The 56918-nt window shown below is 63.1% G+C and carries 50 protein-coding genes, 2 tRNA genes and 2 pseudogenes (2 of these 54 cut by a window edge); 14 read left to right on the top strand and 40 right to left on the bottom strand.

Features of this window, described 5'->3' with window-relative positions:
- The 8 genes and pseudogenes from SINAR_RS0112720 to SINAR_RS0112680 all read right to left on the bottom strand — a co-directional run.
- On the bottom strand, positions 1-729 hold the beginning of the coding sequence (locus SINAR_RS0112720) for a globin-coupled sensor protein (RefSeq protein ID WP_027999451.1). 873 nt of this gene lie to the left of the window's left edge; the window shows 729 of its 1602 coding nt (coding positions 1-729); it begins with the start codon at positions 727-729; the stop codon falls past the left edge of the window.
- Positions 730-1539: 810 nt separating this feature from the next.
- On the bottom strand, positions 1540-2931 hold the full coding sequence (locus SINAR_RS0112710; RefSeq protein ID WP_027999450.1) for an FGGY-family carbohydrate kinase: 1392 nt from the start codon (positions 2929-2931) through the stop codon (positions 1540-1542).
- The gene (gene rhaM, locus SINAR_RS0112705) at positions 2928-3242 is read right to left on the bottom strand and encodes an L-rhamnose mutarotase (protein WP_027999449.1); all 315 of its coding nucleotides are present in this window, start codon (positions 3240-3242) and stop codon (positions 2928-2930) included. Before rhaM ends, SINAR_RS0112710 begins: the two co-directional genes overlap by 4 nt.
- Positions 3243-3252: 10 nt before the next feature.
- On the bottom strand, positions 3253-4257 hold the full coding sequence (locus tag SINAR_RS0112700; RefSeq protein ID WP_027999448.1) for an ABC transporter permease: 1005 nt from the start codon (positions 4255-4257) through the stop codon (positions 3253-3255).
- A pseudogene (locus SINAR_RS01000000133485) lies at positions 4257-5238 on the bottom strand (ABC transporter permease). Before SINAR_RS01000000133485 ends, SINAR_RS0112700 begins: the two are co-directional and overlap by 1 nt.
- Positions 5235-6746 carry a sugar ABC transporter ATP-binding protein gene (locus SINAR_RS0112690; protein WP_027999447.1) on the bottom strand — a complete coding sequence of 504 codons (1512 nt, stop codon included), beginning with the start codon at positions 6744-6746 and terminating at the stop codon, positions 5235-5237. The pseudogene SINAR_RS01000000133485 and the gene SINAR_RS0112690 overlap by 4 nt, the downstream one beginning before the upstream one ends.
- 242 nt (positions 6747-6988) lie before the next feature.
- The gene (gene rhaS, locus SINAR_RS0112685) at positions 6989-7978 is read right to left on the bottom strand and encodes a rhamnose ABC transporter substrate-binding protein (RefSeq protein ID WP_004436001.1); all 990 of its coding nucleotides are present in this window, start codon (positions 7976-7978) and stop codon (positions 6989-6991) included.
- A 168-nt stretch (positions 7979-8146) separates the two neighbouring features.
- Entirely contained in the window at positions 8147-8959 is an 813-nt protein-coding gene (locus SINAR_RS0112680) for a DeoR/GlpR family DNA-binding transcription regulator (RefSeq protein ID WP_027999446.1), read from the bottom strand.
- Between the two features lie 201 nt (positions 8960-9160).
- Between SINAR_RS0112680 and SINAR_RS0112675 the strand changes: the two genes are divergently transcribed.
- From SINAR_RS0112675 to SINAR_RS01000000133480, 6 genes and pseudogenes are all read left to right on the top strand, one after another.
- Complete coding sequence (locus tag SINAR_RS0112675; RefSeq protein WP_027999445.1) at positions 9161-11260, top strand: bifunctional rhamnulose-1-phosphate aldolase/short-chain dehydrogenase; 2100 nt, start codon at positions 9161-9163, stop codon at positions 11258-11260.
- Positions 11261-11273: 13 nt separating this feature from the next.
- Positions 11274-12566 carry an L-rhamnose catabolism isomerase gene (gene rhaI, locus SINAR_RS0112670; RefSeq protein ID WP_027999444.1) on the top strand — a complete coding sequence of 431 codons (1293 nt, stop codon included), beginning with the start codon at positions 11274-11276 and terminating at the stop codon, positions 12564-12566.
- A 128-nt stretch (positions 12567-12694) separates the two neighbouring features.
- The gene (locus SINAR_RS0112665) at positions 12695-12949 is read left to right on the top strand and encodes a GlsB/YeaQ/YmgE family stress response membrane protein (protein WP_027999443.1); all 255 of its coding nucleotides are present in this window, start codon (positions 12695-12697) and stop codon (positions 12947-12949) included.
- Between the two features lie 166 nt (positions 12950-13115).
- Positions 13116-13304, top strand: a complete 189-nt coding sequence (locus SINAR_RS0112660) for a hypothetical protein (RefSeq protein WP_027999442.1) — start codon at positions 13116-13118, stop codon at positions 13302-13304.
- Positions 13305-13381: 77 nt separating this feature from the next.
- Positions 13382-13843 (top strand): YbaK/EbsC family protein, encoded by a 462-nt coding sequence (locus tag SINAR_RS0112655; protein ID WP_027999441.1) that lies wholly within the window; start codon positions 13382-13384, stop codon positions 13841-13843.
- A 237-nt stretch (positions 13844-14080) separates the two neighbouring features.
- A pseudogene (locus SINAR_RS01000000133480) lies at positions 14081-14466 on the top strand (DUF930 domain-containing protein).
- A gap of 375 nt (positions 14467-14841) precedes the next feature.
- On the opposite strand, the gene SINAR_RS0112640 reads toward SINAR_RS01000000133480, so the two are convergent.
- From SINAR_RS0112640 to SINAR_RS0112575, 13 genes are all read right to left on the bottom strand, one after another.
- A complete protein-coding gene (locus tag SINAR_RS0112640) occupies positions 14842-15150 on the bottom strand; it encodes a hypothetical protein (RefSeq protein ID WP_027999439.1) in 309 nt (102 codons plus the stop codon).
- A gap of 197 nt (positions 15151-15347) precedes the next feature.
- Positions 15348-16430: a nucleotidyltransferase family protein gene (locus tag SINAR_RS0112635; RefSeq protein WP_027999438.1), complete on the bottom strand. Its 1083-nt coding sequence runs from the start codon at positions 16428-16430 to the stop codon at positions 15348-15350.
- On the bottom strand, positions 16417-17520 hold the full coding sequence (locus tag SINAR_RS0112630) for a serine kinase (RefSeq protein WP_027999437.1): 1104 nt from the start codon (positions 17518-17520) through the stop codon (positions 16417-16419). Before SINAR_RS0112630 ends, SINAR_RS0112635 begins: the two co-directional genes overlap by 14 nt.
- Positions 17521-17753: 233 nt before the next feature.
- Positions 17754-17829: transfer RNA gene (locus SINAR_RS0112625), tRNA-Phe, on the bottom strand.
- Positions 17830-18069: 240 nt separating this feature from the next.
- A complete protein-coding gene (gene yacG / locus SINAR_RS0112620) occupies positions 18070-18282 on the bottom strand; it encodes a DNA gyrase inhibitor YacG (protein ID WP_027999436.1) in 213 nt (70 codons plus the stop codon).
- Between the two features lie 4 nt (positions 18283-18286).
- A complete protein-coding gene (locus tag SINAR_RS0112615; protein ID WP_027999435.1) occupies positions 18287-18907 on the bottom strand; it encodes a Maf-like protein in 621 nt (206 codons plus the stop codon).
- Between the two features lie 97 nt (positions 18908-19004).
- A complete protein-coding gene (gene infA / locus SINAR_RS0112610; RefSeq protein ID WP_004435948.1) occupies positions 19005-19223 on the bottom strand; it encodes a translation initiation factor IF-1 in 219 nt (72 codons plus the stop codon).
- Between the two features lie 157 nt (positions 19224-19380).
- Positions 19381-19860: an arsenate-mycothiol transferase ArsC gene (locus SINAR_RS0112600; RefSeq protein WP_027999434.1), complete on the bottom strand. Its 480-nt coding sequence runs from the start codon at positions 19858-19860 to the stop codon at positions 19381-19383.
- A 13-nt stretch (positions 19861-19873) separates the two neighbouring features.
- Positions 19874-20350 (bottom strand): UPF0262 family protein, encoded by a 477-nt coding sequence (locus tag SINAR_RS0112595; RefSeq protein WP_027999433.1) that lies wholly within the window; start codon positions 20348-20350, stop codon positions 19874-19876.
- On the bottom strand, positions 20347-21651 hold the full coding sequence (gene hisD, locus SINAR_RS0112590; protein ID WP_027999432.1) for a histidinol dehydrogenase: 1305 nt from the start codon (positions 21649-21651) through the stop codon (positions 20347-20349). The genes SINAR_RS0112595 and hisD overlap by 4 nt, the downstream gene beginning before the upstream one ends.
- 64 nt (positions 21652-21715) lie before the next feature.
- Positions 21716-22156 carry a DUF2948 family protein gene (locus tag SINAR_RS0112585; RefSeq protein WP_027999431.1) on the bottom strand — a complete coding sequence of 147 codons (441 nt, stop codon included), beginning with the start codon at positions 22154-22156 and terminating at the stop codon, positions 21716-21718.
- Between the two features lie 154 nt (positions 22157-22310).
- Entirely contained in the window at positions 22311-23603 is a 1293-nt protein-coding gene (gene murA / locus SINAR_RS0112580) for a UDP-N-acetylglucosamine 1-carboxyvinyltransferase (protein ID WP_027999430.1), read from the bottom strand.
- 171 nt (positions 23604-23774) lie between these two features.
- Positions 23775-23990, bottom strand: a complete 216-nt coding sequence (locus SINAR_RS0112575; RefSeq protein WP_027999429.1) for a hypothetical protein — start codon at positions 23988-23990, stop codon at positions 23775-23777.
- 261 nt (positions 23991-24251) lie between these two features.
- Between SINAR_RS0112575 and SINAR_RS0112570 the strand changes: the two genes are divergently transcribed.
- Positions 24252-24326 (top strand) — tRNA-Thr (locus SINAR_RS0112570).
- Between the two features lie 46 nt (positions 24327-24372).
- On the opposite strand, the gene SINAR_RS0112565 is transcribed toward SINAR_RS0112570, so the two are convergent.
- The 7 genes from SINAR_RS0112565 to SINAR_RS0112535 form a co-directional block, all read right to left on the bottom strand.
- Positions 24373-25620: an adenylate/guanylate cyclase domain-containing protein gene (locus SINAR_RS0112565; protein ID WP_027999428.1), complete on the bottom strand. Its 1248-nt coding sequence runs from the start codon at positions 25618-25620 to the stop codon at positions 24373-24375.
- A gap of 90 nt (positions 25621-25710) precedes the next feature.
- Positions 25711-25995, bottom strand: coding sequence for a copper-binding protein (locus SINAR_RS0112560; RefSeq protein WP_027999427.1), 285 nt, complete (start codon positions 25993-25995; stop codon positions 25711-25713).
- Positions 25996-26018: 23 nt separating this feature from the next.
- The gene (locus tag SINAR_RS0112555) at positions 26019-26498 is read right to left on the bottom strand and encodes a cupredoxin domain-containing protein (RefSeq protein ID WP_033057682.1); all 480 of its coding nucleotides are present in this window, start codon (positions 26496-26498) and stop codon (positions 26019-26021) included.
- Positions 26499-26537: 39 nt separating this feature from the next.
- Positions 26538-27887, bottom strand: coding sequence for a multicopper oxidase family protein (locus SINAR_RS0112550; protein ID WP_027999425.1), 1350 nt, complete (start codon positions 27885-27887; stop codon positions 26538-26540).
- 14 nt (positions 27888-27901) lie between these two features.
- Complete coding sequence (locus SINAR_RS0112545; protein ID WP_027999424.1) at positions 27902-29350, bottom strand: TolC family protein; 1449 nt, start codon at positions 29348-29350, stop codon at positions 27902-27904.
- Complete coding sequence (locus SINAR_RS0112540) at positions 29347-29574, bottom strand: hypothetical protein (RefSeq protein ID WP_027999423.1); 228 nt, start codon at positions 29572-29574, stop codon at positions 29347-29349. Before SINAR_RS0112540 ends, SINAR_RS0112545 begins: the two co-directional genes overlap by 4 nt.
- A gap of 94 nt (positions 29575-29668) precedes the next feature.
- Positions 29669-30046 carry a hypothetical protein gene (locus SINAR_RS0112535; protein ID WP_027999422.1) on the bottom strand — a complete coding sequence of 126 codons (378 nt, stop codon included), beginning with the start codon at positions 30044-30046 and terminating at the stop codon, positions 29669-29671.
- A gap of 335 nt (positions 30047-30381) precedes the next feature.
- On the opposite strand from SINAR_RS0112535, the gene SINAR_RS1000000135300 reads away from it, so the two are divergent.
- Positions 30382-30525, top strand: a complete 144-nt coding sequence (locus SINAR_RS1000000135300; RefSeq protein WP_167333596.1) for a hypothetical protein — start codon at positions 30382-30384, stop codon at positions 30523-30525.
- Between the two features lie 45 nt (positions 30526-30570).
- On the opposite strand, the gene SINAR_RS0112525 is transcribed toward SINAR_RS1000000135300, so the two are convergent.
- From SINAR_RS0112525 to pncA, 3 genes are all read right to left on the bottom strand, one after another.
- Entirely contained in the window at positions 30571-30783 is a 213-nt protein-coding gene (locus SINAR_RS0112525; protein ID WP_027999421.1) for a hypothetical protein, read from the bottom strand.
- Between the two features lie 135 nt (positions 30784-30918).
- Positions 30919-32223 carry a nicotinate phosphoribosyltransferase gene (gene pncB, locus SINAR_RS0112520; RefSeq protein ID WP_027999420.1) on the bottom strand — a complete coding sequence of 435 codons (1305 nt, stop codon included), beginning with the start codon at positions 32221-32223 and terminating at the stop codon, positions 30919-30921.
- A gap of 115 nt (positions 32224-32338) precedes the next feature.
- Positions 32339-32938 (bottom strand): bifunctional nicotinamidase/pyrazinamidase, encoded by a 600-nt coding sequence (gene pncA, locus SINAR_RS0112515; RefSeq protein ID WP_027999419.1) that lies wholly within the window; start codon positions 32936-32938, stop codon positions 32339-32341.
- An 86-nt stretch (positions 32939-33024) separates the two neighbouring features.
- Between pncA and SINAR_RS1000000137175 the strand changes: the two genes are divergently transcribed.
- Positions 33025-33183, top strand: a complete 159-nt coding sequence (locus SINAR_RS1000000137175; RefSeq protein WP_158500196.1) for a hypothetical protein — start codon at positions 33025-33027, stop codon at positions 33181-33183.
- Here the strand turns inward: SINAR_RS1000000137175 and SINAR_RS0112510 are convergent.
- Positions 33173-34360: a polysaccharide biosynthesis/export family protein gene (locus tag SINAR_RS0112510; protein ID WP_027999418.1), complete on the bottom strand. Its 1188-nt coding sequence runs from the start codon at positions 34358-34360 to the stop codon at positions 33173-33175. The two genes, SINAR_RS1000000137175 and SINAR_RS0112510, sit on opposite strands and share 11 nt — an antisense overlap.
- 403 nt (positions 34361-34763) lie before the next feature.
- On the opposite strand from SINAR_RS0112510, the gene SINAR_RS0112505 reads away from it, so the two are divergent.
- The 5 genes from SINAR_RS0112505 to SINAR_RS0112485 all read left to right on the top strand — a co-directional run bounded on the left by SINAR_RS0112505 (position 34764) and on the right by SINAR_RS0112485 (position 47640).
- On the top strand, positions 34764-42272 hold the full coding sequence (locus tag SINAR_RS0112505) for a type I polyketide synthase (protein WP_027999417.1): 7509 nt from the start codon (positions 34764-34766) through the stop codon (positions 42270-42272).
- Positions 42269-43684, top strand: a complete 1416-nt coding sequence (locus SINAR_RS0112500; protein ID WP_027999416.1) for an aminotransferase class I/II-fold pyridoxal phosphate-dependent enzyme — start codon at positions 42269-42271, stop codon at positions 43682-43684. The genes SINAR_RS0112505 and SINAR_RS0112500 overlap by 4 nt, the downstream gene beginning before the upstream one ends.
- Before the next feature lie 37 nt (positions 43685-43721).
- Entirely contained in the window at positions 43722-44525 is an 804-nt protein-coding gene (locus tag SINAR_RS0112495; RefSeq protein WP_027999415.1) for an SDR family oxidoreductase, read from the top strand.
- A gap of 147 nt (positions 44526-44672) precedes the next feature.
- A complete protein-coding gene (locus SINAR_RS0112490) occupies positions 44673-46289 on the top strand; it encodes an LTA synthase family protein (protein WP_027999414.1) in 1617 nt (538 codons plus the stop codon).
- A gap of 25 nt (positions 46290-46314) precedes the next feature.
- Positions 46315-47640 carry a capsule polysaccharide biogenesis protein gene (locus SINAR_RS0112485; RefSeq protein ID WP_027999413.1) on the top strand — a complete coding sequence of 442 codons (1326 nt, stop codon included), beginning with the start codon at positions 46315-46317 and terminating at the stop codon, positions 47638-47640.
- On the opposite strand, the gene SINAR_RS0112480 is transcribed toward SINAR_RS0112485, so the two are convergent.
- The 8 genes from SINAR_RS0112480 to SINAR_RS0112445 all read right to left on the bottom strand — a co-directional run.
- The gene (locus SINAR_RS0112480; RefSeq protein WP_027999412.1) at positions 47610-48623 is read right to left on the bottom strand and encodes a KpsF/GutQ family sugar-phosphate isomerase; all 1014 of its coding nucleotides are present in this window, start codon (positions 48621-48623) and stop codon (positions 47610-47612) included. The genes SINAR_RS0112485 and SINAR_RS0112480 overlap by 31 nt on opposite strands.
- Positions 48624-48844: 221 nt before the next feature.
- Positions 48845-49306, bottom strand: coding sequence for an RrF2 family transcriptional regulator (locus tag SINAR_RS0112475; RefSeq protein WP_027999411.1), 462 nt, complete (start codon positions 49304-49306; stop codon positions 48845-48847).
- 259 nt (positions 49307-49565) lie between these two features.
- Positions 49566-49784: a hypothetical protein gene (locus SINAR_RS0112470; protein WP_027999410.1), complete on the bottom strand. Its 219-nt coding sequence runs from the start codon at positions 49782-49784 to the stop codon at positions 49566-49568.
- A 546-nt stretch (positions 49785-50330) separates the two neighbouring features.
- Complete coding sequence (locus SINAR_RS0112465; RefSeq protein WP_027999409.1) at positions 50331-52865, bottom strand: protein translocase subunit SecDF; 2535 nt, start codon at positions 52863-52865, stop codon at positions 50331-50333.
- 93 nt (positions 52866-52958) lie between these two features.
- A complete protein-coding gene (locus SINAR_RS0112460; RefSeq protein WP_027999408.1) occupies positions 52959-53381 on the bottom strand; it encodes a hypothetical protein in 423 nt (140 codons plus the stop codon).
- 164 nt (positions 53382-53545) lie between these two features.
- Positions 53546-55159 carry a 5-guanidino-2-oxopentanoate decarboxylase gene (locus SINAR_RS0112455; protein ID WP_027999407.1) on the bottom strand — a complete coding sequence of 538 codons (1614 nt, stop codon included), beginning with the start codon at positions 55157-55159 and terminating at the stop codon, positions 53546-53548.
- Positions 55156-56346: a pyridoxal phosphate-dependent aminotransferase gene (locus SINAR_RS0112450; protein ID WP_027999406.1), complete on the bottom strand. Its 1191-nt coding sequence runs from the start codon at positions 56344-56346 to the stop codon at positions 55156-55158. Before SINAR_RS0112450 ends, SINAR_RS0112455 begins: the two co-directional genes overlap by 4 nt.
- A 23-nt stretch (positions 56347-56369) precedes the next feature.
- Positions 56370-56918: the 3' portion of a TetR family transcriptional regulator C-terminal domain-containing protein gene (locus tag SINAR_RS0112445; protein ID WP_027999405.1), read on the bottom strand. Its footprint extends 66 nt past the window's final position; only the last 549 of its 615 coding nucleotides appear in the window; its start codon lies beyond the right edge, outside the window — the gene reads right to left on this strand; it ends in the stop codon at positions 56370-56372.

Raw genomic sequence — 56918 nt, 5'->3', positions numbered from 1 at the left:
GAGCAGCGCATCCCTGATCTGACCCAATGCCGTGTTGAGGCCTGCGACGATCGGCTGGTAGGCATCAGGCGCGTCCTCCGGAAGACGCACCGTGAGGTCACCCTCCCCAAGAGCGCGAAGGAAATCCGAAAAGAGTGCCTTCAACTCCGTCTCGTCGGCCCGGCGCTGTTCAGAAAGCAGCCGCTGATGCGTCTGGCGGAGAGCATTGAAACGCAGGGAGGCCGCGATTTCGGTGTCGATGAAAGCGGCGCGCACGAGAGCGGCGACGAGGTCGCGCAGTTCCTGCTTTCGTGCCTTGCCGAGGGAGAGGATCGATTTCGGCCAGGCATCCTCGATCGCACCGAGGATTAGATGCTCCAGCACGACCGCGTGGCTTGCGATCTGCCAGCGCGGGTCGAGACCCATACGGGCTTCCGTATCGGCAAGCACCTTCACGCGCTCGGCATAGAGCCCGTCGAAACGGGCATCCGTGAGCACGTTCCAGTGCGATGATTGAAGATCGTGAAGACGGTCGATCTGGCGGTCGCTGTCGAAGTGGCGCGCCGAGTCGGGATTCGCCTGCAGGCGGTGCGAGAGTTCACGCAGCGCAAGTTCGATGCGCGGCGAAAGAGCCTGCCGGTGATGGCGCAGCAGCGCGCAGGCGTCTTCGTCGAGACCGGCAAAGCGCAGGCGTTCCAGCAGACTGCCCGCCTGGCCCCTTCTCGCCTGTTCTGACGCTTCCTGTCTCACGCTGGTCCCCGGCTGCTGCTGCGTCCCGCATTCGAAATGTGCTTGGGAGGGTCGCCGCCGGCGGCCGGTCACGCCCACTCGATGAGACCAGCGCACCCTGAAGCGCCCGTCATCGTCCGTCCCATAGCAATTTCAGTGAAAATGGATCCCGGACCGAAACCGGTACGGCGGTGCGGCATCATGCCTTCAGGAGAAGCCGAGGCTTCCTATTCCGACGTGTTGGACCATGTTTATGGTTAATTCCTTGCTTGAAAGTTAACGGCTCATGGCTCTTAACCGGAATCGCTAACATTCAACCGGAGCTTTACGGCCCGCTGTTGATGCAACGTTTTCTCTGCACGCGACCACAGGTTTTCAATGATGAGAGTTCAGAATTGCGGATCTGCTTGCTCTCCACTATCTCCCATACAGCGCCGTGCGTCTGACCGGATGCGCAGGGTCGCTGCAGCACTCGAAGTGCTGCATGAACATGCAACGGCAGTGGCGCGAATTACGCGTTGAGTAGCATCTTCAGGCACTAGGCGGCATCAGGACGGTGCGCCACGGGACGTGAACAATGATTGTTCTTGGAATAGGCGCCATCATTACCGCAACGCTCGCAATGACGGCGATATCGATCGTCGTCAATCTCGAGCATGGCCGGGCGACGACCAGAACTTCCGTCTTCTGAGATTCGTTCGGGAGTTTCCTTCACGGCAGTCGTAGGGAGAACCTGTGGTCTCTTCTTCCCTATTCCCGGGACAGACACAAGAAAGCGGCAGCTGCTGGTGAACGTCCGCACCGCAGCAGCGAGCAGCCCAGGGAATCGGTTTACCGGAGATCGCTGCGAACATGCGCCGTGGTGAGCCGGCGCCAGGTCTCGGCATAGGTCGCATAGGCCTCCGATGCTTCAGCCTGGACCGGCTCTGCCCCCGTCCTGACGCGGGCGCCCTCAACGAGGCAGGCTGCGCCGAGGCTCGTTCCCGTGCTGTTCAGCCTGTTGGCAAGCACCGGCCTGCCGGTGGCGGCGACAAGCATCCTCAAATAGGCATCGTTAGAGGCAAACGGCCCCTCGACGAGGATTTCACCTCTTGCTCCGATCAGATCGAGGCAGGTCGCCGTCATCAGTGCGAGATGAAAGGAGACGACCGCAAGCCGTTCGGCGGGGGCGAGCTTGTCCTCGTCCGTCGTCCAACGCGGGCTCGCAGCCGGAAACGGTCCCGAACCGCCCGGCAAAGAGGGCAGCAGCATATGACCTCTTTCCAGGACATTCGTTTCGGCCTCGGGCGAGGCCGGCGGAGGCTCGTCGCCGATCAGCAGGGAAAAGGCGCGCCCACCCATGAAGCGAGCCGACGGCACCGGATCGCCGAACGCGTTGACGTTGATCAGCGTGTCGCGGCGCTCGTCGAGCTTCACCGGCTCGGCGCCCACGGCAAGCATCACGACCCAGGTTCCGGTCGAGGCGACGGAGAACGGCGCCTGACGCGTGATGAGATGCGGCAGCAGCGAGGCGTTCGAATCGTGAATGCCGCAATGGACCGGCGTTTCCGGCGGCAGGCCCGTCTCGTCCGCAACCTGCCGAAGCAAGGGGCCAAGCACATCACCCGCCTTTCGCACCGGCGCAAAGAGGTGGCGCCAGCCCTGCTCGTCAACCATCGAAGAGAAGGTCGCCGCCGCCGGGTTCCAGAGATCGGTGTGGCAGCCGAGCGAGGTCAACTCGTTCGTTCTGACGCCCGTCAACCGGTGCGACCAATATTGAGCATAGGTGAGGATCGTCGCGACGCCGGCGAAATGGTCCGGAAACATGCGCTGCTGCCAGAAGAGCTGAGCGCCGACATTGAGCCCCATCGGCAGGCGCGCCGAACCGGTCTCGGTGAAGGGAGGGCGGACCTTCTCGTATTCCTCCGCCAGCGCATCCGGACCGTTGAACTCATAGTCCAGAACCGGCAAGGCGAGTTCGCCCGCTTCGTCGAGCAGCACGGCGGTCGCGCCGTGCGTGGTCACCGAAATCGCATCCACCGGGTGCTCGCGGTGAAGCGCGGCCAGACTGTCGAGAACGAAACGCCAAAGGCGCTCGGTATCGAAATGCGGATAGAGTCCGTCATCCACCACGCCATTGCCGGTTTTCCGCACGGCGATTTCCTCAAAACGCTCCAGGTCGACCAAGGCGACCTTGGCATTCGTCTTGCCTATATCGATGACGGCGACGGTCTTCATCGTCATGGCAGGTGGAACACGGTCTTGAGCGGGACGGCGACGGGTTCGTTGTCGGCGCGCGTCTCCATGATGTCCGCCATGTAGGCCCACCATTTCCGCATCACCGGATGCGACGGCAGATCGGCCATCGTGTGATCGTCCGACCGCCAGAGCACGCCGAAGAGCAGATTGTTCTCCTCGTCGAGGTGGATCGAATAATCGGAAACGCCGGCCTCCTTCAGGAGCGTGGCCAGCTCCGGCCAGATCGCATCGTGGCGTGCCTGGTATTCGGCGGCCTTGCCGGGATGGAGCCGCATGCGGAAGGCGTATTTTTCCATGGCTTGCATCTCAAGGAACAGGACGGCGGCGGGCGCGCTGCCAGAGGATCGGCAGCGCAATGACCGAAATCAGGAGCAGGCCGATGAAGATCGACATGACGATGCCGGGCACGTTCAGGAGGCCGAAGCCGAAGGTGACCATGCCCATGATCAGCGCAGCCAGCACGACGCCGGGTATCGAGCCGGAGCCGCCGAGGATGCTGACGCCGCCGAGCACCACCATGGTCACGACCTCGAGCTCCCAGCCGAGCGCGATCGACGGACGTGTAGAGCCGAGCCGCGAGGTGAGGCAGATGGCGGCGAGCCCGGCCATCAGGCCGGTCAGCAGGAAGAGCGTGAACTTGACGCGCCCGACGCGCACGCCGGAAAAGAGCGCGGCCGTCTGGTTGTTGCCGATCGCATAAACGGCGCGGCCGAAATTCGTCCAGTGGAGGAGGACAGCGTAGACGACGGCGAGCACGACGAAGAGGGCAAATTCGAAGGAGAAAACCCACCAGACATAGCCTTGGCCGAACCAGGCGAAGCTTGCGGGGTAGCCGGTAAAGGCCTGGTCGCCGAGCACGATGAAGGACAGGCCGCGAAACAGGCTCATGGTGCCGATCGTCACCACGATGGACGGCAGGCCGAGGCCTGTGATCAGGAGCCCGTTGACGAGGCCACAGAGCAGGCCGACGCCGAGGCCGGTCGCGACGAGCGCCGGCGTATCGAAGCCAAGCTGCACCGCATAGCCCATGGCAGTCGAGGCGAGCGCGATAATGGAAGCCACCGACAGGTCGATCTCGCCGGAAATGATCACCAGCGCCATGGCAAAGGCGATCATCGCCTTCTCGGTGAAATTGAACGTGGCGTCGGAGAGGTTCCACGGGTCGAGGAAATAGGGTGACGCCAGCGAATTGCCGAGGAAGATCACGGCAGCGACGACGACGAGCAGCGCTTCCCAGCTCTTCAGGAAGCGAGCGCCACGGCCCTGGAGGCGATCGGGAACGTTGCGGGGAGAGATTTGCGCGTCCGCCATCAGACCGCCTCCGCTTTCTTAAGAATGACCCTGCCCTTGCGCCGCTCGGCGCGGGCGTTGACGGCGACCGCGATGATGATGACCGTTCCGGAAATCGCCAATTGCGCGAAGGGCGAGATATTGATGACCGGCAGCGCGTTCTTGATCACACCGAGGAAGAGTGCCCCGAGCACCGCGCCCGCCACCGAACCGATGCCGCCGGCGATCGAGATGCCGCCGATGACGCAGGCCGCGATGATGTCGAGCTCGAAGCCGGCCGCGATGTCCACATAGGCGACCGCATAGCGCGATACCCAGAGATAGCCCGAGAGGCCGGCAAGCGCGCCCGAGAGGCAATAGGCGAAGAAGCGCGTGCGACCGACATCGATGCCGGTGTAGACGGCAGCGTGAGGATTGCCGCCGACGGCATAGAAGGCGCGTCCGAGCGGCGTGCGCCCCATGATCCAGGAACATCAGCGCAATCATCAGCAGCGAGAGCCACGAAAGCACCGGCATACCGGCGAGATCCAGGCGCGGCAGCGCCTTGAAGGCGCCGCTCATCTCATGCGCATTGATCCACTTGCCATTGGTGAGCACGAAGATCAGCCCGCGATAGATCGTGAGCGTCCCGAGCGTAACGACGATCGGCGGAATGTTGAGCTTCCAGACGAGCATACCGTTGATCGCGCCGAGGAAGCCGCCCAACGCTATGGCGGCAAGAATGATGAGGGGAATCGGCAGACCGGGAAGGACGTTGTTGAGCATGGCCGCTACCATGCCGCAGAGCGCGAGATTGGCCGCCATCGACAGGTCGATGCAGCGGGTAAGAATGACCGCCATCTGACCGAGCGCAAGGATGACCAGGATCGAGGTATCGTTATAGACGCGCGCCAGATTGGAGGGAGCCACGAAAGCCGGAAAGCGCAGGGCGATCAGAGCGAGCAGCACGGCAATCGCGACGACGAGCAGAATCTCGCGGTTCTTGAGGAGCTTGGCGGTCATGCGGCCCTCCCGTCGGCTTGCGCTTCGATGCCTGCGGCGGCGCGCACCAGCGTCTCGGCGGTCAGTTCCGACCGCTCGAATCTTCCGGCGATCCGACCTTCCCGCATGACGATGACGCGATCGGACATGCCCATGATCTCGGGGATTTCCGAGGAAACCATGATGACGCTCAAGCCTTGCGCGGCGAGTTCGCTCATGAAGGCATGGACCGCGGCCTTGGATCCGATGTCGATGCCCTTGGTCGGCTCGTCGAGGATGATGACCTTGGGTCGCGTTGCGAGCCACTTGGCGATCACCACCTTCTGCTGATTGCCGCCGGAAAGGGTGCCTACGTCCTGGTCGAGCGAGGCGGCGCGCAGATCGAGGCGGGAGGTATATTCGCGCGCCAGAGCGAATTCCTCGGCAAGCCTCAGGAAACCCGAGCGCGAGGTCTGCGACAGCGACGGCAGCGTGACGTTCTGGAAGATCGGCATGCCGATGATGGCGCCCTGGCGGCCGCGCTCTTCCGGCACATAGACGATGCCGGCGCGGATCGCCTCCGCCGGGCTGCGGATGACCAGCACCTCCCCGTCGAGCTTCACCGCACCGGCGGACGGCCGGGTGATGCCGATCAGCGACTGCATGAATTCCGAACGTCCCGCACCGACGAGGCCGTAGAAACCCAGGATCTCGCCGCGCCTCAGTTCGAAGTTGATGTCCTCGAATTCGGTCGGGTGCCGGTACCCGGAAACTGTAAGCACCGGCTGACCGATGGCCACCTCCTTCTTCGGATAGACGGAGCCCACCGCGCGGCCGACCATCATGCGGACGAGATCGTCCTGGCTGACGTCGGCGATCAAACCCTCCCCGATCATCGCGCCGTCACGGAAGACGGTGTAGCGGTCGGCGATGCGGAAGATCTCATCGAATTTGTGACTGATGAAGAGGACAGCCTTGCCGTCGGCCTTGAGCCGTTCGATCAGCTCGTAGAGCTCGTGAATTTCCTTGTGCGACAAGGCTGCCGTCGGCTCGTCCATGATGACGACCCGCGCATCGACCGAGAGCGCTCTTGCGATCGCCACCAGATGCTTCTTGGCGATGCCGAGGTCACGCAGCCGGATTCTCGAATCGAAATCGGCGCCCGCCCGGTGCAACAGGGCCTGAGCGTCGGCATTCAGCTTCTTCCAGTCGATGAGGCCGAACCGGTTGCGCGGAGCGTGGCCGAGAAAGATGTTCTCCGCGACGGAGAGTTCGTCGAAGAGCACAGTCTCCTGATGGATCGCGGTGACCCCGGCGCGAGACGCGGCAAGGGCGGTCGGAAACGTCGTCTCCGTGTCGCCGAGGCGGATTATGCCCGCATCGGGTTGATAGATCCCGGTCAGGATCTTGACGAGAGTCGACTTGCCGGCACCGTTCTCGCCGATCAGCGCCGTCACCGAGCCGGGGTAGAGTGCGAGTGAGACATCCGAGAGCGCGCGCACGCCGGGGAAGGACTTCGATATGCCTTCAAGCGCAATGGCGGGCTTCATCCGGGATGTGGTTGTGTCCTGCAACAAGGAATGGTCCACCAAAATTCGGTCGTTTCGATAAGATCGGACAGCTGACAAGGAGGAGGTTGCCCCTCACCTGTCTTACAGAGTTGCCCCTCACCCTGGCCCTCTCTCCGCGCGCGGGGAGAGGGGACGAAGGCGTCGCCGCGTGTATCCTTCTCCCCGCCTGCGGGGAGAAGGTGGCCGGCAGGCCGGATGAGGGGCAGCTCCCTCCCACCCGATCAGAAGATCTTCGCGAATTCCTCGACGTTGGAGGCATCATAGACGAACGGATCGGCCATGGCGCCCTCATTGTTTTCGTCGAGCTTGACGGTACCCATGCGGCCCATCTTGAGTTCCGCGCCGGGCTTGGCTTCGGCACCGTTGATCAGGTCATAGGCGATCATCGTTGCCGAATAGCCGAGGTCGATCGGGTTCCAGATGGCGAAGGACTTCGAGGCGCCGGACTTCACGTGTCCAGCCATCTCGGAGGGAAGGCCGAGACCGGTGACGTTGATCTGGCCGATCTTGCCGGCGTCGGTCACGGCCTGCGCCGCGGCGACGATGCCGACGGAGGTCGGCGCTATGATGGCCTTCAGGTTCGGATGGGACTGGATGAGCCCTTGCGTCTCGCGATAGGACTTGTCGGCCAGGTCGTCGCCATAGACGGTGGCGACCACATTGATGCCCTTGTAGTTGCCCTGGACCTTCTTCATTTCGGCGATCCACGTGTTCTGGTTGGTCGCCGTTGCGGAGGCCGAGAGCACCGCGACGTCGCCGCCTTCGGGCAGATTGTCGGCGGCGAGCTTGATGATCATGTTGCCGATCAGCGGGCTCGAGGAGGGGTTGAGATGCATCAAGCGGCCTTCCTTGGCCACACCCGAATCCCAGGAAATGACCTTGATGCCGCGATCCATCGCCTTCTTCAGCGCCGGAACGAGCGCGTCCGTGTCGTTGGCCGAAACCGCGATCGCATCGACCTTTTGGGCAATCAGCGAGTTGATCACCTCGATCTGGCCCTCGGCTGTCGTCGAGGTCGGGCCGGTATAGATGATCTCGACGTCGCCGAGTTCCTTGGCGGCTTCCTGTGCTCCCTTATTGGCGGCTTCGAAGAAGCCGATGCCCAGCGCCTTGACGACAAGGGCGATCTTCTTGTTTTCCGCATGCGCTGCATTGGCCATCAGCGCCACGGCGACGGCCGCCGTCACCATCAATGATTTCAGGACTTTCATCGTTTTTTCTCCTCCCATGGGCCCGCATCCGGAGTGGCTGCGTCTTCCTGCCCGACCGGTCGCTCCACCGAACGGTGAAACGACCCAACTCTTTGAAACTGCGCACTTCCGGACGGAACCCGTCACGCAGTTTCCTGAAAGTGCTTCAACTTCCTCTTCCCATCCGTTTCATGCGGATGTCGAAGCCGTTCCGGCGTCGACCCTGGCGCTCTGAGCGGCGACGATCAGACTGACGCCGGCGTTTTCGAGCATCGAGGCATGGCGGTCCTCGATGCCCGAATCGGTGATGACAGTGGCGATGCGCTTGAGCCCGCACAGAATGAGGCTCGAGCGCCTGTGAAACTTCGAGGAATCGACGAGCACGACGAGATCGTCGGCCTGGTCGATCAGCTTCTGCTCGGCCTGGATCAGCAGCGGATCGGCTTCCATAAGTCCGAGGGGGCCCAGCCCCTGCGCTCCCATGAACATGCGCCGCGCATAGAAGTTGCGCGTCACGTCGTTCTCGAAGGGACTCAATATGATGTTCTGCTCGCGATAGATCGTCCCGCCCGACAGCATGACGGTGTTCTTGGAATGCTTGAGCAGGTGCTCGGCGATCGGAAAGGAATTGGTGAACACCTGCATTCGGCGATTGGCGAGGAAATGCACCATCTGAAAGGTCGTCGTGCCGCCATTGATGATGATCGGCTCGCCGTCCTGACAGAGCGCTACCGCCTCGCGGGCGATCGCCTGCTTCTCCCGCGCGTGCAAGCCTTCGTTGACCCGGAAGGGGCGGCCGGCAAGGCCGACGAACTGTGGAGGATTGATCGCCTCGGCACCGCCTCGGACCCGGCGCAGTCGCTTCTGCACATGGAGCGCCGCGATGTCGCGGCGGATCGTTGCCTCCGAGCTGCCGGTGAGATCGACGAGTTCGGGCACGGTCGCGACCGGCTTTTCCTGTACGGCCGACAGGATGATCCTGTGTCTTTCCTTCTCGTGCATGCGCTCCTCCGATGCTCCGCATGCTTCCATCCCTTCCGAGCATTGTCAATCACAATCAATCATGTTTTTTCATTGTGCGGCGCGTCATGAATGTTTTTGATCGTTTTTGATTGACACCTGTGCTTTCCCCGTGTGATCTGATGCCAATCATGTCGCCGCTGCCCGGTGTGGCGGCGACCAGCTCAGCGGGAGGAGTTCGACATGCTCGACAAGCAACAGGGCGCGCGCCTTGCCAACCTTTGGGACGAGGGCAAGGCGGCAGGAATGACCGAGCCGGAAAAGCTCCTCTACCGCTCGAACCTCCTCGGATCGGACAAGCGGATCACGAATTACGGCGGCGGCAACACCTCCGCCAAGATCATGGAAAAGGATCCCTTGACCGGCGAAATGGTCGAGGTCCTCTGGGTCAAAGGATCGGGCGGCGACGTCGGCACGATCAAGATGGACGGCTTCTCCACCCTCTATATGGACAAGCTCCGGGCGCTGAAGGGCATCTATCGCGGCGTCGAATTCGAAGACGAGATGGTCGGCTACCTGCCGCATTGCACCTTCAACCTCAATCCGCGCGCCGCCTCGATCGATACGCCGCTGCACGCCTATGTTCCGAAGCCGCATGTCGATCACATGCATCCGGATGCGATCATCGCCATCGCCGCCTCGAAGAACAGCAAGGAACTGACGAGCAGGATCTTCGGCGACGAGATCGGCTGGCTGCCGTGGAAGCGGCCTGGCTACGAGCTCGGCCTCTGGCTTGAAAAGTTCTGTCAGGAGAACCCGAATGCGCGCGGCGTCGTGCTCGAAAGCCACGGCCTCTTCACCTGGGGGGACACGGCCAAGGCGGCCTACGAGACGACGATCGAGATCATCAACCGCGCCATCGCCTGGTTCGAGACCGAGAACACGGGTCCCGCCTTCGGCGGTCAGTCGAAGCCGGTGCTCGCCTCCGCCGATCGCGCCGCCATCGCGAAGAAGCTGATGCCGGTGATCCGCGGTCTCATCAGTGCGGGGGAAAGCAAGGTCGGTCACTTCGATGACAGCCAGGCGGTACTCGATTTCGTGACTTCGACCAGCCTCGAACCCTTGGCGGCACTCGGCACGAGCTGCCCCGACCATTTCCTGCGCACCAAGATCCGGCCGCTGGTCGTTGATTTCGACCCGGCACAGCCGGACATCGGAAAGACGCTTGCGGGCCTGCCCGAGGCGATCGCCACCTATCGCGCCGACTACGCGGCCTATTACGAGCGCTGCAAGCGTGCCGACAGCCCGGCCATGCGCGATCCGAATGCCGTCGTCTATCTCGTTCCGGGCGTCGGCATGATCACCTTCGCCAAGGACAAGGCAACGGCGCGCGTCTCGGGAGAGTTCTACGTCAATGCGATCAATGTGATGCGCGGCGCGTCCGGCGTGTCGACCTATGTCGGACTGCCGGAGCAGGAAGCTTTCGACATCGAATACTGGCTGCTCGAAGAAGCCAAGCTGCAGCGCATGCCGAAGCCGAAGAGCCTTGCCGGGCGCATCGCGCTCGTCACCGGCGGCGCCGGCGGCATCGGCAAGGCGACGGCCAACCGGCTGATGCAGGAAGGCGCCTGCGTGGTGCTTGCCGATATCGACGAGACGGCGCTCGAAGCTGCTCAGACGGAGCTTTCCGCCCGCTACGGCAAGGACTTCGTCCGCTCCGTCAACATGAACGTCACGAGCGAAGCGGCCGTCGAAACTGGCTTCGGCGACGCGCTCCTTGCCTTCGGCGGCCTCGATATTCTCGTCTCCAATGCCGGCCTCGCCACTTCGGCGGCGGTGGAGGACACGACGCTGGCGCTCTGGAACAGGAACATGGACATTCTCGCGACGGGCTATTTCCTGGTCTCGCGTGAGGCTTTCCGCATCTTCCGCAACCAGGGGGCCGGCGGCAATGTTGTCTTCGTCGCCTCGAAGAACGGGCTTGCCGCATCGCCCGGAGCGTCGGCCTATTGCACCGCCAAGGCGGCCGAAATCCACCTCGCGCGCTGCCTCGCGCTCGAAGGGGCGTCGGCGCAGATCCGGGTCAATGTGGTCAATCCCGATGCGGTGCTGCGCGGCTCGAAGATCTGGACCGGCGAATGGAAGGAGCAGCGCGCTGCGGCCTACAAGATGGATGTCGACGAACTGGAGGCACATTACCGCGAGCGCTCTATGCTGAAGCTCAGCGTCTTCCCGGAGGATATCGCCGAGGCCATCTATTTCCTCGCCTCCGACATGTCGGCGAAATCTACCGGCAACATCATCAATGTCGACGCGGGCAACGCCCAGTCGTTCACACGCTGACAGGGAGGCTCTGATGACCCTGATGATCGATACATCCGTCGTCGAGGCAGAAAACGCAAACCGCCGCGATGCCCTCCGCCGCGACTACGAAAGCCTCGGCGAGCGGCTGTCGCGCCGCGGCGTGGACATCGATGCGGTCAAGGAAAAGGTGGCCGCCTACGGCATCGCCGTTCCCTCCTGGGGGGTCGGCACCGGCGGCACGCGCTTTGCCCGTTTCCCCGGCGCCGGCGAGCCACGCAACATCTTCGACAAGCTTGAGGATTGCGCCGTCATCCAGCAGTTGACTCGGGCGACGCCGGCCGTGTCGCTCCATATCCCCTGGGACAAGGTCTCCGATCTTAAGGCCCTGAAGGAGAAGGGCACGGCGCTCGGCTTGAGCTTCGACGCGATGAACTCGAACACCTTCTCGGACGCGTCCGGCCAGGCGTATTCTTACAAGTTCGGCTCTCTCTCCCACACCGATTCCGCCACCCGACGCCAGGCGATCGAGCATAATCTCGAATGCGTCGAGATCGGCAAGGCGCTCGGTTCCAAAGCACTGACGGTCTGGATCGGCGACGGCTCCAACTTTCCCGGACAGAGCAATTTCACCCGGGCATTCGAACGCTATCTCGACTCGATGAAGGCAGTCTATGCCGCGCTTCCGGATGATTGGCGCATCTTCACCGAGCACAAGATGTTCGAACCGGCCTTCTACTCGACCGTCGTGCAGGATTGGGGCACGAACTACCTGATCGCACAGGAACTCGGGCCCAAGGCCTTCTGCCTCGTCGATCTGGGCCACCACGCACCGAACGTCAACATCGAGATGATCGTCGCCCGGCTGATCCAGTTCAAGAAGCTCGGGGGCTTCCACTTCAACGATTCGAAATATGGCGACGACGATCTCGACACCGGATCGATCGATCCCTACCGCCTGTTCCTCGTCTTCAACGAACTCGTCGACGCCGAGACACGCGCTGCGGCGGGTTTCGACCCGGCCCATATGCTCGACCAGAGCCATAATGTGACGGACCCGATCGAAAGCCTCATGACGAGCGCGATGGAAGTCGGCCGCGCCTATGCACAGGCGCTCATCGTCGACCGCAAGGCACTTGCAGCCTATCAGGAGGAGAACGATGCGCTGATGGCATCCGAAACGCTGAAAGCTGCCTTCCGGACCGATGTCGAACCTGTCCTTGCCATGGCCCGTTTCGAAAACGGCGGTGCGATCGCGCCGGTTGCAGCCTACCGGGCAAGCGGCTACCGCGTCAGGGTGGCGGCCGAGCGCCCCCCGGTCGCCGGCGGTGGCGGCGGAATCGTCTGAAACACGCTCGCCACGTCTCCGTGTCGCCGACGCAGCGTAAAAAATCCGGGCGCGGTCAAATTGCCCTCTATCTGAATGCGATACATGATCTATCCTCCCGAGCGAAATACAATCGAGAGGGGTGATTCATGGGCATCGAAAGCATTCTGGTATTCCTGATCGTCGGCGCAATTGCCGGCTGGCTCGCCGGTCTGATCGTCAGCGGAGGCGGCTTCGGGCTGCTCGGGAATATCGTCGTGGGCATCGTCGGCGCATTTATTGCCGGCCTTCTTTTCCCGGCCATCGGCATAAGCATCGGCACCGGCATCTTTTCGGCTATCATGCATTCGACGATTGGTGCCGTGATCCTTCTGGTACTGATTCGCGTCGTCAAGCAGGCCTGATCCGCGATATCCCCATGCGGTCCGCGCTGCTGCGCCGCGCGTCTTGTCAGGCGCGCAAAGCTTGCTGTAGCGCTTGAATTGCTGTGCGTTTATCCTTGATCGGTTAGGATAAGGAAACGTGCTGCAGACGTGGACCGGCCATCCTAAGCCAACGAGCGGAGGCAAAATGACCGAACTCTACGCGGAAAAGATCGAGGACGCGCTCAAGTCCTTCATGGCGGACCACCCCGGAACCCTGACGCGCGAACAGGCGATCTCCACGATCCTCGAAAGCTGGTTCGCGAGCCACGGCTACCTGCCGTCGCAGCAGGAGGGGCTGCGTCCCGAAGACCTTGACGCCTCGAACGACGATTGAAGCGTGTCGCACCTGAAAGCGGCTGAAGCACGCTTGTCGCCGACGCCTGTTTCCGTCCACAACACAGAATGTCCGAAATGAGTCTTGCTTCCGTCAAACAGTTCTTTTCCCAACATGCACCCGACATCGACGTCATCGAGCTTGAACAGAGCACCGCCACCGTGGCGCTCGCGGCTGAGGGCCATGGCGTCGAACCGGCGCAGATTGCCAAGACGCTCGCGCTCCGGGTCGGCGACGAAATCATCCTCATCGTCACCCGCGGCGATGCGCGCCTCGACAACCGGAAATACAAGGCGCGGTTCGGAACCAAGGCGCGCATGCTCGGCTTCGACGAAGTCGAGGCGGAAACGGGCCATCCGGTGGGCGGGGTCTGCCCCTTCGGCCTTGCCAAGCCTCACAGCGTCTATTGCGACGAGTCGCTCAAGTCGTTCGACATCGTCGTACCCGCCGCCGGTGCAACCAACGCGGCCGTCCATATCAGTCCCGAGCGCATCGCCGCGCTGACCGGTGCGGAATGGATCGACGTCTCGGCAGTGTAGCCTCTGCTGCGCCGCACGTCTTAAACGACCTCCTGCACTAACGGGTCTACGCTTGAAGGAAACAGACGGTGGCCTTGGAATGGCCACATAGTTCGAATGAATGCTGACGGAACCCGCGCAGCACGCCGATCAAATCGGAACGCGACATTGCGCTTTGGTCTCCGCCTTGTGCATGTCGTCATCCCACAATCGCTGCACAGTGTTGGGCGCATAGATCAGATTGGAGCGATACGGAGAATGAAAGCTCTCGCCTGCGCCTTCGCCCTCGCCTCTCTGGCGGCATGCCCGACGCTGGCGATGGACCGATCCCTCGTCCGGCAATTCGAGAAGCTCGATCCCCAGACGCGACTGGAGCAACGCTGCGATACGGAAGCAATGGAGCGGATCGGCGCCGACAAGACGTCGTTCAGACCCGACAAGGTCATCGCCTATACCTTCGCCGATCCCGTCATGAACGGCGATAGGATGAAGGCATCGGGTGCCGTGTTCAGAAGCAAGGGCGACTGGTACAAGCTGTCGTTCAAATGCAGAACGGATCCCGAGCACCTGGAAGCTCCTTCGAATACAAGATCGGAGAACGTGTGCCGCGGGAGAAGTGGGACGAGCTCTATCTTTACCCTTGAGCGAAACACAAGGCCGTCAGGAGATAGGGCCGAGCCGCGCACGGTCCTTTCAACCGCCTAAAGAACCGCCATCAGGAACACCAAGGATCCGAGCGACAGTGCGGCAATGATGCTCATCAGCACCTTCATCATGTGTACCGTCATTTCGTACATCCTAACCAACTCCCCAGGAAGACGAATGCCGCACCTGAGCCGGATCGGCGGGCCGACCGGCCGGCCTCAACGGACGTCAAGCATTTTGTAGTAAACTGGTTAACAGATCATCACTTCCAGGGCATTTCCGCCGTTCCAGGCGGAAATCCGTTACGCACGTTCCTGGAATGCTCAAGCGCGTGAGCCGGCCGGCTGCGCCCCTCCACCCGCATTGACGCGCGGCTAACGGAGGATCCCGCCCGACTTGGAGCCGCTTTGGGACTGACCGCCTCCCGGCCCGCCGCGCGCGACGCCGCGGCCGTGCGAGCTACCGGGATTTGTTGGGTCGGGGCCATTGCCGTACCCGTTGTTTCCTTTGACGCGACCGCCGCCGCCGCCCGACTTGGCGATCGCATTCGAGGTGAGGCTGGTGGAAAGCAGCATAGTGACGGCGGGCGGGGTTACCACCGCAAAGCGCCCACAGCTCTTCAGGAATTCGCGCCGGTCTTCGTCGTTGCGCGACGGCAGCCCGTTTGGCTTTTCGGAACTCATGGAGGGCCTCCCCTGTGCTTTGACTAATACGCCAATTTTAGAATAAGGTTTTACAATAATATGTCATCCGGCAATAGTGTTACATTTGGGTGCGTGCGCGCAATATAGTGTATTATATAAACAGCAGTAGTTAATCCCAAATAGCTATTTGCCGCAGCTCCGGACGGAAACCGCGGAGCACTCTTCGCGGCGGTGCTCTAGATCTTTCCGGGTGGTCTCGGACGGAAAATGCGTCGCAATTCACGGAGTTTGCGCTTTGCTTCCTGACGGCGAGAGGGATAGGGCTCCCCGCCGTAGCGGTCCCAGGAGGAGTAGTGGGCGATCTCGGTCAAGAGCGTGAAAACCGTGAAGGGGAGGAAGAGGTAATCCCGTCCGAGCTGAACCCGCCTCCGCTGCAATTGGAGCCGCGGCAGCGTCCCGGCGGATAATCCGGGCGCACCCGCCATCCCGAACAATGTGGCTGCTGTCAGAATTTGCGTCTCGACCGCATGTCGTTCGTAGCCCCCGGCGAAGAGCGACATCAGCTGCTCCCAGTTGACGCCGTCCGAAGCCGCCAGCTTCGACAGGTCGAGAAGGTGTCGCAGATCGATCAGGCCGCGCCAGTAGTCGCCATCCTGAAACTGATCGTGCAGGATCAGGAAAACGATCTGGGCAAAGGGCGACGGAACGTGGACGTCTCCCCCGTCGAGCGCGATTCTGCGGCTGTGCTCGTACAGCCATTCGATGTCGCTGAAGAAGGCCGGCCCCTTCGGCCGGCATTGGAGATCGATGCTCCCCGCGTCCGTCGGCCGCTCCAGGACGGCGGGCAGGTGGAATCTGGGATTGCCCGGCCAGGAGCCGCTGCCCGCGGCAAGGCGGATCTCGTATCCGATGCCCTGCAGCGCTTCGATCGATGAAGCCATATCGGCGGGGCGGACGAGAATATCGATATCTGTCAGCATCCGCGCGCCGATCTCGCCCGGCCTCTGCGCAACCAGGAGCGCTGCACCCTTCATGAGGACCGGCTCGACGTCGATGCGGTTCAGGCAGTATACCGCCTCAGTCAGTTGCGCCAACAGTCTCCTGTTGCGCTCCGAGTTCCTGTCGTAGATCAGAGCCAGATACTCGCGGACGTCGTCGGGCATATCCGCCGCATAGTTCCTCGCCGCAAAAGCGAGGGAGGAAACCGTCAGGCTTTCGTTGGCGAGAGCGATGACGTGGTCCCAGTGGACGTCGGCCGGAGGACTGCCTTTAAGGCAGGCTGCCAGCGCGAGAAGGTTGCGGTAGCTACGGGCCGTCATGGTGCCTGCTCAGCATCTCTACGGCTTCGTCCAGCCGCGTATAGGAAAGCTCCATGGCGCTGGCGCCGCGGATGGCGCCCAGCAGGGCGTCGAACTGCGACAGGCCGAGGCGCCGGGTCGGCGTGTAGGCGCCGAGAAAGAGTTCCGACAGAACCCGCGCCGGATCGACGGCTGCAAGCGCGGCGCGGCCCTTGCGGCGGCGGCGCAGAAGCACAACCGTGCCGAGCGGAACGGCATCGCCGGACGCAAAGCGGATCGACGCCAGGTAACGGACATGGCGGTTGTCGAGGCGGCGATGAACCGGCGCCGCCTCGACCGTGCCGCGCATGCTTTCGAGGAGACCCCATGCGCCGCGCTTCAGGGCGGGAGCAAACGGTACGCCACGCAGCAGGCCGTCCGGCCGCATGAGCGCGATATCGTCGCCGCCGCAGGCAAAACCTGCATCGAGGAGGGCAAGAGCGAGCGTCGACTTGCCCGCACCCGGCGCGCCGCAAATTAGAAGCCCCTTGCCGTTCTTCACCAGAAGGGCGGCATGAAGCGCGACATTCATGCCGAGGTTTGCGAGCACATCCTCCGTCAGCAGCGCTTTCAGCGCCGGCGCCGCTTCGTTGACCGCAACGATCATCCCGGGAGATCGATTGCGGCTGATGCAGACCCGCCTGCCGAATTTCGCCACCGCGTAGGAGATCGAAGGCTTCAGTCCCTGTGCCGCCTGATGATCGAATACGGGCAGGATGAGATCGAGGAGGTCTCTATCGTGATACGCTATCGAGGCCGCGGCTCCCCGCAGGTCAAGCACATGCGTATGAAGCGCCTCCCCCTCCTCGGCGTCGAACGTAATCTCCAGCAGACCCTGGCTGGACCAGTACAGCAGATAGTCCCGCAGAGACTTGCGCGCTTCGGCGGCGCCGGCGCCACGCGCCACGAGATCGGCCTCCAGCTGACGCAGCGACGCGGGCTCGGCTAGCATGCAGGTGAGATAGGCCGTAAGATCGTCCACCTCGAAAATCTGCTGCGACGCTTCGACGAAAATCGTCTTGCGTCGCCCAAGCAGGAAAAATCGTGCCCCGTCGGAGACGCGGAACTTCATTCAGACCCCCTCGCGCTGCCGCTTGCCTCGGCTTGTTTCCTATTTGTGGTCGAAAATTTGCAATCCCGCCAGCCCCGGTTGGGCATCAACGGCAGAGGATTCAATGAGATACTGCTAAAGATACATGGCTCGGCGGTGAAATAAGCAGCTTGGATTAAGGCCGCGGATGAGTGCCGTGGCCTCGAAATGCCCGCGTGCAGGGACGGGTGTGGCGGCTGCGGGTAAAAAGTGAATGGTGCCCGGAGGCGGATTCGAACCACCGACACGCGGATTTTCAATCCGCTGCTCTACCAACTGAGCTATCCGGGCATCTGCCTTAACGGCGGCGGGTTCCTTCGGGAAACCGCTGGGGCGTGTCGTTCGCCCCGGAAGCGAGCGGGGTTATAACATCTTGTTCGGCCGTGTCCAGCACCAAATGACTCTTTTTCGAAGGAATTTAGCTGCCCGCGGAAAAATGGTGAAAGTCGAAGAAATTCAGAGAGATCGCCGCGCTCGCGAATTCCCCGGAGTCCGCTCCGCAATAATGAATGTATTGCGTTGAGCGAAGAATTACCGTTCGTCGCCGTCGTCGGCCTTCGACTCGTCGTCGGCAACGGGGATGGCATAGGAACCGGACAGCCAGCGGTTGAGATCGACGTTACGGCACCGCTCGGAGCAGAAGGGATAATGCTCGCGAACGGATGGTCGTCCGCACTCCGCACAGGGACGCGTTGCACGCAGGGGTTCTACGTTCGAACCGTTTTTCTTGCCGCCGTCGCGCATCTTCTCAGCCTTCCAGCCAACGATCGTGCACGTCGTATCCTTCGCCGACGAGGAGATTGACGGTTTCATAAAGCGGCAAGCCTACCACATTGGTATAGGAGCCGACCAGCTTGACGACGAAACCTCCGGCAATGCCCTGAATACCGTAACCTCCGGCCTTGCCGCGCCACTGCCCGGAAGCCAGATAGCTCTCGATATCGAGCGTGGAAAGGCGCTTGAAGCGCACCTTGGTGTCGATCACCTTCTGGCGAAGCGTACGGTCGGGCGTGACGAGGCAGATGCCCGTATAGACGCGGTGGCTGCGGCCCGACAGAAGATGCAGTGCGCTCGATGCCTCGCTCACTAGTTCCGGCTTCGGCAGGATACGGCGGCCGACGCAAACGACTGTGTCGGCTGCGAGAATGTAGCTGCCCTCCCAGGCCGGGTCGCCCGTGATCGCAGAAAGCGCCGCCTTCGCCTTTTCGGCAGAAAGCCTGCGGGCGAGGGACCGCGGATGCTCCGCGCGCTTCGGCGTTTCGTCGAGGTCCATCGGCATGAGACGCGCCGGTTCGATCCCCGCCTGCGCCAGGAGCTCGACACGACGCGGCGATCCGGACGCCAGTATCAGTTTCTTGGTCACTGCCATCGAACGAGCCGTTGTTCCCGGAAGATTCCGCCAGGGTCATGCATGTCGCCGTCCAAAACCGCTCAGCACTTTTGGGGGACGCGCATTCGGCCGGGGCCTACTTGAAGCGGTAGGTGATACGGCCCTTCGTCAGATCGTAGGGCGTCATTTCGACGAGCACCTTGTCGCCGGCCAGAACGCGGATACGGTTCTTGCGCATGCGGCCCGCCGTGTGGGCGATGATCTCGTGCTCGTTTTCAAGCTTCACGCGAAAGGTCGCGTTGGGAAGCAATTCGGTGACCACGCCCGGAAATTCTAGGACTTCTTCTTTCGCCATGCAGGACTGTTCTTTCTCGTGTTCAATAGCGGATGCAACAGGCATCCTCAAAAAGTTGCCGGAAACTACACAATCGCCGCGGCTTTGTGAACCGCCTTGATCAGGCTTTTTCGGGTGCCCGATCTTTGCGCACCGGAACACGGCACCAGGATCGGGTTCATGCCGCCGGAGGATTGCCCTTCCGATGGCTTTCCTCGGCGAGACGGCTTGCGATCAGCATCGCCAGATGATCGCGCACCGCCCGGTAGGCCGCCACGATCTGCTCCCGCGTGCCGGTCGCAACGGTCGGATCGGGTGTCGGCCAATATACCACATCGACCGCCATGGAACGGGTCAATTCCAGCGCCACGTGGTGGGCTTCCGGCGCGAGCGTCACGATGAGGTCGAAGTAGTCGTCTTCGAGCTCTTCGAGAGTGCGCGGCTGATGCCGGCCTATCGTCAACCCGACCTCTTCGAGAACCACGTCAACGAAGGGATCCCGCTCGCCCTGCCGGACGCCGGCGGAGGCGACGTAGGTCCCTTTCGGCAGCGCCACGCGGGCGAGCGCCTCGGCCATCGGCGAACGGATGGCGTTCATGCCGCACATGAAAAGAACCGAGCGGGGCGCTTTCGATTGCGGCGTGGCGGTCCCGATCATCTCCGCCTCCCCGTCAGCCGCGCCAGTAGAGCACACAGACGAGCGTGAAGAGCCGGCGTGCCGTATCGAAATCCAGCCTGATCTTGCCCGACAGCCGGTCCATCAAGGTTTGTGAACCCTCGTTGTGGATTCCGCGCCGCCCCATGTCGATCGCCTCGATCTGGCTCGGCGTCGCCGACCGGATCGCCTGGTAATAGCTTTCGCAGATCATGAAGTAGTCCTTCACGATACGGCGAAAGGGCGTGAGCGAGAGGATGTGGGTGGCGACCTCAGCGCCGCCGTCCGTCGAAATCCGGAAGACCAGCTTCGCGTCGACCAGCGACAGATTGAGGCGATAGGGGCCGCCGGGGTGCCCGACGGGTTCGAACAGATTTTCCTCGAGCAGGTCGAAGATTGCAACCGCGCGCTCGTGCTCCACGTCCGGCGTCGAGCGGCCGATCGTCTCGTCCAGCACGACATCGCAGAGCCGCAGGTTGCGATCGGCTTTCATCCCTCTTCCCCGAGGTTGAGGCGGATGGCGACCGACCGGGCGTGGGCCTCGAGGCCTTCCGATTTCGCCAGTGCGATCGCCGCCGGCCCGAGAATGCGCAATTGATCCGGACCGAGCCGCAGGATCGAGGTTCGCTTCACATAATCGAGCACGCCGAGGCCCGAGGAGAACCGCGCCGAACGCGCGGTCGGCAGCACGTGGTTTGAACCACCCACATAATCGCCGATGACCTCGGGCGTGTGTCTGCCGATGAAGATCGCCCCGGCATTGCGGATCGCCGGGACCATGGCGTCGGGATCGGCGATCGCCAGTTCGAGATGCTCAGGCGCGATGCGGTTGGCGAGCGGCACGGCCTTGTCGAAGTCCGGAACCAGGATCACGGCGCCGAAATCGCGCCAGCTGGCTGCGGCCGTCTCGGCGCGCGGCAGCGTCTTCAGCTGACGTTCCACCGCCTTTTCGACCGCATCGGCGAAGGCGCCATCGTCGGTGATCAGGATCGCCTGGGCACCGGCGTCGTGTTCTGCCTGGGCGAGGAGGTCCGCGGCGATCCAATCCGGATCGTTGTCGCGGTCCGCGATCACCAGCACTTCCGACGGCCCAGCGATCATGTCGATGCCGACGGTGCCGAAAACCTGCCGCTTTGCGGCGGCGACATAGGCATTTCCGGGGCCGACGATCTTCGCCACCGGCTCGATCGTCCCGGTGCCGTAAGCGAGCGCCGCCACGGCCTGCGCGCCGCCAATGCGGTAGATCTCCTCGACGCCGGCAAGGCGGGCGGCTGCGAGAACCGCCGGATTGATCGCCCCGCCGCCGGCCGGCACGACCATGACGATGCGGGGCACGCCTGCGACCTTGGCCGGCAGGGCGTTCATCAGAACCGAACTCGGATAGCTGGCCGTGCCGCCGGGCACATAGAGGCCGACCGCATCGATCGGCGTCCAGCGCGAGCCGAGGCCGACACCCATCTGGTCTTCGTAAATGTCGTCTTTCGGCAATTGCCGCCGGTGATGCGCCTCGATGCGGGTCGCCGCGACTTTCAGCGCGCCGAGTACCTCCGGAGCGACCGCGCGGATCGCCGCGTCTATTTCCGCCGACGTCACCGCCATGCCCGTGACAGCGAAGTCGACCCCGTCGAAACGCGCGGAATAGTCGGCGAGCGCCGCATCTCCGCGGGCGCGGACATCGTCGATGATGGCGCGCACGACGGCGTTGACGTCTTCGGAAACTTCCCGTTTGGTCGTCAGGAACGCGGCGAAATCGCGCTCAAAGCTCGTATCGAGGTAGTTCAGCCTGATTGCCAATGCGATGATCCTTTTGGTGGTGGCCGGCGGGGACGCTCAAGCGGGAGTTTTCAATCCGGCGTCCTCAGGCGCCTTCGGGGTGGCGCGGCCTGAACGCGGTCTCCCAGGCGCCGCCGGTATCGGCAAGCTGTACCTCGATGCACTCCACATCGAGCGCGATCGATGCCTCGCCCGCGAGCACGAGCTCGACCGTGCCTTCCGGCCCCTTCCCTCTTACGTCGAAGCGCAGGGCGAGAAGATCCAGCACCGCTTCCATGTCGGTGCGATCGAAGCCTAGCGAGCGCACGGCAGTGACGCATTTGAACAGAAGTACGGCACGGCGCCGCTCGAAGCTGCGGCGTTTGCCCTCCGCCTTTTCCCAGACGAAGCGATTGACCACCAGGGTGAACTGCCGGTGGCGGGCGTCGTAGGCGGCGCCCGCCACCTTGAAGACTGCGTCCTGCACATGGGCGGAGACGACACCAAGGTCTTCCTCGTCGAGTGCCAGCAGTTTCAAAGCATCCATGCGATTCATCCCGTCCGTTTTCACAGCCCGCATTTTAGCGGGCGATCGTCAAGGACATAGGACGTTGCGCCCGAAACCGCAACGGCCCGAGCGCGGGAAGTGACTCAAAGTGCTGCAGCGGCTTTGCGCACCCGATTGGACGCGCCGGCCCGGATCAGTCGCTGACGCGCTCGACATGGGCACCGCAGCGCGTGAGCTTCTCCTCGAGGCGCTCGAAGCCGCGGTCGAGATGATAGACGCGCGAGACCATGGTCTCGCCCTCGGCCGCCAGGCCCGCGATGACGAGCGAAACGGAAGCCCTGAGATCCGTCGCCATGACCGGCGCACCCTTCAGCCGCGGCACGCCCTCAACCTTGGCCGTCTGGCCGGAGAGCGAGATCCTGGCGCCGAGCCGCGCCAGCTCCTGCACATGCATGAAGCGGTTTTCGAAGATCGTCTCGGTAATGTGGGAGACACCGCTCGACCGGGTCATCAGCCCCATGAACTGCGCCTGGAGGTCGGTGGGGAAGCCGGGGAACGGATCGGTGACGATGTCGACCGGCTTGATGCCGGCGCCGTTGCGAACGATGCGGATGCCGCTGTTCGTCTCGCTGATCTCCGCGCCGGCGCGGCGGATCGCCTCCAGCGCCGTGTCCAGGAGACTCGCCTCCGTATCTTCGAGAATGACGTCGCCGCCGGCCATGGCGACAGCCATGGCATAGGTCCCCGTCTCGATGCGATCGGGCAGCACGCGGTGACGGGCGCCCGAGAGCGAGCGCACGCCCTCTATGGTGATCGTGCTCGTGCCCTGCCCGCTGATCTTTGCCCCCATGGCGTTCAGGCATTTGGCAAGGTCCACGACTTCGGGTTCGCGCGCGGCATTGCCGAGCACGGTCGTGCCGTTGGCAAGCGTTGCCGCCATCATCAGCACATGCGTCGCGCCGACGGAAACTTTCGGGAACACGTAACGCGCACCGATGAGCCCGCCTGCCGGCGCCGTGGCGTTGACGTAGCCGCCGTCGATCTCGATATTGGCGCCAAGTGATGCCAGCCCCTCGATGAAGAGATCGACAGGCCGCGTTCCGATGGCGCAGCCGCCCGGCAGAGACACGCGGGCCTTGCCTTCGCGGGCCAGCAGCGGCCCGATGACCCAGAAGCTCGCGCGCATTTTCGAGACGAGTTCATAAGGCGCCGTCGTCGAAACGATGTTGCGGCTGGTGAAATGCACCGTGCGGGCATAGCTCTCGCCCTGGCGCTCGCGCCGGCCATTGACGGAAATGTCGGCACCATGATTGCCGAGGATCCGGATCAATTGCTCGACATCGGCAAGATGCGGGACATTTTCGAGCGTCAGCGTGTCGTCGGTCAGCAGCGACGCGATCATCAGCGGCAAGGCGGCGTTCTTTGCGCCGGAGATGGGGATCACCCCGTGGAGTTCATTTCCGCCTACGATCCTGATGCGATCCATGAGACCTCTCGCACGGGCGCTGCCCGCCTTTCTGGAAAATCGATGCCGATCCGGCATTTGTTGAAGGGCGTCTCTTTAGTGGAGATGCGGTGAAATTAGAAGTGCCTTGAAATGCGGGGGTGCAGGGAAAGCGAGGACCCGGAAGGTCCCGCCTGCCGCCGGTTGCAGGACTTAATCTTCCGATTCGTCCGTTTTTGCGGCAGGCAAACCGGATGTTTCGTCGGCAGCGCCCGACCGGCGCGCGCGCATCTGCTGCTTGCGCCGCTGGAGATTGTCGCGCAGGTTCTTCGCCAGACGCTGCCGCCTCGCCTCGGCCTCGCTCGAAGGCCCTCCGCCCTTTCCCTGCCCCGGCGCATGCTTGTTGTGGTCGTCGCTCTGCATGGTCATCCATTACCGCAAAGCAGCGGCCATCGGAAGCGGCAAGCCGGCCGGACGAGTGCGAATCCGGGGAAAACCGCGAAGCTGCTTCATGACCGGTCCATGCCGCAACAGGCTGTAACCGAACGGCTTTAGCGTTCCGAACCGGGCGAGCCCATTGTCTTCCCGGCGTGGCCCGCCCAAAAACTTCGAAATGCGGCTTGCGCTCTCCCTCAAGCTATGGCAATAGGCCCCTCGCCTGATGCGGCTTGCCACGAAACGCCGCCGGACGCTGCTATAGCTCAGGGGTAGAGCACTCCCTTGGTAAGGGAGAGGCCGAGAGTTCAAATCTCTCTAGCAGCACCAGTTTTCCTTAAAAGAGCAGGTATTTTTCCGCCATGAAAGCGATGGCTTACGCCTGGGACTGACACGGCAGGTACCAGACATCGACGGGGAGCCGCCGTCCAGCCAGGGCGGCTGATTTCAGGGACATCCAGCCGGCTGCGGGGATCGGGCCTTGCAGCCGCTCGATCAGCGCAAGCGAAATCACAAGCGGAGCGTCGAGCGACTTGGCCAGGGTTTCGAGCCTTTGCGCCACATTCACCGCGTCGCCTATCACCGTGAACTCGCTGTGGACGCCGCTGTCCAGAACGCCTCCGACGACCGTGCCGTAATGCAGGCCAATAACGGCATCCAGGGCGGGATAGCCCCTCCAGAGGTTGTGGTTCCTCCAGTCATTGAGCGCATCGACCAGATCCAGCGCACAGGCAAGTGCCCGGTCGGCATCGTTTTCCATGGGTCGCGGCTGTCCGAATACGGCCATGACGCCGTCGCCGATGAACTTGTCGACGGTCCCCCCATGATCGAAGATCGTCTGGGAAACAAACCGCCGGTACTCCGCCAGAACGAAGGCCAGATCGCCGGCGGTGGCGGTTTCGGCGAATCTCGTGAAGTCGCGCAGGTCGACGAACATGATTGCCGCGTTGCGCCGGCCGAGGCCGAAAACATCGCCCCCTTTCTGCAGTTCCGACACGATCAGCGGTGAGAAGAACCGCGACAGATTGTGGCGCCGCTGGTCCGCTTCGAGCGCTTCGCTGCGCGTCCGGTCGTGATCCCTCGCGAGCAGGTAGGTGGCAAAGGCCGTGAAGCCGAAGCTCACCGTCAGCCCGAAATCCTGACTGAAGAAGGAAGAAAGCAGCGCCACGAGGTCTCTGGCCCCGTGTCTCACCGCCGAGATGGCCAGCATGACCACCCAGGAAACGAGAACGATGCCGGAAAAAGTAAGGACAAGGCGGCGGTCGAGCTGGAGGCCCGCGTGAATGAGCAGGACGAAACCAACCACGAGGCTGGTCGTGGTCAGGTTGTGGTCCTCGGTGACCGGAGCGAGGATATAGGCGTAAAGGATCGCGGCGACGAGCAGCGCGTCCAGAACGACGAACAGAGTCTTGAGCCAGAAACGCCCGGGAAGGAGCAGCGCGGTCGCCACCGAAGCGATGCTGATGATGAAATAGGCGATGACGACGACATAGTGCGTGTCTCTGGTTCCCTCGCTTCCACCGAGCAGGAGGTTTGCAAGCAAGATCGCGAAGGCGATGAACCTCAGGGCGCTCGAGCGGATTTCCTTTGCGAAGTCCCAGCTTGGGTGAAGCGTAGACGTCATGTCCTACCCGGTTTGGGGGCTGAAGCTTCCCGGCTATCCGGCGAAGCCGGGATGGGGACGCGGCGGCATCCCGCCGCGTCCCGATGGGAGCTACTTCACCTCGGTGACGGTCAGCTTGCTATCGACGCGTTCGGCGACGAACTCGATCTGATCGCCTTCCTTCAGCTTCGACAGCAGGGCTTCGTCCTTGACCCGGAACACCATCGTCATTCCGGGCATTTCGAGCTCCTTCAGGTCCTCGTGCATCAGCGTGACCTTCTTCGCCTTGGCATCGACCTTCTTGACGGTGCCTTTGGTGAAGTCGGCGGCGAGAGCGCCGGAGGCGGCACCGAGGGCGAGGGCGGAAGCCAGCGCGAGATTGACGAGCATTTTCATGTGAAATCCTTTCCTGATGGAGCTTACTTCTTGGCGACGGTCACGTCGCCGTGCATGCCCGCGTCGTAGTGACCCGGCACCAGGCACGCGATCTTGAACGCGCCGGCATTGGTGAATTTCCAGACGATCTCGCCCGACTTTCCGGGGGCGAGACGGATCGCGTTCGGATCCTCGTGCTCCATGTCGGGGAATTTCTCCATCGCCGCCTTGTGCTCCATGATCTTCTCCTGCTGGTCGAGGACGAATTCATGCTCCAGCTCGCCGGAGTTCATGATCGCGAAGCGGACGGTCTGGCCCTTACGGACCTGGAATTCCGACGGCGCGAAGATCATCTGGCCGTCATCCGTCTCCTTCATGGTGACCCGGATCGTCTGGGTGGCGGCGGCCTTCTTGCCGGGCTCGCCGACGGCCATGACTTCGTCATGACCGCCCTCGTGACTGCCGGAAGCGACCGCCGGAGAGGCGAGCGCAGCCACAAGAAGTCCGAAGATTGCAGCTTTCATCATATTGTCCTTTGGCTGGTTGAAGATGGTCATGCGGTATCACCCGTGTTTGGAATGCTTCGGCGTGATCTGGGTGTTTGCGTTGTCGGCCCTGGTCCAGTCGGGAAGCTCGCCCGTCCACTCCCAGGCCTGCGTTCCGGGCGGGTTTTCGTACCAGCCGGGATCGGAGTAATCGTCGGCGGAGATGCCCTCGCGCACCTTGACCACGGAGAACATGCCGCCCATCTCGATCGGCCCGTGCGGACCCCAGCCGTTCATCATGGGTATGGTGTTTTCGGGAAGTTCCATTTCCATCTTGCCCATGTCGGACATGCCGGCCGTGCCCATCGGCATGTATTCCGGGCGAACCTTCCGGATCTTTTCGGCGACTTCCTTCTTGTCGACGCCGATGAAGGTCGGGATATCGTGTCCCATGGCGTTCATCGTGTGGTGCGACTTATGGCAGTGGATCGCCCAGTCGCCGGCGTATTTGGCGTCGAATTCGTAGGCCCGCATAGCGCCGACCGGAATGTCGATGCTGACCTCCGGCCACCGCGCCTCCGGGCGGACCCAACCGCCGTCGGTGCATGTGACCTCGAAATCGTAGCCGTGCATGTGGATCGGGTGGTTGGTCATGGTGAGGTTGCCGACCCGTACCCGCACACGGTCGTCCTTGGAGACGACGAGCGGGCTGATGCCCGGAAATATCCGGCTGTTCCAGCACCACATATTGAAGTTGGTCATTTCCATGACGCGCGGCACGTAGGAGCCCGGCTCGATGTCGTAGGCGTTGAGCAGAAACACGAAATCCCGGTCGACCGGCATGAATTTCGGGTCCTTGGGATGGATCACGAAGAACCCCATCATCCCCATCGCCATCTGCACCATCTCGTCGGAATGCGGGTGGTACATGAAGGTACCGGACTTCACGAGATCGAACTCGTAGACGAAGGTCTTGCCGGGCGGGATGTGCGGCTGCGACAGCCCGCCGACCCCGTCCATGCCGGACGGCAGGATCATGCCGTGCCAGTGGATCGTCGTCGGCTCCGGCAGCTTGTTGGTGACGAAGATGCGGACCCGGTCGCCTTCGACGGCCTCGATCGTCGGCCCCGGCGACTGGCCGTTATAGCCCCAGAGATAGGCGGTCATCCCCTCCGCCATCTCGCGCTCGACCGGCTCGGCGACGAGATGGAACTCCTTGACGCCGCCGTTCATCCGGTGGGGCGCGGTCCAGCCGTTGATGGTCACCACCGGGTTGTAGTCGGGCCCGGAGGCCGGACGGAGGGGGGCTTGCGTTTCCGCCGTCTCCATGATTGCCGCTTCCGGCAGGCCCATATTCGACGTTTTCGCCCAGGCGGCGGTGGACACCAGTGCGGCACCCGCGCCGAGTAACTGTCGTCTGTTGAACATGTTCGGTTCCTTTCTCAGTTGCCGCTCTCGGCGGCCGCCGCGACCTCGGTCTCGCCCGAGCCCATGCCCCCGCCGTAGATCGCCGGAGCCAGATCCGCCTCGGCCAGCCAGAAGTCGCGCTTGGCGTTGATCGCGAGCAGGATCGAATTGACCTTCTCGCGGCTGTCGGCGAGCAGTTCGAAGGTGCTGGTGATCATTCCGTTGTAGGTGAGGAGGGACTGCTCCTCGATCGTGGTGCGCAGCGGCACGATGCTGTTGCGGTAGTGCCGGGCGATGTCGTAATTGGCGCGGTAGGCCTGATAGGCCGAGCGCGCTTCCGAGCGGACATTGACGGCCTTCTCGGCGAGAAGGTTCGCCGCCCGCATATAGGCGAGCTCGGCCTTGCGCATGCGCGCCTTGCCGCTGTCGAAGATGGGAATGGCGAATTCGAGATCGACCCGGCCGGTCGTCTCCGACGAAATGTCCCCGTCCTCCTTTTCCCGCTCGGTCTCGAAGCCGGTGAGGAGGTTGAGGTCGGTGACGTAACGCGTGGCCTCGGTCAGATTGTAGGATCTGGCCGTCGCCTCCAGGTCGAGCTTCGCCATCTGGAGATCGACACGACGCCGCAGGGCTTCGGCCTCGATCTGGTCGCGCTTCATCAGGCCCTTCGGGAGGGAAGCCAGCCGGTTCGGCACCTGGAATTTAATGTCCGAACCCCAGAGGCCCATCAGCCGGGTCAGTTCCTCCTTGGCTAGACGCGCCTCGAGCCGCGCCTTGGCCCCTTCTCCCGCCAGTTCGGCGTAGAAGACATGCTCGCGGGCCTGCGACCCCTTCGTCATGGCCCCGCTCTCGCCGAGCTTTTCGGCAAGCTTGGACGCCGCGTCGGCCGCCGCCTGCGCCTGGTTGAGCTGGCCCACCGTTTCCCAGGCCGCTACGGCATTGATCCAGGCCCGCCGTGTCTCGGAAGCAAGCTGCAACGTCCGCGAAGCGGCATCCAGCTGCGCCTTCCGGAACTCGGTGTCGGCGAGCGCGACATTCCTGTCGCGCGTGACCAGCGCAAGAATATTCGAGACGATCGCGCCCTCGACAGTCCGGAAGGCCGTAAGCCCCGGCGTGCCGATTCCCGTCAGCCCGACACCGACGGTCGGGTTGACGAGCATTGTCGCCTGCCAGGCATCGGCCGCCGAGTCGCCGAGATCGGCATAGGCCGCCTGCAGGCCCTTGTTGTTGAGGAGCGCGACCTGGACCGCCGTCTCGACATCGATGGTCTTCTTCGCCATCAACTTCTTCACTTGGTCGGAGACTGCGCGGGCCTGTTCCTGGTTCTGCACCCAGACGGTCCGTTTGCCGGCGGCTTCGGTCGTTGTCGCCGAAACAAGGGAAAACCCGGCATTCTTTGCCGCGTATTCGCCGGCCGTAACGCAGCCGCCGAGCACCAGCGGCAGTGCGAGCGCCGCCGCCAGCTTCATCTTTACTTTGGTCATGATGCGCCTCCCTTCGGGGCTTGCGCGTCGTTCAGCTGGCGCCACGGCTTGGGATCGACCGGGCCCCGATTGGTGTAGGCCGAGACCACACCCGAATAGGAAGCGGGCCGCACGCCGGCATCGCTGGCCGGAAGTTCGCCCGAGGCGATCACATCGGGAGGCAAGGTGGCGGCGCAACCGCTCGCAAGAAGCGGCAGGACGGCCACGAAAAACAGATGTTTCATGGATTTATCCGAATAGGAGATTGCGGCAGCGCTCGAGAGCAGGGCCTGCTCGCGAACACGCGTTCGACCCGTCAATCGGACGGGTGCATCCTATTCAGGCGCTTGGGGGCCGATGCAGCAGCGGCATTTCGCCCGTCGTCCGGGCGTCGTCGACGAATTCCCGGACGGGGGACACGCGGGGTCCGCCAATGGCGTCGTTCGCCGCTAGAATCGCCATGCCGGCACAAAAGTCTTTGCAGCATTGCTGCTTCGCCGGCTTCTGATCGACGTCGGCAGACGAGTCCTGATCGCCGTGCGAATGCACGCCGCTCGCCATATCGTAGTGGTCGCTCGACTGCGCGATTTCAGACTTTGACCAGCCGTCGTGCATGGCTGCGGAGGAACTCGGCAATGCATATACCGCCAGTGATACGAAAATCACCAGGCGGAACAGAATCAACAGCTTTTGCGTCGTGATTCGCAGCATGCCCATGTTCAATGCCTATCACCAGGCCCGAAATTGTCAATCTTCAGCACACGCCGATACGCAAGGCGCCTCGGCGTGTGGCGCGACTACAACGGGCAAATTTCGCCGTTGCAACCCGATTCCGAGTTCTAGGGCTTACAACGATGGTAAGGTCAATCGGAAAAATTTCGGGGAAGAGAAAAAATTGAGAGTCTCAGGTGCCGTGGCACGCCCGCCACGGTCAGGGAATTGTTAACCATATTCTCCGTTCCTCGGGGAACAGTCCGGCCGGCGTCACAGGAATAACTCTATTGCGCGCTCTTTCAAGCGCGCAAACAAGCAACAGGTCGGAGAGAATGGACATGATCAAATCGGGTCTCGGCGTCACCGTCGCGGTTCTCGCCCTGTCCATCACAGTCAGCGGCATCCTGCATTTTGCGCTGTCCAGCTATCGGCCGAATGCGGCCGCCGTGTCGCACGAAATCACCTCATCAATTCCACGATGAAGAGGCCGCCTTGTCAGGCGTGCAAAGATCGCCCGAGGATCTCCGTCAGGAAACGCGACGACGCTGTTCCGGGCCGAAATCCCCCAACTGAGCCAGAAGCTCGTCGCAGGAGTACCTTTTCCTGTCCATCAGGTCGAGAATGCGCTTGGCGGCCCTGTTGGCCTCCGCGCCATCCCTGCCGACATTGTGCAGAGCGCACCAGATATCGAGCGCTCCGCGCATGACGTCCACGTCATCCGGAGAATAGGCCTGACGCACGAACCCCTCCCAAGGTGTACCTCAACCTCCTCATCATGCGGCAATCGGGGGGAAATTCAAGGAAATAGTGAGGTACCGCAATAAGTCATATGATTGAGAGGACTCGAAGCCGCAGTCGCCAGGTTTTTTCCGTCGTCACACCCGTACGGACTGCTCCACGAAATCCTCGCTGCCGAAAAACTTCAGATAGCGCTCGACCTCTGCGGGATCTCCCGTCGCCTTGCGCGGGTTGTCCGAGAGCTTGACGGCCGGGCGGCCATTGGCCTCACTGACCTTGCATACGATGGAGATCGGGTTGAGGCCGTTGATTTCCGTCGGGGCGCAGCCGGCGAAGTCATTGGTGAGGTTGGTTCCCCAGCCGAAGCTCATGCGCACGCGCCCTTCGAAATGGCAGTAGGTCTTGATGATCGTGTCGACGTCGAGGCCGTCGGAGAAGATCAGAAGTTTCTCCCGCGGGTCCCGGCCCATCTTCTTCCACCAGGCGATGATCTTCTCGCCCCCCTCGATCGGCGGGGCGCTGTCCGGCCGGAAGCCGGTCCAGTCCGCCACCCAGTCGGGCGCATCCCTGAGGAACGCGGCCGTCCCGAACGCGTCCGGGAGTACGATCAGGAGGTTGCCGCCATAGAGCTGGTTCCAGTCCTGCAGAACCTTGTAGGGCGCGGCCGCAAGCTCGCGGTCGTTGCGGGCAAGCGCCGCGGCCACCATCGGCAGTTCGTGCGCATTGGTGCCGACCGCCTCCAGGTCGTTGTCCATGGCCAGCAATACGTTGCTCGAGCCGGTGAAGGAGGAGCCGATGCCTTCCTTGAGCGCCTCGACGCACCAGCGCTGCCACAGGAAGCTGTGCCGCCGGCGCGTGCCGAAGTCGGAGATGCGCAGGTTTGGATGCTCCCGCAACTGCTCGACCTTCGACCACATCTTGGCCTTGGCGCGGGCATAGAGGACGTCCAGCGTGAAGGGGCCGAGCCCTTTCATGGCCGCGCGCGAACGCAGCTCGTTGATAATCGCAAGCGCGGGAATTTCCCACATCGTCGTCTCGGCCCAGCGGCCGCGAAACGTCAGTTCGAACTGGCCGTCACGACGCGACAACTCGTATTCCGGCAGACGGAATTTTGCGAGCCAGGCGAGGAATTCCGGCGAGAAGATCTGCGTGCGGCCATAGAAGCTGTTACCCGCGAGCCATATCATTTCCTTCTTGGTGAAGCGCAGGCCGCGCGCGTGGTCGAGCTGGTCGCGCAGTTCCTGCTCGTCGATCTCGTCGGCAAGGCGCACCGTCTTCGTGCGGTTGATCAGCGAAAAGGTCGCGTCCACGTCCGGATAGAGCTGCCAAATCATCTGCAGCATCAAAAGCTTGTAGAAATCCGTATCAAGCAGGCTGCGGATGATCGGATCGAGTTTCCAGGTATGGTTATAGACCCGCCGCGCGATATCGGTCTTTGGCATCTGCAACAGGCTCCTCTTGGACGATCGTGCCCCGCTCCGGAGCGAGGCGATCGTGGTCGATATCGTAATCGGAGCGGAGATGCGGCCGGTTCCGCGCATCCCCGCTCAGGGGCGGTCAGATCAGCTGGACGCCGGCATCGCGCATGCGCCGGATCATGGCGGCAAGCGAGCCATTCAGATCGATGCCGCGGCAGGCGTCGAGCACCACCGACGTCGAAAAGCCCTGAGCGATCGCATCGAGTGCCGAGAAGGCAACGCAGAAATCGGTGGCAAGGCCGCAAAGCGTTACCCTCGATAGGCCGCGCTCGCGCAGGTAGCCGGCAAGCCCGGTCGGGGTCCGGTGGTCGTTTTCGAAAAAGGCGGAATAACTGTCGATCTCGCGACGGAAGCCCTTGCGTATGACGAGTTCCGCCGAGGTCCATCGCAGGGACGGATGAAAATCCGCGCCTGCGCTCCCCTGGACGCAATGCTCGGGCCAGAGCGTCTGTTCGCCGTAAGGCATCGTCACGGTCTGAAACGGCGCCTTGCCCGGATGGGTGGAGGCGAAACTCGAATGGCCGGCCGGGTGCCAGTCCTGCGTCATGATGACGTGCCGCGACGCTTCGACGAGCCGATTGACGGCTGGCACGATCTCATCGCCGCCCTCCACGGGGAGAGCGCCGCCCGGGCAGAAGTCGTTCTGCATATCGATAACGATCAGGGCGTCGTCAGCCATTGCATCCTCGCAGTCCGGCCGCGCCGCACCGGCCATCACAAATCGATTTAATCCAGATCAACCATAGAACGCGCATGGCGGCAAGCATGTTCGACGCTCGTGACCGGAATCTCGCGGACGAACGGGCGAACCTTATAAAGGTGATTGATTATAAGATGTTAATGCATGCCGGCCGAAAACGTTCAGCGGCGGCCGCGCCGCACCGGTTCGCGCCGGTGCCGGCGGCGGGCAAGGTCAGTTGTTGAAATCGTCGAGATTGTCGGCGATGTTCACGCCCGAATTCACGATACCGATGGGCCGTGCGACGAAATCCAGGAACTTGGTGATGTCGACCGAGGGATGGCGCGAGGCATAGATGACGTCGCGATTCTTGACGGGGAAGGTCTGGCCGACGATGAGGCTGTCCGGTTTCGTCATGTCGAAACGGTAGACGATCGGGTAGCGGCCGACGCGGTCGGCTTTCATGCCCTTGCTCAGCATCTTGTGAAAACGCTCCTGCCCAAGCAGGCTCATGACGATGTCCGGCTCCTCGTAGCGGAAGACGAAGTAGCCCTTGGCATCCACCGTCCGATCCGAACCGCCGCCTCCGAGCGCCACGGCTTCGAGCAGGTTGAGGTCGTTGGCGCCGAATTCGACGCGCTGATTTGCCCGGACCTGTCCGAGGATCGTGAAGGTGCGCGGATCGCGCGTCACGAATATCTGGTCACCCGGCTTCACATGAATGTTTTCCGAGGGGCTCTCGACGATCGATTTCAGCAGGACCGTGCCGGTCTTCTTGCCGCGCACGAGCGTCACGTAGGTTTCGTAGGGCTGCGCCGAGGGGCCGCCCGCCTTGGCGATGACCTCGTTGATCGTCTCGCTGACGAGATTGAGCGGCACGACCGAAGGACGGCCGACGGCACCGGAGACCGTAACGATGCGCGACGCGGTCGAGGTCGACGTCACGATCACGTCCGGCTCGACGGCCTTCTGCTTCAATGCATCGAGGATCGCCTGGCGCGCCTGCTCGAGCGTCAGGCCGGCAAAGCGGACCGACCCGACATAGGGGATTGCCGCCTTGCCATCGGGCTGAACGACGAGATCTATGCTCGTCTGCTTCGATTCGGTTGTGGAAAACAGTCCGTCACTGCCCGCCTCGAAGATCGTCACCTTCAGCTGGTCGCCAATGCCGATGACTACCTGGCCGACGCCGCCGCCGATGCCGAAGCGGCGGCTGAGGGTTGTGGAAACATATTCGGAAACGAGCCGCGCCGACTGGCCATCGACGTCGACAATATCAAAAACCGTCGCGTTCCTTCTGCCGATCTCCGAGCCGGACTGGCCGGCATCGGACACGATATCGGTTGTCAAGGGTCCCTCGCCCGGCACGGCCTGGCATCCCGCAAGCGCGGTACAAAGCAGAAGGGCAGTCACTCGTTTCACTACGACACTCCGTGTTCGGCACAGCAATGATTCCATACAGATATCTGCGCCGCATTTTCCCGGCAGGGAATCCGCCGGTCCCTGAAAAGCACAAAGGCCGTCCCACAACAAGCCACCTCGCCGCGACGGCCGGCAAAATAATCGAGACTGCGCTCTTCCGGCCATACCGCCTCGATATTGGTTACGAACCGTCGCCGTAATTGTATTGGATGGATCGCAGGAGACGTATATCTAGCCCTTCGGGGTTGAAAGCTAGGCACTATGAGTTAAAAGCTCACTAATACAGCGCGGGGGATAAACCCGGGGATACCTAAAGAGCAGGAATGTCGCCGATTGCAATTTACGTTAGATCTTGCAATGGGCTAAGACAATTTTAACGGCAGTTCAGAGCGTTCGATCTTACATGACGGTTGAAATCATAGGGCGTGCATGCCTTGCCCCGGGAGCGAAATCTCCGCAGGCGCTGTTCAAAATCCTTCGTCAGGGCAAGTGCACCGTGACCCGCGTCCCTTCGGACCGCTGGGACCTTGCGCGATTCTGGCATCCGGTCATGGGCACGCCGGGCAAGACCTATTCGTTTGCGGCCGGAGTCCTCGACCAGATCTACGATTTCGATCCCGCCGTTTTCGGGATGTCGCAGCGCGAGGCCATGTATATGGACCCTCAGCAGCGGGTTCTGTTGCAGCTCGCCTGGCGAGCGCTCGAGGACGCCAATATTTCCGTGGCCTCGCTGCACGGTGAGAATGTCGGCGTCTATGTCGGCGCCTCCAGCCTCGACCACGCCAATCTGACGGTCGATGATCCGGCTTCCGCCGGGCCCTACTTCATGACGGGCAATACGCTGTCGATCGTCTCCAACCGTATTTCCCACGTGTTCGGCCTGAGCGGTCCGAGCATGACAGTCGACACTGCCTGTTCCTCTTCGCTTGTGGCCCTCGATCAAGCGATGCGGGCGCTGAGCGCCGGCGAAATCGACACGGCCATCGTCGGCGGCGTCAATATCCTCGCCCACCCGCTCCCCTTCGTCGGCTTCGCCCAGGCGCGCATGCTCTCGCCCGAAGGGCTCTGCCGCGCCTATGACAATGACGGCGCCGGCTATGTGCGCGCTGAAGGCGGCGTCGTCTTCGTCCTGCGCCGCACCGACCGGGCGCAGCGCGAACGCGACCGGAGCTATGCCCGGATAGTCGCATCCGGCGTCAACTCGGCCGGTCGCACCAACGGCATCTCGCTGCCCTCCCGCGAGGCGCAGGCCAATCTGCTGAGGATGATCTACGAGGGCAACGGCATCGACGCGAACCAGGTTGCCTTCGTGGAAGGCCATGGTACCGGCACGAAGGTCGGCGACCCGGCCGAGGTGTGGTCCATCGGCACGGTGATCGGCGCGAAGCGCCGGGCTCCGGTGCCGATCGGCTCGATAAAGTCCAATATCGGCCATACCGAGCCGGCCTCCGGCCTGTTCGGGATGATGAAAGCGGTTCTGGCCCTGGAGAACAACTATCTGCCGGCCTCGCTGCATTTCGAGACGCCGAACGAGCAGATCGACTTCGACGGGCTCAATGTCCGTGTGACGGCCAATCCGATCGAGCTTCTGAAGGGCAAGCGGGCGCGGCTCGCCGGCATCAATTCCTTCGGCTTCGGCGGCGCCAATGCCCATGTCGTCATCAGCGATCCGGATCCGGCACAGGCGGAAAAGGCCGCGACCTCGCCGGCGGGCCATGTGTTCCTGGCAAGCGCCCATACCGCGTCGAGTCTCGAAAACCTGCTCAGAGACTATAAGGCCGCCTTTGCGAGCGCGACAAAGGAAGAGACGCGCGCGATCGTCGCCGCCTCCGGCGCCAACCGGACGCATATGCGCCATCGGTTCGCGGCACGCAGCGATCATCCCGAAGATATCGTCCGCGCGATTGCCAACCACCTGGAAAAGCCCGGCTCCGATATTGGTGAGATCGGCGAAGCGGCGGCGAAAGACGCAAAGGTCGCCTTCGTCTTTTCCGGCAACGGCTCGCAATGGGCGGGCATGGGTGTCGAGGCGTTCCGCGAGAATCTGCACTTCCGCCAGTCGTTCACCTCGGTGAGCGCCCTTTTCAGGTTCCATTCGGATATCGTTCTCACCGATCTGTTGACCGACCCTGGACTCGACAGGAAGCTCGCGGACACGAAGATCGCCCAACCGATGCTTTTCGCGATCCAGGCCGCGCTTTCCGACTCGCTCGTGGCGATGGGCATCCAGCCGGCTGCTGTTTTCGGTCATTCGGTCGGCGAGATCGCAGCTGCCTATGCGGCAGGGGCGCTGTCGCTGGTTGATGCCGTGTCGATCGTCGCCAAACGATCGCTGCACCAGGATCTTCTGGCCGGCCAGGGCACGATGGCCGCCGTGATGCTCGGCGAGGAGGCCGCCAAGTCCTTCGCGACGGAGCGGGGGCTCGACCACGTCTGCGTCGCCGCCATCAACGCGCATAATTCGGTGACGATTTCCGGCCCGGCAGACGAGGTTTCGGCGTTCCGCGACGCCGCCCGCAAGGCGAAAATCCCGGTCCAGATCCTCGACATCAATTATCCGTTCCATCATCCGATCATCGATCGGGCGAAAGAAGCGTTTCTCTCCGACATCCCCGATATCGCCCCCCGCCGGACGGAACTCGCCTATCTGTCGACCGTCACCGGTGCCGCGCTCGACGGGACTGCTCTCGATCCCGACTACTGGTGGAAGAACGTTCGCGAGCCCGTACGTTTCCAGGCCGCTGCCGAGGCCGCCCTCGATCTCGGCTGCAGGCTGTTCATCGAGATCTCGCCGCGTCCGATCCTCGGATCATACCTCAAGGAGATGATCAAGCAGGCGGCCGTGCCGGCATCGGTGATTCCGACTTTGCTGCGCGATGCCGGTCAGAACGGCCACGACCCGATCTCGGCATCGATGGCGCGGGCAGTCGCCCACGGTGCCGCCGTCGACCGAGCGCGCGTTTACGGCAAACGGGACGCATTCATCCAACTGCCCGCATTACCCTTCGAACCGGTAGAACTGCGGCCGGCAGCCACGACTGACGCAACGGATCTCTTCGGACGTTCCGCAAAACCATACCGTCTCAACGGCTGGCGCGGCGACCCCAATGCGGGAAGCTGGAAAAACCACATCGACGCGCATCTTTTTCCTGATCTCGCCGAACACGTGGTCGACGGCAAGGCCATCCTCCCGGGCAGCGGCTTCATCGAGATCGCCGTTTCCGCCGCGCAGCAACATCACGGCAGCGAAGAGGTCGAGATCACCAATCTGGAGATCGTCCGCCCGCTCGAACTCAGCGACAGCCGTATCATGGAACTCTCGACCATCCTGTCGCCGGAGACCGGCGACATCGAGATCCGTTCGCGCGAGCGTCTGTCGGAGGACGATTGGACGGTGCATGCCGTCGCACGAAGCCGAAAACCCGTACCGGCGACGAGCACCGACTGTCCGACCTTCAAAGGTCTGGCCAAGACGGCCACCGTGACGGCGGCCAGGGCCTATGAAACGGCGAAGCACTTCGGACTGGATTATGGGCCGCATTTCCAGCTTCTCTCCAAAGCCGTGGCCTATGGAGACCGGCTCATCGACGTCGAGCTGATGCGCCCGCAGGCGTCGGGGCATCCCCACGTGACCTACGCCCTTCATCCGATCTCGGTCGACGCGACCTTCCACGGCCTGGTCGCACTGTTCGACCGCTTCACCGGCGACAAAGGCGGCGCGCCCTACATTCCCGTTCGCTTCGGCTCGGTACGCGTCGTCAACGCCGGTCGGCCGATCGCCCGGGCGACGATCCAGATCGAGCGGGTAAGCGCCAACTCGATCAAGGCACGATTCCATTTCTTCGACGCGGCCGGCATTGCCGTCGCACACTTCGAGGACTGCCGCTTCCGCCGTACCTATCTGCGCAAGCACAAGACGCTCGAAGGCCTCTCCTTCCACTATGAGGCAGTGCTTTCCAACGCGGTCATGCCAGGCATCAAGGTTGCGGCAGCTATGCCTGCGAAACTGGTCGAGCCTGTCGATGGCGGCGGCGTCGACAACGCGACGCTGCTCTTCAACGCCGCCATCTACCGCGCCTGCCAGGAAATTGCGCTGAGGCTCGGCAAGGGGACGGCCACAGTGCGAAGCGACGCGCTGCCCGGGGACTTCGCTTTCCAGTGCTTCCTGACAAGTTGCCTGCTGACGCTCGAGGATGCGGGGCTCTGCGAGCACCAGAACGGCACCTGGAAGGTCGCACGGGAGTTCACGCTTCCGACCGTGCCGGAGATCCTTGGCGAACTCTATGGCGACCGCCCCGATCGTGCGGTCGAAGCGGTGCTCATCAACAACGCCTATGCGGAAGCACTCAGCCGTCTCGACGCGCTGCTTGGGCCGGTGCGTGCAGGCGACGACGCGGCCTCGTTCAATACGTGTTTCATCAGCGAAGCGACGCTGGACCATCAGGCCGTGCATTCCGCGGCGAGCCGGTCGCGCATGGACCAGGTGCTTCATACGGTTGAAAGCGTTCTCGCGGCGCAGCCGGCAGGCGCCCGCCTGCGGCTCATCGAACTCGGCAGCGTTTCTGCCGGTTTCAGCCGCAGGCTCGCCGATCTCGCGGCGCGCAATGGTGCGGCACTTTCCATTTTCGAGCCGCGGGACAACGCACAGCGGAATCTGGAGATCGCCTTCGAGGAGGACGCGCATGTGCGCGTTCTGAAGAAGAGCGAATTCGCCGATGTCGGACCGTTCGACCTCGCCGTCAGCGCATCGGATAGCCTCTACCAGCTGATCGAAGAGGAGGGCGGCGTCCGGACCGCCCTTCGCTCCATGCCCGCCGGAAGCGGCCTCGTCGCGGCCGTCAGCGCGCCGTCGATCTTCGCCGACTTCGCCTTGGGTCTCTCGGGCGGGTGGTTCGAGCGCAGTCAGACGGCGGAGTTCCCGATCGGCAGGGTCGCGGCCGTACCGCATTGGCAGAAGTGCCTCGCAGATCTCGACCTGGGCGACGTGGTCGTGACGGATCGCGAATGCCCGCATGGCAGCACCATCCTGATCGAAGCGCGCGGCACGGCGGCGGCAAGCATAGGAGTCGAGCCGGGCGCGACCGCGACACAATATCTGCTGATCGAGACTGCCGCCGCCCAGAAACCGATCGCGGCCGGCGGACGGGGTGCCTTCACCGTCCGTGTGACAGGCGACATTGCCGCAGACATGGCGACGCTTCGCGAAACTTTCGCGGCCATGGGCGAAAAGTCGTTGCGGGCGGTCTTCCTGTCTGAGGCGGGCCGCGCCGGCGACGACGCTTCCGCGCTGCTGCAGACACGCGTGCTGGCGCTCAGCGCCTTTGCCGAGGCCTTGAAGCAGCATCTCGGCGGCATCGAACCCGTCGGCGATGACCGGCCACGCCTGGTGCTCGCGGCCCCCGGGGGCGCTCCGTGCTCGGCATCGGACAGCTCCGGGCTAAATGCCGGACTGTGGGCCTTCGCCCGCGTTCTTCAGAACGAATATGAATTCATCGACATTCACATGCTCGATCTTGCCGGCGATGCGGACATCGGCCGCAAGGATATGCTTGCTTCGGCGCTTCCCCTGCTGACTGTTTCGGGGCAGAACCGGGAATGGCTGCTCGACCGGAAGACGGGTCTGCTTTCGGAGCTTCGGGCCGTCCCCGGCGCAACGAACAAGGCTGACGGGAAGACCAGCGCCTTCGTGGCAGCGACCATTCGCCAGCGCGTCAGCTCGCAGGTCGCAAGCATCGCCTGGGAAGAGACCAGCGTGCCGGAACCGGCACCGGGCGAAGTCGTCGTTTCCGTTGCCGCGACCGGCCTCAATTTCCGCGACGTGATGTGGGCCATGGGCCTGCTGCCCGAAGAGGCGCTCGAGGACGGCTTTGCCGGAGCCACCATCGGGATGGAGCTCTCGGGCCATGTGGTCGCGGTCGGCGAAGGGGTGGACGACCTCACCGTCGGCGATGCGGTCATGGCGATCGCCTCCTCCGCCTTCTCGACCCATGCGGTGGTCGCGCGCGCCGGCATCGCGAAGCTGCCGCGAGCAATGAACCCGGTGGCCGCCGCCACCTTGCCGGTCGCCTTCCTCACCGCCTATTACGCCATCGTCGAGCTCGGTCGCGTTCAGGCCGGAGAGACGATCCTGATCCACGGTGCAGCCGGGGGCGTCGGCCTTGCCGCGCTCCAAGTCGCAAAGCTCAAGGGCGCCAAGGTCATCGCCACGGCGGGAACGCGCGAAAAGCGGCGCTTCCTGACGATGCTCGGCGCCGATCATGTCTTCGATTCGCGCTCGCTCGGATTCGTCGAAGATGTCCGTTCGGTCACGGGCGGGGAAGGCGTGGACCTCGTGCTCAACTCGCTCTTCGCCGAGGCGATGGAGCAGAGCCTCTCGCTCGTGAAACCCTTCGGCAGGTTCCTGGAGCTCGGCAAGCGCGACTACTATGCCGACAGCAAGATCGGGCTCAGGCCGTTCCGTCGCAATGTCAGCTATTTCGGCATCGACGCCGACCAGTTGCTGGTGAATGCTCCGGATCTGACCAGGCGCATCTTCACCGAGATCGGAGCGTTGTTCGAGGAAGGTAAGCTTACGCCGCTTCCCTATCGGGCCTTCGATTTCGACGAAATCGGGAACGCCTTCCGGCTGATGCAGAATGCCGGGCACATCGGCAAGATCGTCGTGCTGCCGCCCGTCGCGGGCAGGCACGAGGTGACGGCGAAGCCCGTGAAGGGCATCAAGGTAGATCCGGACGGCGTCCATCTGGTGGTCGGCGGCATCGGCGGCTTCGGCCTCGTCGCCGCCAGCTGGCTCGTCGACAAAGGCGCCCGCCGCATCGCGCTCTGCTCCCGCCGCGGGCTGCCGGATGCGGAAACGAGCGCGATGATCGAACGCTGGCAGGGCGGAGGCGTTTCGACATCCGTTCACGCCTGCGACATCACCGATCCCGCAGCCGTGGAGGCGCTTCTGGCGGAATTGCGTGCGGAGGCGCCGCTTCGCTCCGTGGTTCACGCGGCGATGGTGCTCGACGATGCGCTGATCAGCAACCTCAACCGCGAGCGCAACCGGCCTGTTATAGAGACGAAAGCCAAGGGCGCGGCAATCCTCGATCGCCTCACCCGCTACGACGAACTCGACAACTTCATCCTGTTCTCCTCCGCGACGACTCTGGTCGGCAATCCCGGCCAGGCGAATTATGTCGCCGCCAACGGCTATCTCGAAGGCCTTGCACGCGCGCGGCGGCGAGAGGGACTGGCAGGGCTGGCAATCGGCTTCGGTGCGATTGCCGATGCCGGCTATCTGACGCAGAACGCCGACGTCAACGACCTGCTCGCCAAGCGCATCGGCAAAACCGCGTTGAAGGCTCAGGTGGCGCTCGACATGGTCGAAAGCCACATCGCCGCGGATCCGGGCACGGTCGACGCTGCCGTCGTGATGATTTCGGAGATCGACTGGGCGGCTGCGCGCAATCTGCCGGTCGTCCGCAATGCACTTTTCGAGGTCATCCTGCGCAGCGCCGATCAGCACGTGGCCGGCGCCGAGGGCGCACAGATGGACCTCGTCGCCATGATCGAGGGCAAGTCGCCCCAGGAGGCCGAAGACATCCTTTTCGATCTGGTGGCGGGCGAGATCGCCGCCATTCTCCGCGTGTCGAAAGATACGGTCACCCGCGGAAAGATCTTGAAGGAGATCGGCCTCGACAGTCTTATGGCCGTGGAACTCGGCATGAGTTTCCAGCAGAGCACCGGCTTCGACATGCCTTTGAGCGGCGTCGCCGACAACACGACTGTCGGCGACATCGCTCGCAAGCTGCATGAAAAGGTCAGTAAGCGCGACCAGAGCAGCGAGGGAGACGCCGGCGATGACAAGCTGGTTACGGAACTCACGCAGCGCCATGTCGGAGCGGCCAAGGAAAAAGCACTGAGCCAATGAGCAGCGACGGAAACGGCCAGACCTTCCCGAAGATGAACAGCAGTCTCAAGGAGAGCCTGCTGGACAGGATGCGGAACACGCATCAATCCTCCGAGCGCAACCGGATGGCGCGCTCGGAGCGGGAGCTGCCGGCTGCTCCGCGTCGCCAGCAGGCGCGCTTCGAGGACCTGCCCGAATACAAGCAGGTCCTGACCCAGAAGATCGCCAGCGAGCAGCTCGGCATCGCCAACCCGTTCTACCGGCCCCATCAAACGGCAGCGGGTGCGACGACGATGATCGATGGCCGCAAGCTGATCAACTTCGCCTCCTACGATTATCTCGGGCTCAACCGGCATGCTCACGTCCTCGATCGCGCCCACGACACGATCACCAGCTTCGGTATTTCCGCCTCGGCGAGCCGCCTCGTTGCCGGCGAGCGGCCGCAGCATGTGGAGCTCGAAGAGAAGATCGCGCAATTCTACGGCGTCGATGCCGCCGTCTGCTTCGTAAGCGGCTACCTGACGAATGTCGCCGCCATAAGCTGCCTGATGGGACCGAAGGATCTCGTCATCCACGACGAATTCATTCACAACAGCGCGCTCGCAGGCATCAAGCTCTCGGGCGCGGCACGCCGCTTCTTCAAGCACAACGACACCGCGGATCTCGAGCACGTCCTGCGCACCGTCGCCGGCGATTATCGGCGCATCCTGGTGATCGTCGAAGGCATCTATTCGATGGACGGCGACATCGCCAATCTGCCGGCGCTTCTGAAGCTCAGGGCCGAATACGGCTTCTGGCTGATGGTCGACGAGGCACATTCGCTGGGTGTCCTGGGCCGGCACGGCCGGGGTCTCGCCGAACATTTCGGCGTCGATCCGCACGAGGTCGACATCTGGATGGGAACATTGTCGAAGACGACGTCGAGCTGCGGCGGGTACATAGCGGGAAACGCGGCGCTGGCGGCCGTCCTCAAGGCCTCGGCCGGCGGCTTCGTCTACAGCGTCGGCCTGGCGCCCGTACTTGCCGCGTCCGCGGTCGCCAGCCTCGACATCCTGGCAAGCGAGCCGGAACGCACGGCGGCGCTGAGACGCAACGGCAGCCTGTTCCTGAAGCTTGCCGGGGAGGCCGGCCTCGACACGGGGCTAAGCGGCGGCTTCTCGGTCGTGCCTGTTATCGTCGGGGATTCGCTGCGCGCCGTCCAGCTTTCGAACGATCTGCTCGCGGCCGGCGTCAACGTGCTGCCGATCATCCATCCGGCGGTGCCGGAAGGGCTGGCGCGCTTGCGCTTCTTTATCACCTGCGACCACACCGAGGAACAGATCCGCCGTACGGTCGCATTGACGGCCGAACGCCTCAAGGACCTTACCGACCGGAATTTCGGCCTCGGCGGCGTCGATATCGAGAAGATGCTCAGTGCGCTCTCGGCGCGCTGACCACGAACGTCGCAAGCGGCCCGTCAACGGTTAGTCCATGACACATGTGATCATCACCGGCGCCTCCAGCGGAATAGGCCTCGCAGTCGCCTCCGCTTATGCGTCCCGCGGGGCGAAGCTCTCGCTTGTCGCCCGGTCCCGCGATGTCCTGGAACAGGCGGCGCAGAAGCTGATGGCGGAACACGGCGTTGCGGCGGGCGCGATCCGCACAGAGGCCGCCGATGTCTCCAGGGAAGAGGAGATAAAGGCCGCGATCTTCCGTTGTGTGGATGCGTTCGGACCCTGCGACATTCTCGTGACCTCGGCAGGCATCGTCGAACCGGGGCCCTTCGAGGCGCTCCAAGGCGCGGCCTTCCATCGCCAGATCGACACGAACTTTTCGGGCACGGTACATGCCGTGCGGGCTGTTTATCCGGACATGAAGAGGCGGCGCAGCGGCCATATTCTGATGGTCTCCTCGGGTGCCGGCCTGATCGGTATCTACGGCTACACCGCCTATTGCGCCTCGAAGTTCGCGCTCAACGGCTTCGCCCAGGCGCTGCGCAGCGAAGCGCGGGCCAACAATGTCGGCATTTCGATCTGCTTTCCGCCCGATACGGAAACGCCGCAGTTCAAGAGAGAACTTGCCGCGCGGCCAAAGGAAGCTCGCGTCGTCATGGGAACGGTCCGGCCGTGGACGGCCGAGGCGGTTGCGCGCAAGATCGTCAAGGGCATCGACCGGCGACGCTTCGAGATTTACTTCGGCGCGACCTTGTATCTGCTTGGCCGCTTCGGGCCGGCGGTCAGGCCACTGATCGATTGGTGGTTCGATCGGGCCATTGCGCGCAACAGAGCGGGATGAGGCAAGGCGTGTCGCGTCTCTCCCGGAATCGCTCTGAACCGGGTTGATCCGGTGGATGGTGTTCGAGGCGTCCCCGGCGATGCTTGTGCCAGCCAATATTAGGCTTTAAGTGTCGAGACTAGGCCTTCTGCCGAGGCGGCGACGGCGGTGAAATGGCTTAAAGGTACCGGCTTGACGCTCATTCCCTTCCACCTGCACGACTATCCGATAGCCTTGACCCTCGGGTGCTACCTGCTGTCCTGCGGGGTGATCTTCTACACGGATCGTTTCGCGCTGCCGGCGCGCGAGCGCAGGAAAAACGCACCGAAATACGGGCGCCGTCAGGACAGGATCGACCATCTCGCCAGGCTGCCGGTTATCGCGCTCGTCTTCGCCGGCTTTTTCGCGATCTCCTGGCGGCCCCTCTATGCCGCCGCCGGCACGATGAGTTTCTTCATCATCTTCACCGGCATATCCCGCGCGAAGTTCAAATTCATCCGCGAGCCGCTGGTCTTTTCCGATATTGCCCTGGTTGCGGATGTCTTCAAGTACAAGACCATCTTCTATGCGACCTCGCTGAACATCGTCTTCTGGCTCGTCGCCTTCCTGTACGTGTTCGGTGTATCGGGACTCTACATGTATTTCGAGCCCGCGATCCTGCCCGAAAGAAGCAGGCTCTTCTGGGTTCTTGTCATGATCGGGATCGCGGCCGGGCCCTGGGGCCTGCTGTTCTACGGGCCCGTGAACCGCCCGACGGCTGCTGTCGTGCAGAGACTGGTGAAGGCGATCAAGGTGAAGATGAACACGGTGCGTTTCGGTACCTTCGCTTCCGTCGTTTTCCACTTCGTCATCTGGCTCGGCGTGAAGCGCGAGAAGATCGTCGCCGAACTGTCGGGAATGCTGCGCGCCGCGGTACACGACCTTATCGGCCACGAGGAGGCTCCGCTGATCGTCGTATGGCAGTCGGAGTCCTTCATCGACATGCGGCATTTCGGCGTCGATTCGATCAAGCTTCCAACGATCGACCGGCTGCGCAAGCAGGCGGTGCAATGGGGCCGCCTGAGCAATGTCTTCGAGGGCGGCTACACGCTGCGCACCGAGTTCGCCGTTCTCAGCGGTCTCGAGCCGGACGACATCCACGTCGATGCGAGCTACCCCTATCTCCGCGCCGCACACTATGCCGATGTCGTCTGGCCGGGAAAGCTGAAGCGCGCCGGCTGGCGTACGCATTTCATCCATCCATACGACCGGACGTTCTTCCTGAGGCACAAGGCGATGCCCCTCCTCGGCTTCGAGAAGCTTACGATGCTCGACGCCTTCGACCACAAGCCGGAGCGGGACGGCCTCTACGTCTCCGACGCGACGCTGGCGGCGCGGGTGCTTACCGAGATCGAGAAGCTGCCTGAAGAGGAGAGCGGCTTTTTCTTCGTCGCGTCGATGGCCAATCACGGTCCCTGGGAACCAGGACGTGTCGGAACGCTCACCAACCCGGTCGATATCTACCTGGCGATCCTGGAGCAGTCGGACGCTGCGCTGAAGCAGTTGATCGACGGACTCAACAGGCTCGACCGGCCCGTTTGGCTCGTCTTCTACGGCGACCACGCACCCCTTCTGAAATCTTTCGCGGATCCCTTTCCGGATCCCCGCTCGGATTATTTCATCGTGCCGCTCGCCAAGGCCCGCGCTGCGGCTCATAGCCCGAAGACAGCGAAGGACGAGGATCCCTGGAACCTGCTGGGGTCCATGCTGAAGCACGCCAATCTGCACAAGGACGCGCTGCAATAGCAGCGTCTTCCCGGAATCCGCACCCATGACGGCAGATATGACGATCGATCCCGCGCCGCCGAGGACCTTCCTGTTCCTGCAGGGACCTGCGTCGCCGCTCTTCGGCAAAATCGCCGGGCATCTCGAAGCTCTGGGTCATTGCTGCCTGCGCATCAACCTCAATGCCGGCGACCAGATCTTCTGGCAGCGCCGGGGCGGGCATAACTATCGTGGCTCGTTCGCGCGGTGGCCGGCCTATCTGGACGCCTTCATTCGCCGCTACGCCGTCACCGATCTCGTCCTGCTCGGCGAAGAGCGCCCTTACCACCGGGTCGCCGCGGCCGCCGCGCACAAAGCCGGTATCCGCGTCTTCGTGGTCGAAATGGGATACCTCAGGCCGGACTGGCTGACGCTCGAGCGCAACGGCATGTCGTCCAACTCTCATTTTCCGGCCGACGCCGGGCAAATCATTCATGCGGCGACGGGACTTCCCGAGCCCGATTGGCGACGGCGCTACCGGCAGACCTTTTTTGCCGAAGCGGCATACGACCTTCTCTACAACCTGCCGAACGTTTTCCTCTGCTTCCTCTTTCCCGGCTACCGCCGCCACGGGATCTTTCATCCGCTCGCCGAATATGCCGGCTGGCTGAGACGGCTGGCCGTCAGCAAAGGTGAGCAGCGCAAGGCGGATGCGCTGATCCGCTCGCTGTCGACGGAAGGTGCGCCGTACTTCGTCTATCCGCTTCAGCTTGAAACGGACTATCAGTTGCGCGCGCATTCACCCTTCAGCAGCCAGCGGGAAGCGATCGACGTCATCCTCCTCTCCTTTGCGCGCCATGCGCCGGCCGCAGCCAGGCTCGCCGTCAAGGTGCATCCGCTCGACAACAGCCTGATCCCCTGGCGCAAGATCGTCGCGGACAAAGCCGCCTCGCTCGGCATCGGCGACAGGGTCGCGTGTCTCGACGGCGGCAATCTCGATCTTCTGGCGGAGAACAGTTGCGGGGTGGTGACGGTCAATTCGACCGCCGGGCTGCATGCTCTGAAGCAGGGCAAGCCCGTGAAAGTCCTGGGCGCGGCAGTCTTCGACATCGCCGGATTTACGGACCAGCAGCCGCTCGACCGGTTCTGGACGGCGCCCGAGCCCCCGGACCGGGACATCAGTGCGGCCGTATTCAGGTTGATGGCCGCTACGATCCAGCTGCGCGGCAACTTCTATTCCCGTGCAGGGACCGCCGCCGCCGCCAAGGCAATCGCGCAACGGCTGCACCGCAACGACGTCAATGAACCGGGTGGCTTCGTCGACCCGCCGCCCCGCCGAAAACCGGTGAAAATTACAAAAGATCAGGCGACGCCGGCGCGCAGCAGATCGTGAATGTGCAAAATGCCGACCGGCACGCCCGTGCCGTCGACGAGGAACAGCACGGTTACCTTGTGTTCCTGCATGAATTCCATTGCGGCGCTGGCAAGAACGTCGCCCTTGATCACCCTCGGACTGCGCGACATCACCTCTTCAACCGGCTGCACGAGGAGATCCCCGCCCATGTGGCGGCGCAGGTCGCCATCGGTGATGACGCCGATCAGCTTGCCGCTTTCATCCGTTATGCCGACGACGCCGAAGCCTTTGGCCGACATCTCGATGACGGCCTCGCTCATCGGGCGGCCGACGGAGAGCAACGGCATCTGTCCGGTGCCATGCGCCAGCTCCTGGACCAGGCGCAGCTGCGCGCCAAGCTTGCCGCCGGGGTGGAAGGTCTTGAAATCCTCGGCCGAGAAGCCCCGGCGTTCCAGCAGCGCGATCGCCAGAGCATCGCCGACGGCGAGCTGCAGCATGGCCGAGGTTGTCGGCGCCAGGCCGTGCGGGCAGGCCTCCGGCACCTTCGGCAGCACGAGTGCGATCTCGGAATTGCGCGCGAGCGTGCTCTCCCGGTTCGACGAGATCGAGATGATCGGCACCTTGAAGCGCTTGGCGTAGGTCAGCATGTTGGCGAGTTCCGCCGTTTCGCCCGACCAGGATAGCAGCACCAGTGCATCCTGAGCGGTGATCATGCCGAGGTCGCCGTGACTGGCTTCGGTCGGATGGACGAAATAGGCGGAGGTGCCGGTGGAAGCGAGCGTGGCTGCAATCTTGCGGCCGATATGCCCGCTCTTGCCGACACCGGAAACCACGACGCGGCCGTCGCCGTCGCCCATCAGTTCGACCGCATCCACGAGGGCGCCCGCAAAGGCTTCGTCGCTCGTCAGATGGTCGGCAAGGGCCTTGATGCCGTTCGTCGCCGTCGTCAGTGTCCTGCCGATCGACTCCAGCACCGTGCCACCGGCATGCGCATCCGCCGTCGCGTGTATCAGGTTCATCATCGCCCCCAAGAGCACTTCCGGGAAAACGTGTAGCGGTTTTCCGTGGTGCGTGGTTTCAAAGAGAGCGCCTCAATGCTCCGATGAAACACTGAAACGCTCCAGCGAAAAAGCGGCCCCCATAGCGGGCCGCAGCAAAGATAAACGCCAGATAGGCTCTTTTTTTCGACAAACCAAGCCCTTTTCGGCGGCCATTTATGCCAAACGGGCGACTTTTCGAACCGTCATGCTCGGCCGACCCGCTTTTCCACGGAGGTCTCCGGAGGCAAGACTCCGGCGGCCGCGAACTCGGCGAGCGTCATCGAATCGAGGATGGACGACATCGCGTCACGCACCGATATCATCGAGATGCGCACCCGGCAGGTCTCCGGATCGCTGCAGTCCTCGCAAACCTCGTAGGCCGTGCGGCTGGCGCAACGTATCGGCGCCAGCGGGCCATCGAGCGTCCTTATGACGTGACCGATGCGGATCTCGGACGCCGGTCTCGACAGGGAATAGCCGCCGCCGGGACCCTTCTTCGAGCGCAGGACACCAGCGTTGCGCAGTTCCAGGAGGATAGTATCGAGAAATTTTTTCGGAATATTATTGCGCTGGGCGATCTCGGTGATGAAGGCGGTCTGGCCGGGCGCGAGCCGTGCCAGGTCGACCAGCGCCTTCAGTCCGTATTTTCCCTTCTTCGTCAGCATGCGAGCCAATTCTCCCCGGTTCCGCAGAGTGCCGGAACCGCCCTCGGATACAACCTTGTCATTGCATAGCACAAGAATGCACTACCAACACACAAGTATAGTCGGCGCACCGGGGGAGAAACGGCCACCGAGGACCCGCAGCGGTCTTCCGTCCGGAAGTGCGTGGCTCAGAGGGCTTAGCGCGCGTCGTGGTTTCAACGAAACACTGACGCGCACTAAGGAGTATTTTGCTTGGTACGGTCCGGCTTCCGGCTGCAAGTCACGCCGCCGCGATCCCTGGCGGCCGATTGACAAGATTGCGCCCGCCTTGGGCGGAAAGAAGCCGGCCAATGGCCGCGCGTGCTTCATCGACGGAACGGAAGCGCTGCGCGTCCAGGTCCCAGACGTGATACTTGACGGCGAGGAACTTCAAACGGTCTTCGTCCGGTACGACCACCCCGACGGCCTCGCCGTCATATTCGATTACTTGCTTGCTCATGTAAATAACGCTCCTCCGCACCCACGGGCGCGGACAATTCAATTCTCGGCAATGGATAATTCGGTGAGTTTGAACGGTCACATTCGCCGAAGTTGGCGAAGGAGACCTTTAACCGTTGCACGACAATGGGAACGTGAGCCGCAGAAAGCGGCGGTCGAGATTCCGAACATGTCACTCTCCTTTGGCTGGCCCGGCGCAAGGCGCCAAGCGTTCATGAACAAATCGAAGCGGAATCCTCCGCATCGCGCGATGGCAAACTAGAATAATCTACCAATTCGGTCAACTGCAGAAACGGCCCTGCGAAAAATAATTCTCTCATTTCGTTTCGCGGCTGCCCCGGCGACAAATCCGTTCGCCTGCCCGTCGCTATCTCGCTATCTAGGTAGCGTCGAATCGCCGTGCAAGGGACAGGTCGGATATAGGCAGGATTTTCCGACGAAAAAGGGGCAGCCGTTCTAGAGGCTGCCCCTTGCCGCGATCACCACGGCGGGATGAGAGAGGTGCGGGCGGTTTTTCCGCCCGGACCCGTCAACGGCGCTAAGCCCGTCAGACCGTCGGCGTTTCCGCCTGCTGCGCGGCGGAACGAGCGGCTTCCCGCTCCTTCCACCAGCGGCTCAGGAACAGCAGGATCGGGCCGCCGATATAGATGGACGAGGTCGTTGCGACGATGACGCCGAAGATCATCGGCCAGGCGAAGCTCCGCACCGCCTCGCCGCCCCAGATCGCCATCGGCACCAGCGAAAGCGCCGTCGCAACCGAGGTGAAGATGCATCGCGCGATCACCTGGTTGATGCTCATATCGATCAGATCCGAGAACGGCATCGACTTGTATCTGCGCAGGTTCTCGCGCATGCGATCGTAGACCACCACCTTATCGTTTACCGAATAGCCGATCATCGTCAGCAGCGCCGCGATTGCGGTCAGGTTGAAGTCGATGCCCGTAAGCGCAAAGAAGCCGACGGTCTTGGTGATGTCGAGCAACAGCACGGCGATCGCGCCGACGGCGAAGTGCCATTCGAAGCGGAACCAGATGTAGAGCAGGATCGCCACCATGGCGAGCCCGACGGCAAGAAAGCCGGATCGCGCCAGTTCGCCGCTCACCGTCGGACCGACGACCTCGGTCCGCTCCATGCTGGCGCCGGGGATGGCAGCCACCACCGCGTCCTTGACCCTGTTCAGCGCCGCTGTCTGTTCCTGCTCACCGCCCGGCTGCCGCTGCACGCGGACCAGCACCGACTGACCGCCGCCGAAGTCCTGCAGCGTCACCTCGCCGAGATTGAGCTCCCCGAGGCTGCGGCGCAGCGTCGCAAGATCGATCTTTTCCTTCGAAACCGCCTCGACCTGGATCCCGCCGATGAAATCGATGCCGTAATTGAGGCCCGGCGTGAAGAACAGGATGACAGAGCTGATCGACAGGAAAGCCGAGAAGCCGATGGCCAGGAAGCGGCGCTTCATGAAGGAGAAGGTGGGCAGTGCCGGCACCTGGCCGAAAAGCGACGGGATTTCCAGCTTCTTCATCTTGCGGCGTACGACGACCTCGCGCATCAGCAGGCGCACGACCGTGACCGACGTGAACATCGAGATGGCGATGCCGAGCATCATGGTGACGGCGAAGCCCCGAACCGGACCGCTGCCGAGCCAGAACAGGAGGATCGTGCCGGTGAGCGTCGTGACGTTGGAGTCGATGATCGTGGCGTAGGCCTTGTTGAAGCCGACATCCAGCGCCTTCATCGCGCCGGCGCCCGTTGCGGTTTCCTCGCGGATACGCGCATTGATCAGGATGTTCGCGTCCACGGCCATGCCGATGCCGAGAATGATACCGGCAATACCGGGCAAGGTCAGCGTAGAGCCTATCAGGCCGAGGACGCCGATCGTCATGATCGTGTGCAGCACCAGGCCGACATTGGCGATCATACCCCAGCTGCCGTAGAGAACGACCATGAGGACCACGACGAGGCCGAAACCGACGAGGCCGGTATAAAGACCCATGCGAATCGAGTCGCTGCCCAGATTCGGGCCGACCGAACGCTCTTCGATGATCGTCAGCGGCGCCGGCAGGGCGCCGGAGCGCAGGAGTGCGGAAAGAACCGTTGCCTCCTCCACTGTGAAGTTGCCGCTGATCTGGCCGCGGCCGCCGAGGATCGGCTCGTTGATGACCGGCGCCGTCAGCACCTTTCCGTCGAGCACGATCGCAAAGGGTCGGCCGACATTTTCACGGGTGATGTCGGCAAACTGGCGTGCGCCGAGCGAGTCGAAGCTGAAATCGACAACCGGCTGGTTGGTGCGCTGGTCGAAGCCGACCTTGGCGTCGTCGAGCCGCTCCCCGGAAATGGCGACGCGGCTTTCGACCGGATAGCGGTTGCCGTCATCGGCGCCGGGCAGGATGTCGACCCCACGTGGCGCCGGCTGGGTCACGTCGACGCTTTGATCGAGCATGTGGAAGCTCATCTGCGCCGTCGAACCCAGAAGTTCGCGCAGCCGTGTCGGATCCTGGAGGCCGGGAAGCTGGACCAGAATGCGGTTGGAACCGATCCGCTGGATCAGCGGCTCGGCGACGCCGACCTGGTCGACGCGGTTGCGGATGATTTCCAGGCTCTGCTCGACCGCCTTGGTCATGCGGTCGGCAAGGCCCGCCTCGGTCATGGCCAGGGTGATGACGTCGCCGGCCGTCGTCACCTCGACCTCAGGAGCACCGGCGGCGAAGCCCACCGTGCTCACGGGTGTGGCCAGCTCCTGCAGTTTCGGCAGAACCTTGTCCCGGTCCGCCGCATCGGGAATGCTGACCGTCACGCTGTTGCCGCTGATGCGCGCCGAGGAGGCGGAGACACGCTCGCCGCGCAGGACGCGGCGGGTATCGTCCAGAAGCGAGTTGAGTCGAGCCTTCTGCAGGCCCGCCCCGTCCACTTCGAGAACGAGGTGCGAACCGCCCCTCAGATCGAGGCCGAGCGTGACCGGCTCGAAGGGGAGCACGGAAGCGACTTGCTGCCTCATGGCCGGTGTCAGAACGTTCGGCAGTGCCGCAAGGCATCCGAAGATGATGATCGCGACATAGGCGAGAATCGCCCATCTGGATGTACGCATGTGGGAGTTCCATAAACGCCTGAATGCGCCTTGGGCAGCATCCGGGCCGGGTTTTCATCAATGGCTGAGGCGGGATCGAAGGTCCCGCCGAATTCAAACGATAGCTGCCGCCGGCGGCGGCGCGCGAATGCATTCGTTCTGACATGGCGCGGCGGGTGCGATTTCGGCCCGCGGCAGCGATGCAAAAGGAGAAGCCTCAGGCGCAGCCAGGGCAATGCGCCGGCACTGGATGAACGGCACTGAATCGCCGCCGGGCATCGACTTGCCGTCGGCGCGCTCACCGCTGAAACGAAGGTCGGGCAGCGCAACCGCCCTGCATATCTGGCGGGCGACCGGATGATCGGAAGAACCCGTGTCCGGTTGCGCGACATTGCCGGCCGGCGCTCCGCCCGCGCGGCTCGCGGCACTCTGGCCGACTGCGATGACCTGCATGGAAAGGGAGGCGCAGAACAGCCACAGCACGGCGAGAAGCCGGCTGGCCTGCATGCTCCTGCTGCCACCACTCAAGAGGTCCATTGAGGACGCGGTTCCTTTCCCTCTGCACCCGGTCTATCCGCGATCGAATGCAAGCGAGACGAATTCAGCCCGAGCACCAAGTTAAACGAAGAACGTGGCCGGATTCGCGCATGTGTGCTCTTAACATCACTCCGGGCCGGAAAAGTCAAATCCCGGCCGAGCCCTCACGCTGTGGCGCCCAGGGTCCTTTCCTGATGGATTTCGATGAGCGAGGGGCCCGGGCGGGATGCCGCATCGGTGAGCGCGCGCGGCAGGTCCTTCACACTGGCCAGCCGCTCCGCCGGTAAGCCGTAGGCCTTGCCCGCAAGCAGGAAATCGGGCGCGGATGGTTTGACGCCCTCCGGCGTGATCCCGGATTCGACCATGTAGGACTCGATTTCCCGGTAGCCGTCATTGTTCCAGACGAGGAAGATCACCCTCGCTGCCGCGTCGACCGCCGAGCCGATCTCGGCCAGGGAGAACTGGAACCCGCCGTCGCCGACAAGGCATATGACGGGCCGTTCCCGGTCGGCGACGGCAGCACCGACCGCCGCCGGCGGCGCATAACCGAGCGAGCCGTAGCCTGTTGCCGAATTGAACCAGGCCCGTTGCCGCGGCGCGTCGCAATAGAGGTTGCCGGCATAGACGGCCTGGGTGGAGTCGCCGACGATGGTGCAGTCGGGGAGCGTGCGGTAGATCGTCTCGACGACCCCGACTTCCGCCAGCATCTTGGGCGTCAGTTCCTTCAGTGCCGCCTTGCGCGCGGTCTCGGCCCGCACGGCTCCGTCCCTGATCGCCGCATGGACCGGCAGAAAGCCGAGAATGCCCGCCGTCGCAGCCTTTGCGCCGGACAGGATCGAAAGTGCGGCTGCAGGCCCGCGCGCGAGCTGCGCCGCATCGATGTCGGTGCGAACGAGGTTCATCAGCGGCGGAAAGCCGCCATCGGCATAGAGGTCGTAATCCGTCTGACCCATCTCGGTGCCGAGCGCCAGCACGAGGTCCGCCTCCCGCAGGAGCGCGCGAACGGCCCTGAGGCTCGGGCTCGCCGGTACTCTGAGAGGGTGGCCGGCAAGCATGCCGCGGGCGTTGACCGTCGTGACCACCGGCGCACCGATCCGCTCGGCGAGTTCACGCACTTCCGCTTCCGCAGTTAGCGCGCCACCGCCGCACAGAATGACCGGCCGCGCGGCCTCCGCACAGAGGATCGCCGCCTTCTGCAGCGTTTCGCTATCGGAGCGTGGCCGGGTCGCTGAAGCCGGCTTCGCCGGCCGGCCCTCGATCTTCAGGGCCATCACGTCGGTCGGAATCTCGATATGGACCGGGCCCGGCCGGCCGGAAAGCAGAACGGCGAAGGCGCGGTCGACCACGAGCGGCAGATCGGCGGGGTTGAGAAGCGTGTGCGAATAGAGAGCCAGCGTCTTCATCATCCCGTGCTGATCGGGCAGCTCGTGCAGCAGCCCCTGGCCATGCCCGAGGGAATCGCGGCGGTTGACGCCCGAGATCACCAGCATCGGGATCGAGTCCTGCCGGGCCTGCGCCATTGCGGTGATCGTGTTGGTGAGGCCCGGACCGGTGATCACGAGCGCAACGCCCGGCCTGCCGCTGACGCGCGCATAGCCGTCGGCCATGAAGCCGGCCCCCTGTTCATGGCGCGGCGTGACGTGGCGGATTCTCGATGCGGCAAGGCCACGATAGAGCTCGACCGTATGCACGCCGGGAATGCCGAATACGACCTCCACGCCATTTGCCTCGAGGAGATCGACAAGGGTCTCGCCGACGGTTTTCAATTCGACGGTCATGCGCGGCGCTCCTTGCGTGTGGCGCAACGTTCGGCGAGAGCGGCGATGCGGCGGCATGCCTCCTCGATTGCGGCATCAGGAACGGTGAGGCTCACGCGCAGAAAGTTCCTTGCCTTTTCACCGAAGGACGACCCAGGCATGACCGCAACCCCCTCTTCCTCAAGGAGCGCCCAGGCGAAAGCCTCACCGGAGAGGCCCGTGCCGGAGACATCGATCAGCGCGAACATACCGGCCTCCGGCGGCAGCACCGAAACGCCGGGCGTGTCGGCAAGACCGTCTACGATCCGCCGGGCGCGCCGGCTGTAGGATTCTCTCATCTGCCTCGCCGTATCGATTTCGTGCGTCAGCGCGTAAGCGGTCATGTCGGCGATGAACGGCTGCTGCCCGAAAAGCATGGTCTCGGAAATCGGCAGCAGGCGCTCGGTGAACTCGGCCGGCCCGACGGCCCAGCCGCTGCGAAAGCCGGGTGCGGCATGCGACTTGGAAATGGAGGAGACGACCACCGTGCGTTCGGCAAGCTCCGGATTGTCGAAGGGCGAAGCGAAGGGGGCCTCGAAGACGAGCTCCTCATACACTTCGTCGCAGACGATCCAGAGATCGTGACGGCGGGCGACCTCGCCGATCGCCGCAATCTCGTCCGTCGTCAGAACGGCGCCGGTGGGGTTGTGCGGCGTATTGAGGAGCAGCACGCGGCATTCGGGCGTGACCGCCTTTTCCAGGTCCTCCGCCCGCATGTGAAAACCGTATTCCGGCTTCAGCGGCACGAATATCGGATGGGCGCCGGTTGACCGGATGACGCCTTCATAGGTCGCGTATAGCGGATCTCCGACGAGCACGCCGTCGCCCGCCTCGGCAAGGCCGGACATGACGGTAAAGAGCGCAGTCTGCGTTCCCGGGAAGCAAAGAATGTTTTCCTCGGTCGCGGTAGCGCGGCGGCGGCGGTATTTTTCCGTTAGCGCCGCCACGACTGCGGGCTCGCCGCGGCCGTTGGAATAGCGGTAGCGTCCCGCATTCATGGAGCGCTGGCATTCTTCCAGGAGCGCGCGGTCCGGCGGCAGGTCCGGCTCGCCGATGGTCAATTCGATGATCTCGGCCCCGCTTGCCTTCAATTGACGCGCGCGACTATGCAGCGTCCATTTCCCGGAACCGAGCTCGGAAAGACGTGATGTGATGGACGCGTAGCGCAAGTATTCACTCCCTCGTTCGTCTTCTATTTTTCGATCGGCAGCCCGAGCAGGGCTTCGACCGACGCCATGGCGATGCTGACCAGTTCGCCCTCGCGAAAGAGATCGCCGGCAAGGCAGCCTTCGACCCAGAGCCCGTCGACGAGGCCGTTGATCGCGATGGCGTAGCGGCGGCACTCCTCGGGGCCGGCGGGTCGGCCCTTGGCCGCGAGGAAATCGCTGAGCAGCTGCTGCAAGGCATTGCGGAAGGCGAGATAGCCGTCCCGATGGATTTCCGCGAGCACCGGATCGACCCGCACCTGACTGATGAATGCGGCCCAGAGAGAGATGCTGCGGCTGTCGGCGACCGGCTCGGTCAGGTTGATGGCGATGAAGTCTCTCAGGCGGGTCGCGGGGTCACCTTCGACATTCTTCGCCTTTTCCGTGAGAGAGGCGATGACGGCGCGGTAGGCCTCGGCGACCATCTGGTCCTTGGACTCGAAATAATGGCGGACGAGCCCTGCGGTGACGCCGGCGCGAACGGCGATCTGGCGGACGGTCGCTCCCTTGAGGCCGAATTCCGAAATGCAATCCAG

This window comes from Sinorhizobium arboris LMG 14919 (assembly GCF_000427465.1).
Taxonomy (GTDB): domain Bacteria; phylum Pseudomonadota; class Alphaproteobacteria; order Rhizobiales; family Rhizobiaceae; genus Sinorhizobium; species Sinorhizobium arboris.
Note: the sequence above shows the minus strand (reverse complement) of the source record. Positions and strands in the feature narration are given on the sequence as shown.

What these genes read in the sequence shown, in the direction of transcription:
- SINAR_RS0112710 (WP_027999450.1), bottom strand. Translation starts at nt 2,931, where the DNA reads ATGACGATGAAGACCGTCGCCGTCATCGATATAGGCAAGACGAATGCC.
- rhaM (WP_027999449.1), bottom strand. Translation starts at nt 3,242, where the DNA reads ATGGAAAAATACGCCTTCCGCATGCGGCTCCATCCCGGCAAGGCCGCC.
- SINAR_RS0112700 (WP_027999448.1), bottom strand. Translation starts at nt 4,257, where the DNA reads ATGGCGGACGCGCAAATCTCTCCCCGCAACGTTCCCGATCGCCTCCAG.
- SINAR_RS0112690 (WP_027999447.1), bottom strand. Translation starts at nt 6,746, where the DNA reads ATGAAGCCCGCCATTGCGCTTGAAGGCATATCGAAGTCCTTCCCCGGC.
- rhaS (WP_004436001.1), bottom strand. Translation starts at nt 7,978, where the DNA reads ATGAAAGTCCTGAAATCATTGATGGTGACGGCGGCCGTCGCCGTGGCG.
- SINAR_RS0112680 (WP_027999446.1), bottom strand. Translation starts at nt 8,959, where the DNA reads ATGCACGAGAAGGAAAGACACAGGATCATCCTGTCGGCCGTACAGGAA.
- SINAR_RS0112675 (WP_027999445.1), top strand. Translation starts at nt 9,161, where the DNA reads ATGCTCGACAAGCAACAGGGCGCGCGCCTTGCCAACCTTTGGGACGAG.
- rhaI (WP_027999444.1), top strand. Translation starts at nt 11,274, where the DNA reads ATGACCCTGATGATCGATACATCCGTCGTCGAGGCAGAAAACGCAAAC.
- SINAR_RS0112665 (WP_027999443.1), top strand. Translation starts at nt 12,695, where the DNA reads ATGGGCATCGAAAGCATTCTGGTATTCCTGATCGTCGGCGCAATTGCC.
- SINAR_RS0112660 (WP_027999442.1), top strand. Translation starts at nt 13,116, where the DNA reads ATGACCGAACTCTACGCGGAAAAGATCGAGGACGCGCTCAAGTCCTTC.
- SINAR_RS0112655 (WP_027999441.1), top strand. Translation starts at nt 13,382, where the DNA reads ATGAGTCTTGCTTCCGTCAAACAGTTCTTTTCCCAACATGCACCCGAC.
- SINAR_RS0112640 (WP_027999439.1), bottom strand. Translation starts at nt 15,150, where the DNA reads ATGAGTTCCGAAAAGCCAAACGGGCTGCCGTCGCGCAACGACGAAGAC.
- SINAR_RS0112635 (WP_027999438.1), bottom strand. Translation starts at nt 16,430, where the DNA reads ATGACGGCCCGTAGCTACCGCAACCTTCTCGCGCTGGCAGCCTGCCTT.
- SINAR_RS0112630 (WP_027999437.1), bottom strand. Translation starts at nt 17,520, where the DNA reads ATGAAGTTCCGCGTCTCCGACGGGGCACGATTTTTCCTGCTTGGGCGA.
- yacG (WP_027999436.1), bottom strand. Translation starts at nt 18,282, where the DNA reads ATGCGCGACGGCGGCAAGAAAAACGGTTCGAACGTAGAACCCCTGCGT.
- SINAR_RS0112615 (WP_027999435.1), bottom strand. Translation starts at nt 18,907, where the DNA reads ATGGCAGTGACCAAGAAACTGATACTGGCGTCCGGATCGCCGCGTCGT.
- infA (WP_004435948.1), bottom strand. Translation starts at nt 19,223, where the DNA reads ATGGCGAAAGAAGAAGTCCTAGAATTTCCGGGCGTGGTCACCGAATTG.
- SINAR_RS0112600 (WP_027999434.1), bottom strand. Translation starts at nt 19,860, where the DNA reads ATGATCGGGACCGCCACGCCGCAATCGAAAGCGCCCCGCTCGGTTCTT.
- SINAR_RS0112595 (WP_027999433.1), bottom strand. Translation starts at nt 20,350, where the DNA reads ATGAAAGCCGATCGCAACCTGCGGCTCTGCGATGTCGTGCTGGACGAG.
- SINAR_RS0112585 (WP_027999431.1), bottom strand. Translation starts at nt 22,156, where the DNA reads ATGGATGCTTTGAAACTGCTGGCACTCGACGAGGAAGACCTTGGTGTC.
- murA (WP_027999430.1), bottom strand. Translation starts at nt 23,603, where the DNA reads ATGGATCGCATCAGGATCGTAGGCGGAAATGAACTCCACGGGGTGATC.
- SINAR_RS0112575 (WP_027999429.1), bottom strand. Translation starts at nt 23,990, where the DNA reads ATGACCATGCAGAGCGACGACCACAACAAGCATGCGCCGGGGCAGGGA.
- SINAR_RS0112565 (WP_027999428.1), bottom strand. Translation starts at nt 25,620, where the DNA reads ATGACGTCTACGCTTCACCCAAGCTGGGACTTCGCAAAGGAAATCCGC.
- SINAR_RS0112560 (WP_027999427.1), bottom strand. Translation starts at nt 25,995, where the DNA reads ATGAAAATGCTCGTCAATCTCGCGCTGGCTTCCGCCCTCGCCCTCGGT.
- SINAR_RS0112555 (WP_033057682.1), bottom strand. Translation starts at nt 26,498, where the DNA reads ATGAAAGCTGCAATCTTCGGACTTCTTGTGGCTGCGCTCGCCTCTCCG.
- SINAR_RS0112550 (WP_027999425.1), bottom strand. Translation starts at nt 27,887, where the DNA reads ATGTTCAACAGACGACAGTTACTCGGCGCGGGTGCCGCACTGGTGTCC.
- SINAR_RS0112545 (WP_027999424.1), bottom strand. Translation starts at nt 29,350, where the DNA reads ATGACCAAAGTAAAGATGAAGCTGGCGGCGGCGCTCGCACTGCCGCTG.
- SINAR_RS0112540 (WP_027999423.1), bottom strand. Translation starts at nt 29,574, where the DNA reads ATGAAACATCTGTTTTTCGTGGCCGTCCTGCCGCTTCTTGCGAGCGGT.
- SINAR_RS0112535 (WP_027999422.1), bottom strand. Translation starts at nt 30,046, where the DNA reads ATGGGCATGCTGCGAATCACGACGCAAAAGCTGTTGATTCTGTTCCGC.
- SINAR_RS1000000135300 (WP_167333596.1), top strand. Translation starts at nt 30,382, where the DNA reads ATGATCAAATCGGGTCTCGGCGTCACCGTCGCGGTTCTCGCCCTGTCC.
- pncB (WP_027999420.1), bottom strand. Translation starts at nt 32,223, where the DNA reads ATGCCAAAGACCGATATCGCGCGGCGGGTCTATAACCATACCTGGAAA.
- pncA (WP_027999419.1), bottom strand. Translation starts at nt 32,938, where the DNA reads ATGGCTGACGACGCCCTGATCGTTATCGATATGCAGAACGACTTCTGC.
- SINAR_RS1000000137175 (WP_158500196.1), top strand. Translation starts at nt 33,025, where the DNA reads ATGTTCGACGCTCGTGACCGGAATCTCGCGGACGAACGGGCGAACCTT.
- SINAR_RS0112505 (WP_027999417.1), top strand. Translation starts at nt 34,764, where the DNA reads ATGACGGTTGAAATCATAGGGCGTGCATGCCTTGCCCCGGGAGCGAAA.
- SINAR_RS0112500 (WP_027999416.1), top strand. Translation starts at nt 42,269, where the DNA reads ATGAGCAGCGACGGAAACGGCCAGACCTTCCCGAAGATGAACAGCAGT.
- SINAR_RS0112495 (WP_027999415.1), top strand. Translation starts at nt 43,722, where the DNA reads ATGACACATGTGATCATCACCGGCGCCTCCAGCGGAATAGGCCTCGCA.
- SINAR_RS0112485 (WP_027999413.1), top strand. Translation starts at nt 46,315, where the DNA reads ATGACGGCAGATATGACGATCGATCCCGCGCCGCCGAGGACCTTCCTG.
- SINAR_RS0112480 (WP_027999412.1), bottom strand. Translation starts at nt 48,623, where the DNA reads ATGATGAACCTGATACACGCGACGGCGGATGCGCATGCCGGTGGCACG.
- SINAR_RS0112475 (WP_027999411.1), bottom strand. Translation starts at nt 49,306, where the DNA reads ATGCTGACGAAGAAGGGAAAATACGGACTGAAGGCGCTGGTCGACCTG.
- SINAR_RS0112470 (WP_027999410.1), bottom strand. Translation starts at nt 49,784, where the DNA reads ATGAGCAAGCAAGTAATCGAATATGACGGCGAGGCCGTCGGGGTGGTC.
- SINAR_RS0112465 (WP_027999409.1), bottom strand. Translation starts at nt 52,865, where the DNA reads ATGCGTACATCCAGATGGGCGATTCTCGCCTATGTCGCGATCATCATC.
- SINAR_RS0112460 (WP_027999408.1), bottom strand. Translation starts at nt 53,381, where the DNA reads ATGGACCTCTTGAGTGGTGGCAGCAGGAGCATGCAGGCCAGCCGGCTT.
- SINAR_RS0112455 (WP_027999407.1), bottom strand. Translation starts at nt 55,159, where the DNA reads ATGACCGTCGAATTGAAAACCGTCGGCGAGACCCTTGTCGATCTCCTC.